This window comes from Syntrophomonas palmitatica JCM 14374 (assembly GCF_001311885.1).
Taxonomy (GTDB): domain Bacteria; phylum Bacillota; class Syntrophomonadia; order Syntrophomonadales; family Syntrophomonadaceae; genus Syntrophomonas_A; species Syntrophomonas_A palmitatica.
In genome coordinates, this window is record NZ_BBCE01000002.1 from 1 (window position 1) to 56,882 (window position 56,882).

At 43.8% G+C, this 56,882-nt stretch carries 64 protein-coding genes and 6 pseudogenes (1 of these 70 running past the window's edge); 59 read left to right on the plus strand and 11 right to left on the minus strand.

Going from position 1 to position 56,882, the window contains the following annotated elements:
- Positions 1 to 185: 185 nt before the first annotated feature.
- From JCM14374_RS01250 to JCM14374_RS01280, 8 genes are all read left to right on the plus strand, one after another.
- Complete coding sequence (locus JCM14374_RS01250; RefSeq protein ID WP_054692406.1) at positions 186 to 851, plus strand: CRISPR-associated endoribonuclease Cas6; 666 nt, start codon at positions 186 to 188, stop codon at positions 849 to 851.
- A complete protein-coding gene (locus JCM14374_RS01255) occupies positions 851 to 1,357 on the plus strand; it encodes a hypothetical protein (RefSeq protein ID WP_157048889.1) in 507 nt (168 codons plus the stop codon). The genes JCM14374_RS01250 and JCM14374_RS01255 overlap by 1 nt, the downstream gene beginning before the upstream one ends.
- A complete protein-coding gene (locus tag JCM14374_RS01260) occupies positions 1,357 to 1,572 on the plus strand; it encodes a hypothetical protein (protein ID WP_054692410.1) in 216 nt (71 codons plus the stop codon). The genes JCM14374_RS01255 and JCM14374_RS01260 overlap by 1 nt, the downstream gene beginning before the upstream one ends.
- On the plus strand, positions 1,565 to 2,725 hold the full coding sequence (locus JCM14374_RS01265; protein ID WP_054692413.1) for a hypothetical protein: 1,161 nt from the start codon (positions 1,565 to 1,567) through the stop codon (positions 2,723 to 2,725). Before JCM14374_RS01260 ends, JCM14374_RS01265 begins: the two co-directional genes overlap by 8 nt.
- A 166-nt stretch (positions 2,726 to 2,891) precedes the next feature.
- Positions 2,892 to 3,614 (plus strand): Csf3-related protein, encoded by a 723-nt coding sequence (locus JCM14374_RS01270; RefSeq protein WP_054692417.1) that lies wholly within the window; start codon positions 2,892 to 2,894, stop codon positions 3,612 to 3,614.
- A gap of 609 nt (positions 3,615 to 4,223) precedes the next feature.
- Entirely contained in the window at positions 4,224 to 6,593 is a 2,370-nt protein-coding gene (locus JCM14374_RS01275; RefSeq protein ID WP_054692420.1) for an ATP-dependent DNA helicase, read from the plus strand.
- A 16-nt stretch (positions 6,594 to 6,609) separates the two neighbouring features.
- Entirely contained in the window at positions 6,610 to 6,735 is a 126-nt protein-coding gene (locus JCM14374_RS15035; RefSeq protein ID WP_278279210.1) for a hypothetical protein, read from the plus strand.
- Positions 6,736 to 6,778: 43 nt separating this feature from the next.
- Positions 6,779 to 7,405 (plus strand): hypothetical protein, encoded by a 627-nt coding sequence (locus tag JCM14374_RS01280; protein WP_054692423.1) that lies wholly within the window; start codon positions 6,779 to 6,781, stop codon positions 7,403 to 7,405.
- A gap of 82 nt (positions 7,406 to 7,487) precedes the next feature.
- Here JCM14374_RS01280 and JCM14374_RS12945 read toward each other — a convergent pair whose 3' ends face one another.
- Entirely contained in the window at positions 7,488 to 7,706 is a 219-nt protein-coding gene (locus JCM14374_RS12945; RefSeq protein WP_083453798.1) for an ATP-binding protein, read from the minus strand.
- Between the two features lie 684 nt (positions 7,707 to 8,390).
- On the opposite strand from JCM14374_RS12945, the gene JCM14374_RS01285 reads away from it, so the two are divergent.
- Entirely contained in the window at positions 8,391 to 8,789 is a 399-nt protein-coding gene (locus JCM14374_RS01285; RefSeq protein WP_054692426.1) for a DUF3232 domain-containing protein, read from the plus strand.
- Here the strand turns inward: JCM14374_RS01285 and JCM14374_RS01290 are convergent.
- Complete coding sequence (locus JCM14374_RS01290) at positions 8,773 to 9,198, minus strand: hypothetical protein (protein WP_054692429.1); 426 nt, start codon at positions 9,196 to 9,198, stop codon at positions 8,773 to 8,775. The two genes, JCM14374_RS01285 and JCM14374_RS01290, sit on opposite strands and share 17 nt — an antisense overlap.
- A 156-nt stretch (positions 9,199 to 9,354) precedes the next feature.
- Between JCM14374_RS01290 and JCM14374_RS13265 the strand changes: the two genes are divergently transcribed.
- The 18 genes and pseudogenes from JCM14374_RS13265 (at position 9,355) to JCM14374_RS13280 (ending at position 19,712) form a co-directional block, all read left to right on the plus strand.
- A complete protein-coding gene (locus JCM14374_RS13265; protein WP_157048890.1) occupies positions 9,355 to 9,522 on the plus strand; it encodes a hypothetical protein in 168 nt (55 codons plus the stop codon).
- An 18-nt stretch (positions 9,523 to 9,540) separates the two neighbouring features.
- Positions 9,541 to 9,999, plus strand: coding sequence for a Ycf46 family AAA ATPase (locus JCM14374_RS01295; RefSeq protein ID WP_500797384.1), 459 nt, complete (start codon positions 9,541 to 9,543; stop codon positions 9,997 to 9,999).
- Positions 9,993 to 11,012: an AAA family ATPase gene (locus JCM14374_RS01300; RefSeq protein WP_054692435.1), complete on the plus strand. Its 1,020-nt coding sequence runs from the start codon at positions 9,993 to 9,995 to the stop codon at positions 11,010 to 11,012. Before JCM14374_RS01295 ends, JCM14374_RS01300 begins: the two co-directional genes overlap by 7 nt.
- A 246-nt stretch (positions 11,013 to 11,258) precedes the next feature.
- Positions 11,259 to 11,597, plus strand: coding sequence for a hypothetical protein (locus JCM14374_RS01305; RefSeq protein ID WP_054692438.1), 339 nt, complete (start codon positions 11,259 to 11,261; stop codon positions 11,595 to 11,597).
- Positions 11,598 to 11,726: 129 nt separating this feature from the next.
- Positions 11,727 to 12,365 carry a DUF1257 domain-containing protein gene (locus JCM14374_RS01310; RefSeq protein ID WP_172674120.1) on the plus strand — a complete coding sequence of 213 codons (639 nt, stop codon included), beginning with the start codon at positions 11,727 to 11,729 and terminating at the stop codon, positions 12,363 to 12,365.
- Complete coding sequence (locus JCM14374_RS01315) at positions 12,358 to 12,618, plus strand: hypothetical protein (RefSeq protein WP_054692445.1); 261 nt, start codon at positions 12,358 to 12,360, stop codon at positions 12,616 to 12,618. The genes JCM14374_RS01310 and JCM14374_RS01315 overlap by 8 nt, the downstream gene beginning before the upstream one ends.
- Complete coding sequence (locus JCM14374_RS13270; protein ID WP_157048892.1) at positions 12,615 to 12,761, plus strand: hypothetical protein; 147 nt, start codon at positions 12,615 to 12,617, stop codon at positions 12,759 to 12,761. Before JCM14374_RS01315 ends, JCM14374_RS13270 begins: the two co-directional genes overlap by 4 nt.
- 33 nt (positions 12,762 to 12,794) lie before the next feature.
- Positions 12,795 to 13,931 carry a DUF6744 family protein gene (locus JCM14374_RS01320; RefSeq protein WP_054692448.1) on the plus strand — a complete coding sequence of 379 codons (1,137 nt, stop codon included), beginning with the start codon at positions 12,795 to 12,797 and terminating at the stop codon, positions 13,929 to 13,931.
- Between the two features lies 1 nt (position 13,932).
- Positions 13,933 to 14,145, plus strand: a complete 213-nt coding sequence (locus tag JCM14374_RS01325) for a hypothetical protein (RefSeq protein WP_054692451.1) — start codon at positions 13,933 to 13,935, stop codon at positions 14,143 to 14,145.
- Positions 14,146 to 14,176: 31 nt separating this feature from the next.
- Positions 14,177 to 15,091 (plus strand): 3'-5' exoribonuclease YhaM family protein, encoded by a 915-nt coding sequence (locus tag JCM14374_RS01330; protein ID WP_054692454.1) that lies wholly within the window; start codon positions 14,177 to 14,179, stop codon positions 15,089 to 15,091.
- An 87-nt stretch (positions 15,092 to 15,178) separates the two neighbouring features.
- On the plus strand, positions 15,179 to 15,598 hold the full coding sequence (locus JCM14374_RS01335) for a hypothetical protein (RefSeq protein ID WP_157048893.1): 420 nt from the start codon (positions 15,179 to 15,181) through the stop codon (positions 15,596 to 15,598).
- Positions 15,599 to 16,273, plus strand: coding sequence for an ERF family protein (locus JCM14374_RS01340; RefSeq protein WP_054692461.1), 675 nt, complete (start codon positions 15,599 to 15,601; stop codon positions 16,271 to 16,273).
- Positions 16,274 to 16,284: 11 nt separating this feature from the next.
- Positions 16,285 to 16,764, plus strand: coding sequence for a hypothetical protein (locus tag JCM14374_RS01345; protein WP_054692462.1), 480 nt, complete (start codon positions 16,285 to 16,287; stop codon positions 16,762 to 16,764).
- Between the two features lie 10 nt (positions 16,765 to 16,774).
- Positions 16,775 to 16,921 (plus strand): PD-(D/E)XK nuclease family protein, encoded by a 147-nt coding sequence (locus JCM14374_RS13275; RefSeq protein ID WP_157048894.1) that lies wholly within the window; start codon positions 16,775 to 16,777, stop codon positions 16,919 to 16,921.
- Between the two features lie 262 nt (positions 16,922 to 17,183).
- Positions 17,184 to 17,957, plus strand: a pseudogene (locus JCM14374_RS01350) (PD-(D/E)XK nuclease family protein); the annotation flags it as partial.
- 77 nt (positions 17,958 to 18,034) lie between these two features.
- Positions 18,035 to 18,874 carry an antA/AntB antirepressor family protein gene (locus tag JCM14374_RS14240; RefSeq protein WP_054692468.1) on the plus strand — a complete coding sequence of 280 codons (840 nt, stop codon included), beginning with the start codon at positions 18,035 to 18,037 and terminating at the stop codon, positions 18,872 to 18,874.
- A 70-nt stretch (positions 18,875 to 18,944) separates the two neighbouring features.
- On the plus strand, positions 18,945 to 19,505 hold the full coding sequence (locus JCM14374_RS01360) for a hypothetical protein (RefSeq protein WP_054692471.1): 561 nt from the start codon (positions 18,945 to 18,947) through the stop codon (positions 19,503 to 19,505).
- A gap of 39 nt (positions 19,506 to 19,544) precedes the next feature.
- On the plus strand, positions 19,545 to 19,712 hold the full coding sequence (locus tag JCM14374_RS13280; protein WP_157048896.1) for a hypothetical protein: 168 nt from the start codon (positions 19,545 to 19,547) through the stop codon (positions 19,710 to 19,712).
- Positions 19,713 to 20,300: 588 nt separating this feature from the next.
- Here JCM14374_RS13280 and JCM14374_RS01365 read toward each other — a convergent pair.
- From JCM14374_RS01365 to JCM14374_RS01385, 5 genes are all read right to left on the minus strand, one after another.
- Positions 20,301 to 21,662 carry a coiled-coil domain-containing protein gene (locus tag JCM14374_RS01365; RefSeq protein WP_054692474.1) on the minus strand — a complete coding sequence of 454 codons (1,362 nt, stop codon included), beginning with the start codon at positions 21,660 to 21,662 and terminating at the stop codon, positions 20,301 to 20,303.
- A gap of 16 nt (positions 21,663 to 21,678) precedes the next feature.
- Positions 21,679 to 22,128, minus strand: a complete 450-nt coding sequence (locus JCM14374_RS01370; protein ID WP_054692477.1) for a hypothetical protein — start codon at positions 22,126 to 22,128, stop codon at positions 21,679 to 21,681.
- Between the two features lie 130 nt (positions 22,129 to 22,258).
- A complete protein-coding gene (locus tag JCM14374_RS01375; protein WP_054692480.1) occupies positions 22,259 to 22,813 on the minus strand; it encodes a hypothetical protein in 555 nt (184 codons plus the stop codon).
- 50 nt (positions 22,814 to 22,863) lie between these two features.
- On the minus strand, positions 22,864 to 23,355 hold the full coding sequence (locus tag JCM14374_RS01380) for a toxin-antitoxin system HicB family antitoxin (RefSeq protein ID WP_054692484.1): 492 nt from the start codon (positions 23,353 to 23,355) through the stop codon (positions 22,864 to 22,866).
- Positions 23,356 to 23,484: 129 nt separating this feature from the next.
- Entirely contained in the window at positions 23,485 to 24,063 is a 579-nt protein-coding gene (locus tag JCM14374_RS01385) for a hypothetical protein (RefSeq protein ID WP_054692487.1), read from the minus strand.
- A gap of 49 nt (positions 24,064 to 24,112) precedes the next feature.
- Between JCM14374_RS01385 and JCM14374_RS13285 the strand changes: the two genes are divergently transcribed.
- The 12 genes from JCM14374_RS13285 (at position 24,113) to JCM14374_RS01435 (ending at position 33,407) form a co-directional block, all read left to right on the plus strand.
- Positions 24,113 to 24,277, plus strand: a complete 165-nt coding sequence (locus JCM14374_RS13285; RefSeq protein WP_157048898.1) for a hypothetical protein — start codon at positions 24,113 to 24,115, stop codon at positions 24,275 to 24,277.
- Positions 24,278 to 24,456: 179 nt separating this feature from the next.
- Positions 24,457 to 26,385 carry an NAD-dependent DNA ligase LigA gene (gene ligA / locus JCM14374_RS01390; protein WP_054692490.1) on the plus strand — a complete coding sequence of 643 codons (1,929 nt, stop codon included), beginning with the start codon at positions 24,457 to 24,459 and terminating at the stop codon, positions 26,383 to 26,385.
- A gap of 35 nt (positions 26,386 to 26,420) precedes the next feature.
- The gene (locus JCM14374_RS01395) at positions 26,421 to 26,681 is read left to right on the plus strand and encodes a BRCT domain-containing protein (RefSeq protein ID WP_054692493.1); all 261 of its coding nucleotides are present in this window, start codon (positions 26,421 to 26,423) and stop codon (positions 26,679 to 26,681) included.
- Positions 26,682 to 26,782: 101 nt separating this feature from the next.
- Positions 26,783 to 27,667 carry a 5'-3' exonuclease gene (locus tag JCM14374_RS01400; protein WP_083453800.1) on the plus strand — a complete coding sequence of 295 codons (885 nt, stop codon included), beginning with the start codon at positions 26,783 to 26,785 and terminating at the stop codon, positions 27,665 to 27,667.
- A 114-nt stretch (positions 27,668 to 27,781) separates the two neighbouring features.
- The gene (locus JCM14374_RS01405) at positions 27,782 to 28,306 is read left to right on the plus strand and encodes a thymidine kinase (protein ID WP_054692496.1); all 525 of its coding nucleotides are present in this window, start codon (positions 27,782 to 27,784) and stop codon (positions 28,304 to 28,306) included.
- On the plus strand, positions 28,307 to 28,798 hold the full coding sequence (locus JCM14374_RS01410) for a hypothetical protein (RefSeq protein WP_054692497.1): 492 nt from the start codon (positions 28,307 to 28,309) through the stop codon (positions 28,796 to 28,798).
- A 114-nt stretch (positions 28,799 to 28,912) separates the two neighbouring features.
- The gene (locus JCM14374_RS13295; protein WP_157048900.1) at positions 28,913 to 29,089 is read left to right on the plus strand and encodes a hypothetical protein; all 177 of its coding nucleotides are present in this window, start codon (positions 28,913 to 28,915) and stop codon (positions 29,087 to 29,089) included.
- 33 nt (positions 29,090 to 29,122) lie between these two features.
- Positions 29,123 to 29,707: a hypothetical protein gene (locus JCM14374_RS01415; RefSeq protein WP_054692498.1), complete on the plus strand. Its 585-nt coding sequence runs from the start codon at positions 29,123 to 29,125 to the stop codon at positions 29,705 to 29,707.
- Between the two features lie 148 nt (positions 29,708 to 29,855).
- A complete protein-coding gene (locus JCM14374_RS01420; protein WP_054692499.1) occupies positions 29,856 to 31,112 on the plus strand; it encodes a WGR domain-containing protein in 1,257 nt (418 codons plus the stop codon).
- 83 nt (positions 31,113 to 31,195) lie between these two features.
- Positions 31,196 to 31,381 carry a hypothetical protein gene (locus JCM14374_RS01425; RefSeq protein ID WP_054692509.1) on the plus strand — a complete coding sequence of 62 codons (186 nt, stop codon included), beginning with the start codon at positions 31,196 to 31,198 and terminating at the stop codon, positions 31,379 to 31,381.
- Between the two features lie 111 nt (positions 31,382 to 31,492).
- Positions 31,493 to 33,010, plus strand: a complete 1,518-nt coding sequence (locus JCM14374_RS01430) for a recombinase family protein (protein ID WP_054692511.1) — start codon at positions 31,493 to 31,495, stop codon at positions 33,008 to 33,010.
- 31 nt (positions 33,011 to 33,041) lie between these two features.
- Entirely contained in the window at positions 33,042 to 33,407 is a 366-nt protein-coding gene (locus tag JCM14374_RS01435) for a sigma-70 family RNA polymerase sigma factor (RefSeq protein WP_278279214.1), read from the plus strand.
- Between the two features lie 50 nt (positions 33,408 to 33,457).
- On the opposite strand, the gene JCM14374_RS01440 is transcribed toward JCM14374_RS01435, so the two are convergent.
- The 3 genes and pseudogenes from JCM14374_RS01440 to JCM14374_RS01450 form a co-directional block, all read right to left on the minus strand.
- Complete coding sequence (locus JCM14374_RS01440; protein WP_054692514.1) at positions 33,458 to 35,191, minus strand: methyl-accepting chemotaxis protein; 1,734 nt, start codon at positions 35,189 to 35,191, stop codon at positions 33,458 to 33,460.
- A gap of 238 nt (positions 35,192 to 35,429) precedes the next feature.
- A pseudogene (locus JCM14374_RS01445) lies at positions 35,430 to 37,819 on the minus strand (sodium-translocating pyrophosphatase).
- Positions 37,820 to 38,453: 634 nt separating this feature from the next.
- A complete protein-coding gene (locus JCM14374_RS01450; RefSeq protein ID WP_054692518.1) occupies positions 38,454 to 39,074 on the minus strand; it encodes an NUDIX hydrolase in 621 nt (206 codons plus the stop codon).
- Positions 39,075 to 39,286: 212 nt separating this feature from the next.
- On the opposite strand from JCM14374_RS01450, the gene JCM14374_RS01455 reads away from it, so the two are divergent.
- The 10 genes and pseudogenes from JCM14374_RS01455 to JCM14374_RS01495 all read left to right on the plus strand — a co-directional run bounded on the left by JCM14374_RS01455 (position 39,287) and on the right by JCM14374_RS01495 (position 46,991).
- A complete protein-coding gene (locus JCM14374_RS01455) occupies positions 39,287 to 39,556 on the plus strand; it encodes a hypothetical protein (RefSeq protein ID WP_054692520.1) in 270 nt (89 codons plus the stop codon).
- A gap of 79 nt (positions 39,557 to 39,635) precedes the next feature.
- Positions 39,636 to 41,573 (plus strand): NAD(P)/FAD-dependent oxidoreductase, encoded by a 1,938-nt coding sequence (locus JCM14374_RS01460; RefSeq protein WP_054692522.1) that lies wholly within the window; start codon positions 39,636 to 39,638, stop codon positions 41,571 to 41,573.
- A gap of 193 nt (positions 41,574 to 41,766) precedes the next feature.
- Positions 41,767 to 42,132 (plus strand): YqeG family HAD IIIA-type phosphatase, encoded by a 366-nt coding sequence (locus JCM14374_RS14245; protein ID WP_242848765.1) that lies wholly within the window; start codon positions 41,767 to 41,769, stop codon positions 42,130 to 42,132.
- Positions 42,099 to 42,314 (plus strand): HAD hydrolase-like protein, encoded by a 216-nt coding sequence (locus tag JCM14374_RS14250; RefSeq protein ID WP_242848766.1) that lies wholly within the window; start codon positions 42,099 to 42,101, stop codon positions 42,312 to 42,314. The genes JCM14374_RS14245 and JCM14374_RS14250 overlap by 34 nt, the downstream gene beginning before the upstream one ends.
- Before the next feature lie 51 nt (positions 42,315 to 42,365).
- Positions 42,366 to 43,229 (plus strand): shikimate dehydrogenase, encoded by an 864-nt coding sequence (gene aroE / locus JCM14374_RS01470; protein ID WP_054692524.1) that lies wholly within the window; start codon positions 42,366 to 42,368, stop codon positions 43,227 to 43,229.
- 92 nt (positions 43,230 to 43,321) lie between these two features.
- Complete coding sequence (locus JCM14374_RS01475; protein ID WP_054692526.1) at positions 43,322 to 43,723, plus strand: pilus assembly FimT family protein; 402 nt, start codon at positions 43,322 to 43,324, stop codon at positions 43,721 to 43,723.
- Positions 43,724 to 43,803: 80 nt separating this feature from the next.
- A pseudogene (aroC, locus tag JCM14374_RS01480) lies at positions 43,804 to 44,996 on the plus strand (chorismate synthase).
- Positions 44,975 to 45,493 carry a shikimate kinase gene (locus tag JCM14374_RS01485; protein WP_054692530.1) on the plus strand — a complete coding sequence of 173 codons (519 nt, stop codon included), beginning with the start codon at positions 44,975 to 44,977 and terminating at the stop codon, positions 45,491 to 45,493. Before aroC ends, JCM14374_RS01485 begins: the two are co-directional and overlap by 22 nt.
- A 33-nt stretch (positions 45,494 to 45,526) precedes the next feature.
- Positions 45,527 to 46,636, plus strand: a complete 1,110-nt coding sequence (gene aroB / locus JCM14374_RS01490; protein WP_242848767.1) for a 3-dehydroquinate synthase — start codon at positions 45,527 to 45,529, stop codon at positions 46,634 to 46,636.
- A gap of 163 nt (positions 46,637 to 46,799) precedes the next feature.
- Entirely contained in the window at positions 46,800 to 46,991 is a 192-nt protein-coding gene (locus JCM14374_RS01495; RefSeq protein WP_054692549.1) for a ferritin family protein, read from the plus strand.
- A gap of 24 nt (positions 46,992 to 47,015) precedes the next feature.
- Here JCM14374_RS01495 and JCM14374_RS01500 read toward each other — a convergent pair whose 3' ends face one another.
- Complete coding sequence (locus JCM14374_RS01500) at positions 47,016 to 48,332, minus strand: hypothetical protein (protein ID WP_157048901.1); 1,317 nt, start codon at positions 48,330 to 48,332, stop codon at positions 47,016 to 47,018.
- A 279-nt stretch (positions 48,333 to 48,611) separates the two neighbouring features.
- Here JCM14374_RS01500 and JCM14374_RS01505 point away from each other — a divergent pair, with 279 nt between their 5' ends.
- The 10 genes and pseudogenes from JCM14374_RS01505 to rfbB all read left to right on the plus strand — a co-directional run.
- Positions 48,612 to 50,309, plus strand: coding sequence for a GspE/PulE family protein (locus JCM14374_RS01505; protein WP_207641560.1), 1,698 nt, complete (start codon positions 48,612 to 48,614; stop codon positions 50,307 to 50,309).
- Between the two features lie 3 nt (positions 50,310 to 50,312).
- Positions 50,313 to 51,356: a type IV pilus twitching motility protein PilT gene (locus tag JCM14374_RS01510; protein WP_054692552.1), complete on the plus strand. Its 1,044-nt coding sequence runs from the start codon at positions 50,313 to 50,315 to the stop codon at positions 51,354 to 51,356.
- Between the two features lie 209 nt (positions 51,357 to 51,565).
- Positions 51,566 to 51,676: pseudogene (locus JCM14374_RS16010) on the plus strand (hypothetical protein); the annotation flags it as partial.
- 18 nt (positions 51,677 to 51,694) lie between these two features.
- On the plus strand, positions 51,695 to 52,654 hold the full coding sequence (locus JCM14374_RS01515; protein WP_054692553.1) for a type II secretion system F family protein: 960 nt from the start codon (positions 51,695 to 51,697) through the stop codon (positions 52,652 to 52,654).
- Positions 52,642 to 52,773: a hypothetical protein gene (locus JCM14374_RS15040; RefSeq protein ID WP_278279211.1), complete on the plus strand. Its 132-nt coding sequence runs from the start codon at positions 52,642 to 52,644 to the stop codon at positions 52,771 to 52,773. Before JCM14374_RS01515 ends, JCM14374_RS15040 begins: the two co-directional genes overlap by 13 nt.
- Positions 52,774 to 52,868: 95 nt before the next feature.
- Complete coding sequence (locus JCM14374_RS01520) at positions 52,869 to 53,276, plus strand: competence type IV pilus major pilin ComGC (protein WP_054692555.1); 408 nt, start codon at positions 52,869 to 52,871, stop codon at positions 53,274 to 53,276.
- 89 nt (positions 53,277 to 53,365) lie between these two features.
- On the plus strand, positions 53,366 to 54,223 hold the full coding sequence (locus JCM14374_RS01525) for a hypothetical protein (RefSeq protein WP_054692560.1): 858 nt from the start codon (positions 53,366 to 53,368) through the stop codon (positions 54,221 to 54,223).
- On the plus strand, positions 54,208 to 55,224 hold the full coding sequence (locus JCM14374_RS01530) for a hypothetical protein (RefSeq protein ID WP_054692565.1): 1,017 nt from the start codon (positions 54,208 to 54,210) through the stop codon (positions 55,222 to 55,224). Before JCM14374_RS01525 ends, JCM14374_RS01530 begins: the two co-directional genes overlap by 16 nt.
- A gap of 145 nt (positions 55,225 to 55,369) precedes the next feature.
- A pseudogene (rfbA, locus tag JCM14374_RS01535) lies at positions 55,370 to 56,283 on the plus strand (glucose-1-phosphate thymidylyltransferase RfbA).
- A gap of 86 nt (positions 56,284 to 56,369) precedes the next feature.
- Positions 56,370 to 56,882: pseudogene (gene rfbB / locus JCM14374_RS01540) on the plus strand (dTDP-glucose 4,6-dehydratase); it runs 410 nt beyond the window's last position.

The window sequence follows — 56,882 nt, forward strand, 5'->3', positions numbered from 1 at the left end:
TAAAACCAAAAACCGGGTCTAACCACCTGGCTTTTTTAATTTATAGTAATTTATTGGCAAAACCAAAAAACTTATTTAAACAAAATGATTTTAAAAAAAATAAAAAAAATAAATCATAAAGTATAGACAAAAAATAAATTAACATATTATCATAATATTAGTTATTAATCAGGGAGGTGATGGTTTTGGAGTTACCAAACTACAGGTTACTTGGAATACTACGGTCAGAATCCATAACAATGCCCTGGCGGTACAGGGAGTTAGTGCAGGGTTGGATTTACGAACATCTGGGTGAACTCGGGAAGACAATACACGATGCGCCATTCAGCTTATTCACATATTCATTTTCAAGCCCAACTTATGCAATTACCGACCAGGGAATAAAAAGCGAACTCTGGTGTTTTAGAATTGCATCTGTTTACAAGGAAGTGTTAGAGAGACTCGAACAGGAATTAAATCAAGGAATCGAGTTAAATAATATTTATTTTACGCCTTTGTTAGTCTCGAAAGAACTGCTCGTAAACCAGGATCGTTTTGCAAGTGATCCAATTATAGTTTTCTCTCGGGACAAAGAAAAAAGATTTTTGAATCCTATTATTGACCAGGACTTTGGTAAAGCTGTAGCGGCAAGTCTTAAAAAGCGTTATGAATATTACACAGGCAAGCCGTCTCCCGAGGTATCCTTTAGATTTGTTACGCAGCCCATAGCGCGGAAACTGCAGTATCAAAACAGGCGCTTAATAGGGTTTCAAGGTGATATTGTACTTGAAACAACGCCAGAAATGCGTAAATTTGCTCAATGCATTGGTCTAGGAGTTAAGACATCATGCGGAATGGGGATGATAGCATAATGTTTACATCGTTTGCGCAATTAGCAGGAAACAAAGCGCTAAATATCCCCCTGGCACATAATAATGATTACTGGTGTCGCGAATGCGGAGGAGCCATAGATCAAGATAAAGCAATTAAAAAAGAATACAAAGAATCGTGGGTTGATGAAGGTTTAATTAATTACCACAACAGCGATGTAGTTTGTCCCGCTTGCTTGGAATTATCAAAGGGATCAACATCAAGGACAAATTTAGTCCCCCCTGCAGGAACAGTATCGATAGTAGCGCAGAATTACGTTCATCCAACTCCCGCAGGATGGCAGTTAGCCTTAACCGGCCCAAGAGAAACAAAGCGTCAGGAAATATTTACAACCTCAATTACGCTGATAGATTTCCTGGAAAATATCCTGCCCGAGATTGAGCACCATTTGGGGTTATTTACTCCCAGAGCAATGCTCAAAACAAAAAACATTTTTTGCGGTACGTGCCTGTTAATTACAATAAAAACGAAATCACATTTTATATAATGCCAGTTTTCAGATACGGCACGATCAGGCCAGAGCTGTTTTTACAAAGTTATTATGTTTCGCTGGATACAGTCGAAAAAAGCCCGGCGCAGATGCGTAAAGACCTAGCAGCAAAAGCCGAAGAATTCGGTTTGAGGCGCGCCGAAACCTATATATTGTATCGGCATCTGCTGACACTTAAAAAAGAATTTAAGGAGGATGATACGGATGAATAACGACCTGTATAGCTTAATTAATTGCGTAACACCAGTTTTTCATCAGGCTCCCGATGGCAACTCAGGCAACACAAACCATCAAAGAAAATTACCGGTACTGACCAAAGATGCAACTGGCAATTTTGTTGCTAACGACATACCTGGTATCAGCGGCAATGCCCGGCGCTGTGTAGCCCGCAGAGATTTTATACTGGCAACCCTGGAGGTTCTGGGGTTATATAAAAACTGGCAATTTACCAACGAAATCAGCGCAGACCTGTATATGACCTTATTAAATGGCGGCTCTCTGGGCGCAAAAACCTCTCTGCAGCCCAAGATTGATGCAATGATGGACATTTATAACACTCTTCCTTTCTTCGGCCTCGTAGGTGGTTGTTACAAGCAGGTATGGTTCGCAGGGCGACTATCTGTAGGTTTTGGTTATATGCTAACCTCACAGACATTAGAACTGGCGAAACTGATGCACTTCCCGTTCAAACTCAACAAGGATGACCTGCCAGAAACCGGCTATTTTTCGCACAACGAACACCAGTTTACCCGCCGCAAAATTCCCGGTCTGACTGCGGGAGATCGTCTAGATATATTACTTGCCAAATTACAAGAAGAATATCCCGAATTTGCGGTTAAGGTATCCGAATACGCCGAAGATGTCACAATGGAAGAAGAAATCCAGGCATTAATTAATAGCACTGTAGGTTTGGAGGATTTTTTAAAGGATTTCTTTAAAAACAACAAAAAAGACAAAAAAAATAAAGAAGACTCCAAAGACACAAAGAAATCCCTGGCCAAGCAGATTATTACCTTGACTGGAAACCAAATGTTATACGGTATCAAAAACCCAATCCCGGCAGGTTCCAAATTATATGCTTGCGATTATCTGCTGCCTGGTTATGGTGACGATGACCTGTATGAAGCCACATTCCACGCTTATATGGAAACCATGTTAAACCGCCCGTTTATTGGCGGATTGGCCGCTAAAGGTTTTGGCCGCGTTGAGATAGAAGTTCGCAATAAAGACGGAGAAAACTTTGAACAGTTCTCTCGGGCCGGAGAATATTGGCAGTGGCTTGAAGATAACAAAGAAACGGTACGCGAGTACCTTATAAACATTGACCAGAAAATCTTCCTAAAAAAATCCGTTAAATCAGCATAGTTTTCTCTCCTTATACACTCCTTTTTGCCCAGCCGGCCGGGTCTAACCACCTGGCTGGCTCCCTGGAAAGGGACTAGGGATTGTAAGTGATAATATGTTAATTTTACAACCTAAAAGGGTTTAATGCTTATTTAATGCACATAACACCTTGAAGGAGATGATATAAATGTTTGAATCATTAAAAATAACCTTTGATATGTTTACTCCGGTAGCTTTTCCCCTAAAAAAGCAAGCCTACCCTATACATCTTGATGCACTTATCATAAGCCTGATGACTTCATCTAAAAAACAATTTTACACACCAGAAAATGATTTTTACGCCCCTGGCAACAACAACGAAGTGCCATTAGCCGTTTACGGAGACAAAAGCCCGGTGTATTGTGCTTCGGTTGCTATGGCAGAAGAATTCAAAATTGGCACATACGGAATCACTAAGAAACCTCCTCGGGCAGAAGAAATGAAACTGTTTAAAAAGGGCAGCTCGTCTTTTAACCCAGAAGGAGATGGTGCGGGTATCCACCGAGCCTGGGCAGAAACCGTTCCCACAGTACACCCTACACAGATATGGTTTGAATGTCAGGGCATCAAAGAAGAATTATGGAAAATCCTCACCAAAGTAAGAAGGATTGGTGTTTTTCGCAGGGTAGGATTAGGTGAAGTGGCCAATATACACATTGAACCCTGTGAAAATACTATGGCAGGATTGATATATAACGATCAGCCAGCCAGGATGTTGCCAGTAGCAGATTGGCCGCAAGGCGAGCAAAAAAAATGGAACAAAGTTGTAGCAGCAACCAAAGCGCCTTATTGGTTTCCTGGCAACAAAGAATTATGCTGGGCACCACCAACAGAAACCACGATTCCTAACATATCTGTCGTCGATTATTAGTAGCGTAAAAAACCCAGGGGGCAGACGACAGCAAGAATACCTAAATAACCTAACATTATAAGAGCGGTATAGTTATAAAACAAAATCTATACAAATCATAAACCTGGTAATATAGGCTTTAAAATGGGTTTGTGGACTACCTATACGGGGTTAAAAGACGCGATTCGGACGTCGGCCCGCGGGCGACAACCAGTTTGTGTACTACCTATACGGGGTTAAAAGCAATATATATCCCTATATTTTATTTTATGGGTAGTTTTGTTTGTGGACTACCTATACGGGATTAAAACCTACCACCTGCGTCCGGGTGATAAAGTTTGTGTACTACCTATACGGGGTTAAAAGCGTGCATGAATCCGATGTTTGTTGCCCGCGGGCGAAAGAGTTTGTGTACTACCTATACGGGGTTAAAAGATTGGAACATGATAGAGAAAGAAAACATTACGTTTGCATTCTACCTATAAGGGGTTAAAAATAAGGGGTTAAAAAACGGGCCGCATATGCAAAATGGCCGGTAAATAGCCAGAACAATTTTAATCTGCCTATAAGGGATTATAAAGCCTAATTGAACAGCATAAATCATAAATTCCGCTGTAATCAGGAAAGGGAGTGATCACCATAGACACATTATACGGACAAATTATAGGACAAGAAGTTAAAAATCAAAAAACATTTTTTAAATTTAAAATTAACAAAGATAACGTAATCCTGCTTGAAGGGCTTGAACAGTGCAATATCGGGGACATAATAACCGTCACAGGCAAATATAACAAGGCAAAAACCAGATTTAAAGTACAAAACACCCCCAAAAACCTGGAAATAATTGATGATCTTGAAGCTATTGCCAAATTCACCGGAATAACTTTGACCAATGACGAATACCGGGCCTGTTTAAATGATTTGCATGCTGATTGTTTTTACACGGCTTCAGGGTCATTGGGGAATACGGAAACCAGAATAAAATTTTTAACTGAACATACTGGTGAAACGGGAGAAAAATTTGTCGCGTTAAGTAATTTTATCGCTAACGATGCAGATGTATACGGCCTTGTTTCATTATTTAAAGACGCAGGTGTTAATTTGGGATTATCTCATGCCTTACAAATAGCATATGGGTTTCGGAACCGCACTGGTTACACCAACAAAAGGCTCATAGAGCTTGTTGAAGAATGTCCTTGGATATTATCCCAAATACTTAATCCAGAAGAAGCCGAACCTGCTATAGAGAAACTTGAAAATTATTTTAATTACACTGGCCGCAAACTTGAAATATATCGTACTGCCCATACTATCATTAAAATACTAACTCACAGAATGCATGATGGTGATTGCTTTGTACCTAATACCGATTTATACGGTATGGTTATAAATAAAGGCCATTCAAAAACCTCATATGAAGACGCCTGGCATTTATTAACTAAAAACCAGGAATCAAAAAATAGGTTTGCTGGGATTATCCCAGAAAATGAATTTTTACATGAAGCCATTAAAGATGCTGGACGCAAACTCAATGAAAAAGCCAAGGCAGCAGTCTATCTGCCTGGAATCTTCGGAGCTGAAAAAAATGCCGCCATAAGATACCACATGATTAATAATTCCCCCGGCGCAGCGCTATCATCTGCAAATATGATAAAGCAGGCCAAGCAGACCGCAATGGCTCTCGGAAAACCGTTAAACAACTCTCAAAAAAAATTAATACAATCAGTGTGCCAGAACAAAATAACTTTGCTAACAGGCGAAGCAGGTACGGGAAAAACCCATGCGTTAAAGGTACTGGCACAATCTTATTATCATTTAACGGACAGAGTGCCGGTTGTGCTTGCCCCAACGGCATTAGCTGCCTATACAGCAGCCGAAAATACTATTGCAGAAAGCCTTGCAAAGACAATACATCGGTTTTCATTTTTATTTAGTGACAATTCGGATATTTATACAAGTCAGGGCAACAAGTCTAATACAAACCAAGAATCTCCCGGGCTTGTTATAGTTGATGAATGCTCAATGTTGGGGCCAGTATTGTTACGAAGATTATTGGAACATATAACTGCTGACACCAGATTAGTATTTGCCGGCGATCCTGCCCAGTTGCCGCCGATAGGAGCAGATGGGACATTTACATCGATGTTACGATTAGCGGATCAAGACGGTATAGGTTGTCATATACATCTGGAAGAAAATTATCGTAATGATGAAGGAGTAATTTCAGCTGCTAGAGCCATATTGAACAATCAGCCCATACCACAGGATATTAAAGGAGTTAATATACACATATGCCAGCAGGAAGGATTATACCACAAACTGGAGGAAATACTTGAAAGCACTGGGGGAATTAATCCTGACACAATGATATTAAGCCCTTATCGCAATAAAAAATATGGCATGAGCCTTGATTTTCTTAATCCTAATCTTGCTAAAAAATACGGCACTGGGAAACAAATACCAGGAACAAATTTTATGATTGGCGATCCTGTAATAGCAATAAGAAATGACTACCGTAACGGCAATCCATATTCGCCCAAAATAATCCGGTCATTACGGACAACACGTGATGATGTATATAATGGGATGAAGGGCTATATCAAAGAATACAACAGTAACACACACAAAGTCACAGTGAATTTTTATACCGGGTTAAAAGGCGATAAAAATTACTATGCTAAAGAATTGGCTTACTATCTGGAAAGATGCTATGCTTTATCGATACATAAAGCCCAGGGAGGTCAAGCCCAAAATATTGTTATATGTCTTGATAATACTACAGCCATAAAAAACGCACCATTGATTTATACAGCATTAACTCGTTGCGAAAAAGGTGGTCAAGTACACATCATTACCAAAAAGGATTTTTTGGATGCCCCTTATATTAAGCCGGTAGATCCTAATGACGATGTATACGGATATATTGGCAACCACTGCCTAACAAAATTCAGGCAGAGGGTATTAGCCTTAGAAAGAGAGACAAAATGCAGAGAATATTAAAAAAGGAGTTGATGTTTTGGGATTAAAAGCATTGTATTATAACAAAGACGGAGAAATAATAGAAACCTTAGATTTGCCTTTTCGGGGAGAAGTTGAGCAAAAAACCAATGAAAACGAAGATGAAGCGAAGAAGTCCGCTTAACCACAGATATTGGGATAACCCGAGTTAATTAGGAGGATATTATATGGACACAATAACAATAGTTCCAAGTACAGCCTGGGGCGATTTGCCAGAATGGGGCGAGCCAATATTACGAATATTAAATGAGCGTATATTTTTAACTACCAGTCAAATAACAAAATGCTTTCCAATTTACGGTCGTAATAATATGCGGCGAAAACTGAACAAACTAGCAGACATGAATTACTTGCGTCGTTACGAACTAACCAAGGAAAACAATATTATCACTGGTTATAGCATAGGAGAAGAAGGCTGCAGAGAAACTCGCAAAATCATTCCAGAAATAACATACGAAAAGGCGCTGGAATTTATAGCCGCTAATGAATTTTGTTTTGCCAACGGTATTGTAAAGCCCGTTTTTTGGGTATCAAAAGGCTTAACAGTTGGCGAAATAGTAATTAACGAGCAGAAATATGCTTTGTGGTGTCCTCGGAAAATGGATCCGCGCATAAACAGTTTAAAATCAGAAGTCAGTTTAAGTTGCAGAGGGATTATTATAGTAACTCCTACAGTTAAACTTATACACATAATAGCTCAAAACTTAGATACATTTATGCCAGTGATTTTTACAACAGATGTTTTATTAACTGAATTAATGGAATATAAAAACGGTTCAATTCAGCCAATATAATTGTCGTGTACTTAGCGTTAATAGGGTATTTGTGATCGGTCAAGTATTTTGGAGAAATTTTGGCCATTAATTTTCCATAGGACTACAGTCTTAGTATAGAGTCTCGATGTTTAAGGCGGTAACTGTCGCCGGTCAGATTAAATATCTCACTGTGATGAGCGATTCGGTCCAGAATTGCTGTGGTAATAACCGGGTCTCCCATTAATTCTGCCCAGTCTTCAAATCCCTTGTTTGAAGTTATTATGAGAGCTGTCTGTTCATATAGTGCCGATTTTAGCTGGTTTGGAACATTACGGTAAATATTCTCCGTTTTTAGTGGCCATTTTTTCTCCCTTTTATTTTACCGCTTACAGTATTTTTATAAAATACCTTTTTAATTTGCAAATATTAAACAAAAAGATTATAATTAAAACAACTAATAGACTAACCACACACGAGCGATCATTTCACATCTAAAAATCCCATAAAATGGGGAAATTCTCTTGAAAAACATTAAAATATCAGGGGTGGTTTACAAAAAATTAGACTTTTTTTGTGTTACTACCCCTATGCCCTTCGATAAGCGAAGGTTTTTTATTATATGGATTGTAAACAGGGAATGACCATCTGTTTTATAGTCCAGAGGTACGCGCGTACCTATTCACGCCTTATAGATAGTTTCCTGCCATTAACCCTATTTAAGCCAGTAAACTACCGTGTGTTTGCCCCCCTATCTTTACTCCGTTCAGGAAGGAACTTCCCACGCGGGTAAAATAAAAACATTCACAAGCGGCTTAATAGCCGCTTTTTTATTGCAAAAAATTATAAAAATCCCGCTATGGCGGGGAAGGGAGGAAAATTATGGACAGTATTATCAAGTATTTTGCCGACAACCTGATGTCAAAAAGGTGGTTGCAAAAACTATGTTCCCCAAAGTAGCGTAAGTCTGTTCGGCTAATGCCGGGAATAAACGCCCGGCACAGCCGGGCAGAAAGGAAGATATAAAATGCTTAAAAACACCATAATTCTATTGGTGCAAGAAATTGCAAACAGCAATACAGATAAGTCTAAAGCGGAGTTTAGAATTTTAGAAGAATTCGTAGACAACGCAATCCGCTATGTATCTGCTGTAACGAGGATGGAAAGTCAGGTGGAAATTTTAAGATTTCGCCTGGAACACTCTGACTATATGGCTGAAGTGCAACGGCTGGATCAATCCCGCCGAAGCATACATAATGCTTTTATATCCCGGCTAAAAGTGGTTAACCGGATATGTGAAAGCCACGGGTTTGCCCCATTGTACCAGGGTAGCGATAATCGCTACGACCAAGGGGATCTGGCTTTCCAGATCGTTAACGAATTTAGCGGGAATAGGCTTCGTGACGTTATTACTGACGAGTCGTAAAATAAGTCTTAACGATGGCGAAGCCGAGTTCGGTTAAATCCATTTCAGGAATTTCAGTAACTTCTCTGAGTATTGCTAAGGCGTTGCTCATTTGAGAAGTAGCCTGGTCCTGTTGGCTGACGAATTCCTTTTTGAATACTTCAGCAGCGCTGCGTTTGGTTTGGTCTTCGATTAGCGTAATGCTAGCCTCGATCAGCTGCTCCAAAGCATCAAAATATCTGTCGCGGCCCGGGAGTGTTCGGATGTGACTCGCTATTGCTGTGATTTTATTACGCAGGGCCTGTTCTTCCAGCCATTCCCGGGTAATTTGCGTGACCAGGTTGCGCTTGCTGGTACCATTTGAAACAGCCTGGATTTTAAGTTCACGATCTTCGGCATCGCTTAATGTAACGTTCGTTGTAATAGTCAAAACAATCAACTCCTTTTGTATATAATATATAATTTATATATATTATACAACTTATATAACATATACGCAATACATTTCAAAAAGCGACCTTTCGGGGTCGTTTTTTATTACAAAAAATTATAAAAATCCCGTTTAACGGGGAAAGGAGCGAAAGCTATGAGCAAAATTGAAAGACCGCTGAAATTAGTGGTCAACAACGGGCCAACCAAAAAAAAGAAAGAAAATCCCAAAAAGCAATTCTCTAAAGGGAATTGCAGGGATTTTCGCAGAGAATTCCGCAGTCCCAGAGGAAAGGAGGAATTTCTATATGATGATATCGTTTAGAGATTCCTTGACGCCTGCATCGCAGCAGGCGTTCCTGCGGTAGCGGTCACCACTCCCGAGTGGGAAAGAGTTACTGTAGAAGTTGCAGAGGTTGCCAATTCCCGGGAAATGTCGTTTCTGACCTGGGATCACATTAATGGGTTGCAGCAGAGAGAAGTTCAAATTGCGCCCCCGGCGCTGCCGGTAGCTGCGCTGCAATCAATTGAAGGGGATATTGCCGATGCCCTGATTGTTTTTAGAAATTTTAATCCTGCCCTAGCTAACCCCAGTGTTCAACAGGCAGTCCGCCTTACTCTTACTTATTGTAAGGCAAACGGGGTATGTTTAGTTTTTATTTCGACTTCAGGTAATATCCCTGCGGAGTTGGAAAAAGAAATACTAATTTTGGATTTCGATCTTCCTAATAAGGAGCAATCGAAGCCATTATTGATGACCTGGGTGAATATAAAAATGAGGTCCTCTACTCACAATTGGTAGAGGCCGCTATTGGTTTAACCCAGAACGAAGCAGAAAACATGATTGCTTTGTCTCTGGTGAAAAACCAGTTGCAGCTAACCCAAGAAGCCGTAGACGAAGTTAAGCGCCAGAAGGCGCAAATACTTAAAAAATCCGGGGTTTTGGAACTACATGAAGCTAAAGACCTCCCCAAAGTTGGGGGGTTAGACCAACTAAAATTGTGGCTTTGGGAACGTAGCAAAGCGTTTTCTGACGAAGCTAAAGAATTTGGACTACCGTTTCCAAAAGGCTGTCTGGTTTTCGGCATCCCTGGAACCGGGAAGTCTTTAATTGCTAAAACCATTGCCAAACAGTGGGGTTTCCCGCTTTTAGTAATGCAAAATGTACTCGACAAATATGTTGGAGAATCCGAAAAGCGCATGAAAGAAGCCTTAAAAATCGCAGAGCATATGGCTCCGTGCGTTTTAATGATTGATGAAATCGAAAAGTATTTTGCTGGTGTCGGTGGCAGCGGAGATTCGGGAGTTTCAACCCGAATATTCGGGCAGTTCCTGTCCTGGATGCAGGAAACCACTGCACCGGTTTTTGTAGCGGCTACCGCAAACAATATTGGTGGTATGCCGCCAGAGTTGCTCCGTAAAGGCAGATTCGATGAACTCTGGTTTGTCGATCTGCCGGGACAGTTAGAGAGGGAAGAAATCTTTAAGATTCATATTACCCGCAAGGGCCGCAATATTGAAGATTTTGACCTTAAAAAACTTGCCAAGGAAACCAGTGGCTATACCGGTTCTGAGATCGAACAGGTTGTTATAAGCGGCCTGTTCCGTGCTTTTAGTAAAAATCAGGACATAACCACTGAGATTTTGCTTGAAGCTGCCGAAGAAACTTCACCCCTTTCAGATACGATGAAAGAGGGCATAGAACGGATGCGAAATTGGGGTAAAGAACGGGCTAGATTGGCATCTACCCCAGAGCCAGTAGGCCCGGAAACCCAAATAAACGCGTTTACAAAACGTCGCGCTTTGCGCGTATAGTACGCGCGTACCACCTTCCCCTGTTGGGGGCTAAAATCAGCCCCTACGGGGGCAAGGAGGTTATAAAATGTTAAGAACCTTACTTTCGTCAAAGAGTAAAACTATTAAAAACGCATTCTATCCATATGCAGTAATTATAATTACTTTAATTGGAATTTGTTTAACAAATGCCTTAATAGAAGCGATATGCAATTAATAGCACTACATTTTGTTAAAGATGCGCAGTAACGAGGGGAAGATTGCCTTATGAAATATAACTGGACCGAAATGACTGAGGACCAGAAGATGGCAGCGGTCAAAGAAGAAATGAGCCTGGTAACTCACAACGGAACAACCAAAGAGGATTTTGTAGAGATCATGCGGTTCCTGTCGGGACAGGTGGCATTGAGAGATAAGGCTCTGAAATTGTCAGTAGAGCGGATGCATGAATTGATTGCAGACGATTGCGACGAAGTAGTCTGCCCCAATGTATATGGTGAATGTACTGCTGATTGTCCCAATTGCGGGGAATATAACTCCGATGATTACCAAACGGCCATAGGATGCTGGATAAATGTTTACCTGGACAAGGCGACAGGCGCTTAGTGCGCATTCCACGTATATAGTGGTGTAACACATAGAAAGCGATCTCTAAAAAGGTCGCTTTTTTTATTGCCAAAAATAAAAATCCCGTTAAGTCGGGGAAGGAGGTTTTTTATGTCACATTGGATCTCGTTGCAAAATACCAAAATTATAAGCAAAACAGCAGCAATCAAGGCGGCAACTAAATTAGGTTATCAGTGCCGCCACCGGGCAAAATGCAGGGGTTACAATGGCCAAACCCAACAATGTGATTTGGTTGTTGTATTACCAGGGGGGTACGATCTGGGGCTTAATAAACAACCAGATGGTTCCTATGGTTTAGTAGCAGATTTTTGGTCAGATTATATTTCCAAATATCTGGCCGACCCCGAAACCCTACAAAAAGCTTACGATATGTATTCTGAGTTATGTAAAACTCAAGGATACGAAGCAGCGGAAGCTATGCTTAACGCTGCTAAAATCAGCAAGTTTAAACAGGCTTGCAATCTATACGAAACCATGGAGCTTGCTCAACAACAAGGATATTATGTTGTGCAGCATGAGCTCCCAGATGGCTCAATTCGCCTTGAATTGCAGGATGGAAACGAGAACACCAAAAAAATTCTTGTAGATTTGCCATCCACAGGCGAAATGAAGGTAGAGGCAGAGGGATATAGCGGAAGTAGCTGTCAAGAAGCTACTAAATTTCTAGAATCCCTCGGAACCGTCCAATCTACCTTGAAGCCCGAATATTACGAACCCCAAAAGGAAGGGGTGCGTAACAGTGTCTAAATCAATATTTTTGCGCCCTGACGGAACTATTGAGGGGTTATATACCGATGCGATCCCTCTGCAAAAACTCGGGAAATTAACAGTTACAAGGGCAACTACTGTTGAGTTTGATGATGCTCGGCAAGAATGGTTAGTTGCTCTGCCCGATGGACAAGAAATCTATTCTAACGCTTCCCGAGAAGTGGCGTTAGAGTGGGAAAAAACCTACTGTGAAGCCCAGCTAATAGCCGGGTTTCGCCCGGGGGCATCATGAAGTGCCCCAAATGCGGGCAAGACCTGCATATAAGAATTCTGGATAACCGGGATGCCGATATGCTGGCAGTCCAGATAATCTGCCCCAAACATGGGGAATTATTTTTAGCCACATCAATTAATGGCGTGGTATCAATTTTATAAAAATCCCATTAAATTGGGGAAGGAGGTAATTTTATGGATTTATTTCGTACTGAAGATATAATCGGAGCAGTTGGCAGTCATGAATACATTGGGGTTCGGTTAGCTTACCAGTTTGTGAATTTAGAAAACGCTAAATTCCGTTATGATTGGACAGTCAATTTGCTGGATAGCTTGGATATGGCGAGTTTCCACCCGCACCGTCCGAGTCCACCGGATGTGTTCCGTAGACTTACTTCAAAGTTAGCGGGGTACTACTCGGAAGATGGATTGCGTCAGAAAGTGGATGTTATCCGCGTCAACGATGATAAAGAGTCCATTGAACGAGTGGTTATGCTTATCGAAGTTGATGAAGAAAACCGGGAGGTATCCGATGGTCGCAAGGTTGCACGTCTAACCTTCGAAAAAGAGTATAACCTCTTTGATGTAGGCATTGGACCATTCGGTTCTTTTGATTACTGCCCCTCGTGGCTAAGAGAAAAAATTTACGAAGTTAAAGATCTATACGAATGCTCTGTAAATTATCTCTCTCCGCAGCAAATGAGGGATATTGTATTAAAAGTCCTTTATGCTGCAGGCAACCCGGTAAACAAGATCAATTCTCTTTGGAACATTCCAGCCAGCCGCGAATTCCTGGCTGAGAAACTGGAAGGGTTTTCAAGAGAAATTAATGAGTACGCATGTACTCAAAATAACGACATTGCTAAAAATGGAGGAGTTCTATTTGTGGATACTATTCCTATAGTGAACACAAAAGAACAGAAGAAAAAAATCAGCGCCGATGCCATAGCGTTTGCCTTAGACAAACTCAACAAGGTCCTGCGAGAACAACAGGATAATATTGTGTTTGCCAACGACCCTGATAAAGCCAGAGTTAAAGCGCAGGCTCGGTTTCAAGCCGAAGCCGATTCTATGATGGAACTGATCGAAGAATACGAACTTCTGCTAGGTGAAGTCATGGATGAAGTGCGGCAGGCACGAGAAATTACTCAAAACAAACTTCGCGAATTTTGCGCAAGCCCTGCAAAGCAAGCTGAACACCGGGAAACGGTAAAAAGTAGCAAGGGCGGCAAGAGAAAGCTTCAAAAAATTGAAGAAGTTAAGGCTGTTCTATCTGCAACGCAAACCATACCGGCACGAAGATTTAATCTTCAACCTGCCGCAGGTATATAAAATGGCAGTAGTTTCACCTTCGCAAAATCTAGCCCTTGCAATCCAAGGTCTAGAATTAATTGAACAACTGCTCCAGGGGGTAGTTGATAAAATGGGTCGTATGGATGAAGAAACCAAAAAAAGATTTTTAAAAAACTACCCGTTTTTATATCATCCACAACAGGCCAAAGAACCACTATCCGTTTGGATAGATGACGTTAAGGCTCTCCTTTAATAGAGAGCCTTAATTTTTAAGGAGGTTAAAAATGTTTGATAATCTTCAAAACAATCAACCAATATCAGGTTTTGCCCTGGCTTTGGAATCCAATATTGCAAGTTCAAAGTCGGGAAAACCTTTTATGAATCTGCGGTTATCAGATGGCCAAAACACTGTAGCCGCTAAAATGTGGGATTATGAAGGAGAAACCCCTCCCCAAAATACAGTTTTAAAAATAAAAGGCAAGGTTAATTTCTATCAAGATAAACCCCAGATTATTCTGGATAAGTGGCGTTTAGCAGAACCCACCGAATATAACCCTGCTGATTATCTGCCTGCCTATGAAGGGGAATTAGAACCCTTTTGGCAGAACATTATAGGTAATGTTGACCAGATAGGGAACGATGAATTAAAAGTTGCCATAGGTTCAATCTTAAATGAGTTGAAACAGAACATGATGGCTGCGCCAGCCGCAAAAAGTAATCACCATGCTTATTTGGGCGGCTTATTGGAACATACCAGTAATGTTTTAGATACTGCCATAAGCATTGCCAATCGGTACCCGGAACATATAGACCTTGATTTAGTAATTTCCGGGGCAATTCTACATGATATAGGGAAAATACAAACCTATACATGGGACACTCCCCAAATAGGATGGACTAATCAAGGGCATTTATTAAATCATATTGTACTGGGTATAACAATGCTTGAAAAGAACTCTATTTTTGCAACTCTGCCCGAGGACACGAAGTTAAAATTATTTCACATAGTCTCATCGCACCATGGAAAATTAGAGTGGGCTTCCCCCGTAGAACCATACACCAAAGAAGCTATTATCATTCATTATGCTGATTTATTAGATAGCACTTTCAATCATGTTGATGCTGCCATAAAAGAGGGTATAAAAAAAGGTGAAACTATGATATACCCCAAAGTGTTTTTCAAAAAAATAATAATTTAGCATCTCCTTTCTCCCCAGCGGCCTTTGGCCGCTTTTTTATTGGGTAAAACCCAAAAAATCCCGTTAAGTCGGGGAAGGAGTGTTGATATGAATAAAAAACAAAGAGTAGGAAGGTGCTTGTTGTTAAAACCCGCAATAAAGCGGGCATACCGTGAGTATAGGGAGGCTCAGTTTTATGCTGAGTCATACCCCAAAAATGCCCTGTCGCAAATGCAGTTAGAAGCTGTAACGGCTAAATTGGATGCCGTTATCGGGGAAGTGTTCAAATTGGATATTACCCCGGCGAAACGAAACCGGGCAATTGCGGCCATCGAAGCCTACCTGCCCTTGCAGAAGAAGGGCAGGAAGATTGTCAACGACCGGATATTGTTCGAACTACTCGAAAGAATGGAATCTGAAAAAGATTTCCAGGAATTTGAGAAAATCGACGCCCGGTTACAACGGTATGGCTTTAATAGCCATAACCAGTTGTATAAATTTCTTAATGATGTGGGAGTGGCATTCTAAATGTCACTCGCCGCAAAATTAGTTAAGATCATGGCTAGCTGTGCTTATATACAAAAAGATTCGGTTAACGAATATCATAAGTACAGCTATGCCTCAGCCGCAGCGGTACTTGAAAAAGTTAACGCTGCCTGTGTAGCTAACGGCATAGCAACATTAACCCATTCCAAGATACTTAATTCGTGGGAACGGGTTAATGGCCGCGGCAACGCAGAGTATTACAAAGAAGTCGAGGTTGAAATCACCTTGATTGATTGTGATACTGGCGAAGAAAAGGTCATATCCGGTATTGGATGTGGCATGGACACAGGCGATAAGGCGGTCATGAAAGCCCAAACCGCCGCCATCAAATACGCCTGGTTAATGGCCTTACAAATCAGCACTGGGGACGACCCAGAAGCTGATGCCAATACCGACAAATTAACCCAAGAACCCGGTTGTTGTCCAGTCTACCAGGTGGAAAAACTCATTGTCCCACCCAGCAGGGACAGGGCAAAGGTAATTCTCCTGGTTCCGAACACTGGGGAACAGATTGAAGCAATAGCCCAAAAATCTTTGGATATGCTTCTTGCTCAAAAAATTGGCAAAGGTAATAAGATTACCTGTACTTTTGGCGAATATACTTCGCCACAGGGCAAGACATATCCAGAGATATTAACGCCCAGGAAAATAGCATAGGAGGTAATCAGATGGATTTAGAGAAACTGTCTGGATACCCCAGTGCTATAGCTGGGTTAGAAAAAAATGGGCTGGCCTTAAAAAATAAGGCCCAGTCCATTAAAACCCGTTTGGAGAATATTAAGGCCCAGTTCCAGGCTGATATTGCTTTGGCTAAAACCGAAGATGGCAAAAAAGCATTTTCTAATGCTGAAGCCAGAGATATAGAGCTATCCAAACGGCTGAGTGGATCTGAAGAATTCCAAAACCTCTCAGGTCAACTCGATGCCGTGGAAAAGGAACGGGCCGAAAACGAAATTAATATTGAGCAGTTGAAAGGGGAGTTTAGCGTTGAACGCTATAAACTGCGCCTACAGACTGCCGACAAGATGGAGCAGGCTTCACTTCACTTCACCGAAGGTCTGCAAATTCTGTCGGGATTAGGAAACTTATTTAAGTTACTAACCCAAAATCCTCCGCAAACAACTTCTGAAGACGAATACGATTTTTAGGAGGGATGAAATGAAGTTAAAAGAAAAGGGGCCGGTTTCCGTGAGTCGGCTCCAGAAATTCGAGAGATGTCCCTGGTCGTATTACCTTCAATATGACCTGGGCAAACCGGAACCTCTGGGGAATTTGCCGAATTCGGCAAGCTGGTACATACAATAATATCCGAAGCAATTTATCGGAATTGTGCCGGCAGCACCAATGAAGCATTTGACGTTCTGGCTATTGATATAGCCGCAGGAGAACTTGAATTTATCCCAGAAGGCAAAGATAAAAACCCGGGCAAAGAAACCGCCGAACTCTGGCAGAAGTTTTCTGACCGGTATGACGAAATCAAAGGGATGACCTTAAAGGCTCTAAATTTATGGAGAAGCCTGCCCCCTAAGAAAGCGGTTTTAGAAAAACATTTTCAAAAACCGCTGCCTGCGGGGTGGAACTCCAGGGCTACATCGACCTCATGTGCGGGGTCAATATGTGGGATTGGAAAGCAGGGCATAATATTAAGTCCTATATGCAATCTCCGCAGTTAGCTCTATACACATGGGGCGTAGCCAAACAAGACCCGGATAAAGCCCAAAGAGCCTATGTCTTTTTGGCATTGGATGATCCGATCTTTGTAGATCGTTATCCTATTGCTAAGGCAGTTGAATGGGCAAATGATCTTTGTTTACAAATTGAATTTGCTTATGAAATTGCAGAGGATGAAGGCCCAGAAGCAGCTTTTCCGAAGAATCCAGGCGCGGCTTGTCGGTTGTGTGGTTTCAAAGACATTTGTTCTGAAGAAACCAAAGCCGAAAATGGTATTGTTATTCCTGAGTCGGTAGTTACCCAGGAAGAAGCCGCTAAGCTGGCTGAAACCATTCTCAATTTAGAAAATATACTCAAACAGGCACAGGAAAAACTTACAGATTACTGCAAAACTAACGGCGCCTTTGAGTTGAACGGGGAATGGTTTGGGATTTATCCCGGGTCAGTTCGTAAAGAATGGGATACCCAGAAACTTTACGAACTGGTTGCTCAATTCCCTCTTGAGGATATTATTCCGATATTATCTATTAACTCAAGGGGAATTGATAAATTTCTAAAAAAATATCCGGCACTTAAAGGCGATGTAGAAAAACTGGTGACCGAAAAACCGGGAAATCCGAGTTTTAAGCACCAGAAGACACCGCCCAAAGAACCGGGCAAAGTAGCTTGATTCCTTCACCCGCAGTTGGGTGGCCACAAAAACAAACCGTGGCCACCCGGCCACGGATATTAAAGGAGGAATCATTAATGGATAATAAAAAAATAACCAGACTGCAAGATGCTCATTGGTACAAAACTTTTAAGTTAGCTGACACCTGTTTTGATATGCATAAAAACGGCATGGCGTTTGAGGATGTTGCCCTGGTTATAAACAAAACGGCTGTCCGTGTAGAGCAATTATGCCGGATGGCAGAGTATTTCCCGGTAGAGATACGAATTCAAAACATCCCTATTGGGATTTACGAAGAAGCTGCATTATTCCCTGACCCGTTGGCTACGGTTCAGCGAGCCTGGGTCAATAAACTCACCCCCCAAGATCTTGCCAAGGAAATTGCACACTGGGCAAGAAGATTTGATGCGCTCGGTTACGGGGAACCCCCATGTTTGGTCCCCGCTAACATAGAGCGTAAACCGAAAAAAACCCCCATCGAAGAAGCCCTGGGGGTAGATGACGAAGGTATGACTACAGCCAGGAAGCTGTATGCGTTCCTTGATCTAAACCCAACTCATTATTCCAGATGGGCAAAAGAAAATATCACAGATAATGTTTTTGCAGAAGAAAATGAGGACTATTGGGTTTTAGCCATGAATGGCGAAAAACCTAAAATTGGGCGTCCGTCAACAGATTACAAGCTCACCGCCCGCTTTGCAAAGAAGTTAGCAATGACTTCCCAATCTGAGAAAGGTGAAATGGCCCGCAACTATTTTGTAACAGTTGAAGAAAGGGCCAAGGCCATAGCCAATGGTCAAAAACCAACCGGCAGAATCCCTTCCGAGGAATTATTAAATATTGTTGACAAGTTTGGAGACAGACTTGATCAACATCAAGTCAACCGTATTATTCGGTTGGCGCTGCCTAAAGCTTAATTTAAAAAAGGCTCGGTTTATAACCGGGCCTTAATTCTTAAAATCTTCGCATTGCGAAGGAGGTGAATTTATGACAAATGAAAAAACAGTAAAGCCCAAAATAGAAGTTTTTCGTCTGGAAGACTTATATTTGGAACCACAAAAACCCAAAATACAAATCTTCTGTTCAGAAGATTTGTCAACGGAAAAAACAGTAAAACCCAAAGTGGAAATCTTTCGGCTGGACGATTTGACAACAGAGGAAAAAGCAAAACCCAAAGTGGAAATCTTCCGCTTGGAAGAATATTCAAAAACCTCATATTGGGATAAATTTAAAAATATCCTCCTGGATACAGGAGGATATATAAAAGGAACCTGGGCTGCACCTTTTTTAGCCTTGTTGATTTATGCAGGATTATTCCTGTTGGGGCTTGTAGCCGCTCTCTACATCCTTGTATATTTATTCGAGGCTGTGGGAGTGATTATAGGCGGACTATTAAATCTTGCTTATAATCATCCACTGGCAGCGTTGCTGTTAGTGGGACTAATTGGCGGGGCATATATATATTTTGCAGGAGCACAACCTACTCCACAACCTCAAACAAAATCTCGGGTTAATATTCTCGAAGACAAAACCGGCCTGTTTGATTAGATTAACAGGCTTTATATTAAAATAAAGGAGGATGATACTATGAAACAATCCAAATATTATGAAAATATAGGAGATGCCCTAAAGGGCGATGATGCTGTACGAGCATACCGTGCAGCGCAAAACCATCTTGAAATAAAATCACCTACATTTTTATCTGATTTTAAGCGCATACAAACAAAACTGATAAATGCGCTTGAGTTAGAATAATCATCTAACTCTCCTATATGACAGAGAAGGAGGGAATATAAGTTAAACCCGCATAAGCGGTAGGTTTTCGCTCCCGTTTCCCTGCCTGGCTGTTAAGCCAAGGTTCTGACTCCTTGATTTCAAGGAGAGGGGGTGGGATTGGTGTTGAACCTAATCTTTGCGCTAGTTTCTATCTTATTCTGTTTAATTCTTTTAATATTGGTCATTCGGGACAAATCCTCATACATAGAGGCAGTTTTGATCCATCTATTAAAAGTTTTCAGAATAGAGATAGTGTTGGCAGAAAAGAGAAGACCTCCGGGACAGAGCCGGAGGCACCAACACTAAGTTCCTACTCAATAAACGGAGGGTCATGGTCAGGTAGCATCTGACCATGACCTTAATTTGATTATAATCACCTGTTAAGAAATGTCAACCTTTACACGGCGTATGCCAGGAAAATATAATACCTCTCCTAGGGGAAGGGACAAAAAAGCCGGGGCTGTTATTCCCCGGCTTTTTTAATGCCTTTTTGTATATCCTCCAGACAGTCAGTATCATTCTGTCTGCGAAGGTAGCCGACGGATATATTTTTGCGCCTGGCCTCCGCTATGATCGGATAATATGTAGCGTGGTTGAGATAGCCGGTATAAAAAAGACTATGTCAGCAGCTGATACAATTCCTAAATCATAGCCTTTGTCCGGGTGGATAAATCGCCAGGTATCGGGCAGTATTTCCCGCATTTTTGTTTGCCAGCGTTCGTGGCCGCCGACAATAACGCCTTTGTACTGAGATAAGTCAACCGGCTCTAACACTGGTTCCGGTTCGGCCTGCTCAAAGCATAGCCGCCGCAGTTCGTTGACTTCGGCCTGCACTTTTGCCAGTTGCCGTTTTAGTTCTTCGTTTTCTGTTACTACCGCCTTTATTTGTGCTTGATATTCACTTGCCGCCCGGCCATATTCGGCCTTAACCTGCTTTTGCAAGGATTCAATCTCTTTATTTTTTTGAGTAATTACCCACTCCTGCCGCTTTACTTCTAGCCTGGCATCTTTGGTCTCCTGCTGAACGGTATCAAGGTCAAGGTACATAGTCTCTTTATTGTTGGCAAAATACTGCTCTTTAAGCCGCTTGTAGGCTCTGAGCAGGGATTTGATTATATGCCCGGCAGCAAGAAACTTTACGGATTCGGATTTACTGAGATTGCCGCTTGTCACGTGATAGGCGGCTAAAATCTCCTCAATGTCACGTTCCGACAGGGTTTCATCCTCAATAATGCTGGCTGATAATTTCTCAGTGTCAAGCAAAAAACTAAGCCCCTCGGTGTATTGGCTTATATCCTGAGATACTGCCGGATCAGTATATGATATCCAGTAGCGGTTGATACCGTACTCGGTATATATGCGTTCTTTGAGCGCACGGATTTTGACTTTGGTGTCCGCGGGCAGGGTAGAATAGGTAAATCGGTATGTGCCTTGCGTCCACTGTAACTGCATATGATAATTATTTATTACGATATCATGGGCAGGATCAGTGGTATCAATGTCCTTGCCTAACAAGCGGGCCAGCAGTAAGGATATAGTCGCATAGGCATTAACCTGGTCGTTGGTGTATTTATTCAGGCTTGTATCGTTAACTGGCAATACCTTGCATAATACACTCGACAGATTAACAATATCGCCCTGGGCTTTAATCGTGTTATAAAGCGTTTTCCAGCCTTTGCGGACAATTTGCAATAGCTTATCAGGGTCGCCCTCCATGATAAGCGGCAGGGCGCGCTTCATAATGATCTCCTTTTCAATACTCTGAGAAGTTAAAATCTCATGGTTATACCAGGGGCTTGTTTTGGCGGCCTGGTAGTATTCGAGTTTGTCCCGCTCATACAGTTTGTTTACCAAAGGGTAAACCCCTTTGTTGGAGGCAAATGCCTCGCAAACAAAGGGGATAAGGTCGATTTGTACGGTGTCGGTCATATTGTTGTCCTCCAGATTAGGTGTATAAGTGCAGGGCGCTTTGGCCTAGTGCCTTTGATATTATTGCTAGGGCTTCTTCGGGAGTGGCATCAGCCGTTGCCCACCACCCATAAGGACGGCCAATCCAGCCTTCCATTGCTGCGCGATATGAGATTGCGCAGTTGTCGGATATATAGAGACTTGCAGCCGGTATCTCATACCCGTGCGGACCACTATATCTGGTAGTCTGCTTCACTATTTGACGCAGATCTTCCAAAGTATTCACACGCTGGTTTTTGTAAAACCCGTAATTCCAAAAGGTACGAATCAAAGGGTTTGCGGGAGCGATCATAACGGTAGCTTCGGGAGCTCCGCCCCAACAATGTATTCTAATTTTATCCCCCGCTTGTGCCGGGAAACGTGAAACACAATTCCCTTTCCAAAATATACATACCTCTCCGTCTTGGTATGTGTATTTTGTGCTCATGCTGTTACCTACGTTCGGGTTCGGGAACAGTGTCTTTTAATGAAATAACATGAATAGCCATTTCTCATACCTCCTTATAATTCTAATCTTTGTTATTGCGGGTTTCGGTGCAATCTCCTAATATAAATTTTTAGTTCTCCCTCTTTTTTATAAACTTTTTCGCTTCTTTAGCAGGAATTACCCATTCCTGCTGACTATTACGTTTTTGGTTTGCACTGCCTGCCTTGATTTCACCGGTTTGGCAAAGCTGTCTGATTCGCTGCGAGGTCATGCCAGCCAGCATCGCCAGTTGTTCCGCATTGAGATTCTCCCCGGCTTCCAGGGCCTGCCGCGCCCATGCCAGGCGGCACATAAAGCCCAAGGGTTCCTTCCACCAGGAGTTAGGCACCTGGTAGGAGTGCGCTCCTATTGGGCACCACAAAAGCTCACACAGGGCTTGTATAGTGTCCTGCAAGTGGCAGGGTGCGGGATAATCGCCCTTGGCATAGTCCCATACTTCTTTCAGGTCTGCGGCCAGCGGAAACGGCTGCTGGTTACTGCCGTCCAGGTTGCTGGTGCGAGCCAGCTCGATTCGACTGTCTGGCCCAAAGGCATTTTGTAGTCTAATCGCCCAAAATTGGGCATCACCTGCGAGACGTTCTATTTCGCGGGCGAAAAGAGTATCGGTTAAGTCGGTGATTTTCATTGCGTGCCTCCTTGTTGTAAGCATCCATGATTTTATCTATTGTATAGGTTTTAACTATCTTTGTTTTTTTGCTGATACTTACGTCTTTTAGACTCCAATCTGCACTCATCAGAGCAATGCTTTTGCCGGATGCGCGGATTTGATATTGTTAAGCCGCAAATTTCGCAATTTACAGGAGGGTTGTTTCTTTTTTGCATTACGTGTGATGTAACCGCAACTGGCCAATGTACTGCTGTGCTTAATATATGCTCGATAAGTTGGTTGAGCGTAATCCCTTCATTTTCTGCAATTACTGTAAGTTTGTTGATGAGAGACTCGGGTAATCGCAATCGCATAACTTCACGTTTGCAAATTGGGCACCATCCACCATTTTTGATAGTGAGTGGGGTTGCATCCCACTCATGCCCCCTCGCACATACCCATTTTAGTGGAGTGCGAATATTTATAAAGGTATCGGAGAGGCATCTACCTCCTTTTTTTTCCGCTAATAATTCAAGAGCGGATAAATATTCGTCTCGTTTTTCTTTGGAAAATTTAGGCATCCATAACATCCCTCCCATGTTTATATTTGTTGCACTTGTGCCTGGTCCTGAGACAGTCAGGAGCAGGTGGCGTGCTGGAGGCAGTACCCTCCATGCTGCCCGCTGCTGAGAGTGGGCAGGTGCAGGGCACTAGGCAATTAAAGCAAACCCTACATAGGCAGTTGTTGCAGCATCACCTATATTTAGATAACGCCCTGCCCATTCCTTGGCGGTTACTGGTTCCAGATTTGCATCAACCTCGGTATCTTTGGCGGCTAAAATGCAGGTATATTCGTTGCTAAACCCGCGCTCAGGGTTAATATACAGATCATAACCGGATTCACTGAGCCATTTAACCAGGGCTTTATATTGCCTCTCGCGGTGTTCTTCGTTTATGGCCTCGTTGGATAATCTGAGCTCATCCAATATTTCAGGGTTTAAATCCTGCAAAATATCGAACAAGTCCCAATCATCAGGGTAAACAGTATCATCATAGTCACATAGCTCGATTAATTGTTCTTGCGCTTCGCCCTGGATTTCCTGGGCTACCGCTTCATCATTGATATAAAGCACGTTACCAATCCAGCACTCATCAGACTGAGTAGTTTCGATTAGTCGGCTGTCTTCAATTCGCCAATCGAATTGACAGTAACATTCGCTCTCTAAGTTAATTTCCCATTTCCCGGCCCGGATAAAGTCAATCAGATCATTGATGCTCATTTTAATCATTTTATATCCTCCCTTCCGCCCCTGATACGTCCAGGTTGGCGGTTGATTTTTGTCTTCGCCCCGCCCCCTGTTGTTCGCCGGTGTCTGTCGCGGAGCCGACCCGTCCGGCCTGCGAGTACATCGTAGCACGGATTTGCGCGAGTGTCAAGCAAAAGTAAAAAACCTTGAAACCCACACCAGTCCGGCGTTTGGGGTAGTTTTTGCGGCTGATTAACCAAAGGGCAGTAATAAAATATTACAAAGAAAAAGGGATTGACCCATCTGAAATAACAGACAAAGAACTTATAAGATTTGAAATCTAATTAAAGCCTATCTTATAGCCCTCTCGTTGAGAGGGCTTTTTTATTGCAAAAAATTATAAAAATCCCGCATAGCCGGGGAAGGAGGACTGAAATGGAAAACATTAAGGAATTGCAAAAGCAACTCACCCTTTTCGATGAAGCATATGAAAAGGGCAATCCTCTAATTTCAGATACAGAATACGAAAAAAGATATTCTGAATTACAGGAATTAGAACAAAAGACCGGAACAGTAGACCCGAATTCACCTACACAGACTATCGCATATACCAAAGTGGATGGGTTGGAAACAGTGAAGCATACTATTCCGATGTTGTCATTGGATAAAGCCAATGATTATCACAATCTTAAAAAGTGGTTTTCACAAGTCAGGGACAATGTATTAGTTCAGCCTAAACTTGATGGTTTAACTATTGTCCTCCATTATCAAGATGGCAAGTTGGTAGATGCCGTTACAAGAGGTAACGGAATAGAGGGAGAACGGGTATTACATACCGTTAATACTGTAGTAAATCTACCCAAAGAAGTCCTTTTTGCCGGGAATCTCGAAATTAGGGGTGAAGTATATATACCATTTGATGAATTCAATAAAATCAATACAAATGGAGAATACACTAATCCCAGAGCAATGGCAGCAGGCATGATTCGAAGGCACGATGCGTCTTCGGCGAAAGGATTGAGGATACAAATCTTTGACCTAGTAAATGCTGAAGACCAAGTGTTTGTCACAGACAGGGAACAATTGGAGTTTTTAGCCAACCAAGGCTTGCCAGTAGTACAGACAACCATGTTTGCTGATTTTGATAAAATCACAACATACTGTACGCAATGGCAGGAAAAACTCCGACAGGAAGTGCCATATCCCATAGATGGCATGGTGTTAAAATTTGATCGTCTAGAAATCAGAGAAAGGTTGGGTTTTACAGCCAAATTCCCCCGTTGGGGAATGGCTTTTAAATTCCCTTCCCAGGAAGAATTCACTTATCTGCGAGAAGTGACTTGGCAAGTAGGTAAAAGCGGTCAAATAACCCCGGTGGCAGTATTTGACCCTATTGAAATTGACGGGGTAACTATTAACCGCGCCACTCTGCATAACAAACAGTTTATTCTGGATCAGGATATACGTATTGGCGATAGGATAGTAGTCGCCAGAGCCAATGACGTAATCCCTAAAGTAATTCGTGCCGTGGTGGAGGCCCGTGCAGAGGAATTAACCTTGCCCGAAATTCCAACACAGTGTCCCTCATGTGGACAGGACGTATGGGTAGAGGGCAGCAACCCGCATATTCAATGCTTAAATCCATTCTGTAAAGCCCAAATAATCGAAAAGATTATTCATTATTGTTCAAGGGATGCAATGGATATTGAAGGCATGGGGGAGGTTAATGTCCGTTTACTTTTTGAATTAGGTTTTATTCGTGATCCTGCTGACCTGTACGAACTTCATACCAAAGCAGAAGCACTGCAGGATCTTGAGGGATTCGGAAAGACCAAAGTTAAAAAGATAATTGAGGGTATAGAAAAGACTAAAGATATTCCATTTTCTCGGCTATTGTTTGCCTTGGCGATCCCCGGTGTAGGAAGAACCACCGCGCAGGCAATAGTTAAAAAATTCCCCACCTTAGAAAGCCTTAAAAATGCATCTAAAGAGGAATTAGCTATTGTTGATGGCGTAGGTTCAGTTACAGCCCAAAGTATTTGGTTTTATTTCCAAGGCCCACAGACGAAAACTATGTTAAACCGTTTAGTGAATGCCGGGATAAACACCGAAGAACTGGTAGCCGAAACCAAAGATACTCTTACCGGAAAAACTTTTGTACTTACTGGCACTATGTCTTTGCCCCGGGCTGAAATCGAAGCCATTATAAAGCAATCTGGTGGTAAGGTTTCGGGAAGCGTTAGTTCCAAAACAAGTTTTCTGGTTGCAGCCCCTGGCGAAACAGGAACTACAAAGTATCAGAAGGCTGTTGATTTAGGCGTTTCAATAATCAGCGAATCTCAATTAATGGAGATGCTGCTTTGAGCAACTTGCAACCTGCGAAATGGGGGGTATAGCTGATGTCGTTAGATGGGCAGGTAATAGTAATAAGCGGGACGCTTCTTAAAAAGCGTTCCGTTGTTGTTGCCACTATCCATAATAATGGCGGTTTAGTGTCCAATAGCATCAACAAAAAAACCGCTTACTTGCTCTTAGGCCCGGATAAGCGGAACGGGGGCAAACACCGTAAAGCCATAAAATACGGCATACCCGTTATTTCAGAAAATGATTTTGAAAAAATCTTAAAGGGGAGGGTTGCTAATGAGCCTGGTATTAATTGATGGTTCAAGTATATTAACCTCTTGTTTCTTTGGAACTGTACCAAGAGAATACTACATGGCCAAAAGTCCCGAAGAAAAAAAGGTTTATACTGCCACGGATTATGCAAACCAGTTATGGAGTATTCACAAATGGCGTTTTTGCTATGTGTAAAACCCTTATGAGACTGGTGGAAACCTGTAAACCCGACTATATGGCAGTAGCCTGGGATATATCCCGTGAAACATTCCGCAGGAAAATGTATCCTGACTATAAAGCCAACCGGGTAGAAACCGCGCCAGAATTAAAATCGCAATATATTCTGATGCAGGAGATATTAAAAACAGCAGGAATCGCTCAGTTCATGGATGATAACCTGGAAGCAGATGATTTTCTGGGTTGTTTATCCACACAATTTGAATCAAGAGAACCGGTTTTTATTCTCACTAAAGACCAGGATGTCCTACAATTAATATCTGACCGTACAAGAGTATGGCTGATAACCAACCGTGCCGATGAATTAAAGAAAACCTACCAGTGGCCTGACCATCCTATCCCGTCTGGAGCATTTGAATTTACTCCATTAATTATAAAAGAGGTTTATGGGGTATATCCAGACCAGATCATTGATAAGAAAGCCTTGGAAGGCGATTCTTCAGATAATATTCCCGGGGTTAAAGGGATAGGAGAAAAAGTTGCTATCCCATTAATTCAGGAATTCGGCTCGGTAGAAGAAATCTATAAGGCTTTAGAGGATGAAGAACAGTTTAAACAGACTTGTAAAGACCTGGGTGTACGTTCCCCAATTAAAGCCTTAAAAGAAGGCAAGGAAATGGCTTTCTTATCTAAAACTTTAGCGACCATTAAAACAGATTCCCTACCTGTGCAGTTGACGGATCTAAAACTAAACATTAATTGGGATGCTTTGAATTTAAAATTTGAAGAATTAGAGTTCCGTAGCTTAGTAACCGGTTCTGTACCAAAGCAAACACAGGCAAGTTTGTTTTAAGGATCAGAAATGCCCTGTAAGGCGTTTTATAAGAGGGGGATAGTAAACCCTACCTACTCCTCTTTTTAACCGCCTTAAAACGCAAATAAATTCCTTCGGGGAAGGAGACATATTATGTCTGGAAAAATTGAAGTGATAACCGGGCCAATGTTCTGCGGCAAAACCACTGAATTACTTCGGCGGTTGGAACGCTATATTTTGGCAGGAAAAACCTACGCTTTTTATAAGCCCAATATAGATACCCGCGATCAAGAAACCTGTATAAAAACAACCAGAGGAACGGTAAAAATATTGCCAAAGGCAATACCACATCCAGATTATTCCTCTCCAGATGAAGATGTGATTATAATTGATGAAGCCCAATTCTTTGATGATTTTACTGGATTCTGCCAGCGCCAAAGAGATAAAGGTAAGATTCTCTTAATTGGCGGGTTGGATATGGATTACCAGCGTAAACCCTTTGGTTGTGTGGGGCAGCTCATGGCTATTGCAGATAGTGTTACTAAATTAACTGCTGTTTGTAATTGTGGCAAGGATGCCATATATACCAAAAAGATTGCAGGTGGTCCTAATCAAATAGAAATTGGAGATAAGGATAAATATATTCCTTGTTGTGCTAATTGTTATGGGGGTGTTTAATTGGATAACGCCACTACGCAAATAACGGTAAAGCTGCTTAACAACCTTTTCCCTCAAGAAACCTTGCAGGCAACCTTGGGAGTGGTGCAAGAAAACATATCCAAGGGTAGATATGCACCGTTACTGCCAGAATTATCAGAAATGGTACGCGCGTACTATAGAGAGCAGCTTACCCTGCCAGAATCAGGTGGAGATATAAATATTTATACCCCTGACGGTATGTTATTAGCCACTGGATACCAAAGAATTGTTGTTGGTGATTATGGGGCTTATATAGAAATTTCCCGTCAACAAATCGTCAAAAGCAATCTTAGAGTTAAGCCAGGGCAGGAATTTAGGCTTAATCCAGACATAGCAAATGTAAAATATGAATGGTATGAGCCTGTAGATGGTTCCAATGTAAAAATCTATTTCCAAATTGGAACCGTAAAATATGCAGACTATCAGCGTGGTATGTATTACATATCCCCGCAGGAAGTAGTTTGCAAATGACTGAAGAAGAATAATTTATTATCCTAGTGTAACCAAGCGGCCTTCGGGTCGCTTTTTTATTGCCAAAAACAAAATTAAAATCCCGCTTAGTACGGGGAGAAAGGAGTGAATTTTATGAGCAATCGCAAAAAATTCAAGCTGATTAATGTCTGGTATCCCCAAGACCTCACTTTAACCGAAGCCAGGGAATACATAACCCAAAAGGATCTTAGCAGCTTAGAGGTAGGTAATACCATCGAATACCGGGGAATAGGCCACCCGGTCAGATTCACCATCGTAAGAATCAAATAAAATCCTCTGTTAAAGAGGGAAGGGGGTTCCAATTTGGAAACCATTGCGGCACTGTGTCACTACTTGACTATGAAAACAGACCTGATAATCAGTTTTCTTCAAACCGTCAATATCATTGATCTGGCTATAATCTTTATACTTAATGCTTTTTCAACAGCTACAAGCACCCTAAAGACTATTTTTATTTTGAAGAAACTGAACCAGCAGGTATATGTAGTTACTTTTTTGGATGCTATGATATTTGCCTATTCATTTAAACTTGTGGCAAACACAAGTGGCATAGCTTGCATAATCGTTTTTGCAGCCGGCAGATTATTTGGGATTTGTTTAAGCAATTACATTGATGCAAAGCTGGCCTATGGTGATATTGAGGTAGAGATCTACAAACACCCGCAAAATGGGATAGCTTTGGCTGATTATCTCCGCGAAATTGGTTATTCTGTCACAACTTATATAGGGTATGGAATCGGGGGTAAAGAACGAATGGTAATCAGTATCATTACCCCGAGAAAGCAATTTCCAGCGTTAAAAAAGATACTCGCTGCCGATGGCAAAATCAATATGTCTATTAAGGATATCGGAAAGACCTACGGCAAAGTAGGGCAAATCCAAGTTTAAAGTCCTATTTAAAGGAAGGCTGAAAATGAAATATTATTTAATCCTGGGTTAAAACTCAACAGCAATTAATATTAGCCATGTAACTTTTGTTCGGCTAGTGCCGGGAAATTAAACGCCCCCGCGCAGCCTGGGCAGAAGGAGGAATGAAATGGCGAAAGCTATTAAACTAAACGATCCCAATTCTCCTGCTTTTACGGTAGTACGGGTTTTGCGGAAAGTGATGCTGAGCTTCGCCTCAATAGGCAACAACAGTAATAAATATTATCAATTAGAGCTGCAAGAAGGTTTTAACAATACTTACCGTGTTTACACCGAATACGGCAGGGTAGGCAAAACTAAGGTTCAGGAAGGGCGGTACTTTACAAGTCGATGGGAAGCTGATAGATGTTGGGAAGATCTGTTCGACCAAAAAACCCAAAAAGGTTATAGAGAAATTGAGTTAGTTGAAAATTCTGCACCAACAACATCCAAACCCAAAGTTGTAAATCTTAATCAGATTGATGATAAGGTATTACGGCTAATAGCTAAGTTCTACCAAGAAGCTATCGGCTTTGTAACGGCTTCGGTTGAAACCCCGTTGGGCAAAATATCTGAACGCCAGGTGCTTGAAGGTAAACGGATACTTGGCAATATAGAACGATATTTAAACGAAGGGAAAAGCCGACATTATGAGGAATTATCCAATGAATTTTATCGGACAATCCCGGTAGTTTTTTCTTCGGATCGCAGGGAAATGATCATTAATACTTTTAGTAAACTCCAAAAATACAAAGAAATGATTGATGTTATGCAATCTGTAGCCGTTGCCCAGGAAACCCTTACAGCTACAGCCGAAGAAAAATATAAATCTCTGGGGGCAACCATTAAAGTAGCTTCCGCTGCTGAAGTTAAACGAATTAAGCAGTTCATAAACTGCACCCGCAGCCAATATCACCACTTCAAAATAAATGTTCTGGATGTGTTTACGGTTGAGCAAATGTACGGGTGGGATAAATTCAATCCTTATAAGGTTGACACAATGGAACTGTTCCACGGTTCGCGTAACTGCAATCTCTTAGGGATTATGCAGCACGGGCTGAAAATAAAGCCAAGTACCGCTGTTCATACAGGCTCAATGTTTGGCGCAGGTATTTATTTCGCTGACCAATCCAGTAAATCAGCTAATTACTGCTGGGGATTCGGTTCGGCAGGGCAAACATTATCGTCTAATTACCTGTTGATTTGCGATGTAGCAATAGGAAAGGTAAAAGAATATACTGATGCCCAAACTCATTTAACCTCTGCACCACGGGGCTATAATTCGGTCATGGGCAAAAAGGGATCTGGTTTATTGCATAACGAATACATTGTCTATCGCGAGAACCAGGCCCGGATAAAATACATTATTGAGTTTGAAAGGGCATAATTTATACTTCAAAAGCAATCATCTTAACCGGGATTAATCCCGGTTTTTTTGTTTATTAAGGAAAAATTTAAAGGGGTGTTATTATGTCCAGTATTCATATGATTAATAAACAAAATCATAAGGAGACAACTATGCCCAATGATATTAAAATAAAATGTATTGGCGGCAACGCACAGAAGGAAGTTAATGCTATTCTGGCGAAAATAGTTTTAAGCAAATTGGCGGAAAAGGAAGGCAAGAACGAGAGCAGCCATATATATAAGGCATAATACCAATAAGGAAGCTGGAACTCAATTAGTTTTTTAACCAGTTCCGTAACTGATATAAATACTGTGATAACAGAGAAAAGAACAATAAACTGAAGAATTGGGTGGAAGATAGTGAGAATTGCTACATATAGGAGGGTTAGCTCCGAAGAACAAGCCCTTCATGGTTTTAGTCTGGAAGCACAAAAAGAAGCTTGTATAAACAAGGCCAAGGAAATGGGAGCCACCAGCATATTAGAGTTTGCTGACGAAGGTGAAACAGGCAAAACATTAGATAGGCCAGGCTTAGAAGCACTAAGACAAGCAATTGCTGATGGGCTAATAGATTGCGTAGTAATTCTTGATCCAGACCGTTTTAGCAGAAAACTTAGCCACCAACTACTTTTAACCGAAGAATTTGAAAAAGCCGGCGTAGAATTAGTCTTTATTAATTTTGAATGGGTAGATTCACCTGAAGGCAGATTGTTTTATTCGATTAGAGGCGCAATATCGGAATATGAAAGAGAAAAAATAACAGAAAGGATGAAACGCGGCCAGGTACAAAAAGCCAAACAAGGCAGGCCGCCGATAGGAGTTTATCATTATGGTTATGACTATGATCCCACTACTGAAACTATAAGTATTAATGAACGAGAAGCTAAAATTGTAAAATATATTTACAATTCTTTAATACAAGGCATAACTCCTGCAGCAATAGCGATTAATCTTACAAATGATTCAAATGTTCCAACTAAAAAGGGCAAAAGCTTCTGGCATAGACAGGTAGTTAGGCAAATCCTGATGAATCCCTCATATAAAGGCGAATGGCATTATAAAGATTATATTATTCCTGTGCCAATAATTATTGAACCGGAATTATGGGAGAAAGCCCAAAAAATATTGCAAGAATCCCTACGAACCTGGAATCATAAAACAAAGAGGCAATATCTTCTAAGTGGTTTACTTGTTTGTAGCGATTGCGGACAAACTATGGGCGGTATTTATGCAAAACACTGGGGCAGATATTATCGAGGTTATACCTGTAGAAAATCACCGTCAACAAGCCGTTTTACAGGCTGTTATCCGCAAAAGATAATAAACGCGGAAAGCCTGGAGAAAAATGTTTGGGAAAAATTTAAAAACCTTTTTATGAATCCTGATACGCTATTAGAAGAAGTAAGAAAAAATTTACCAAAACAGAATGAATTAGAGGATGAACTTGCCAGCATAAAACAACAACTCAACGACACCGAAAAAGGCAGGGAATCCCTAATCGAAGCTATGTCATTAGGAATATTGGAACTAGACGATAAAACTAAGAAAAAACTGCTTGATATAAAAAACCGCAAAGAAAAGTTAATTCAAAAACAAAAGAATCTGCAGAACAGTTTATTAGCCTTTCGGCATTCCGCGCAAAATTATACAGAATTATATAAAACTATAGCAGCAGTAATTGATGACATAGATAACTTAGACTTTGAGGATAAGCGAAGTCTTATACGAAGTGCCATATCTCAAATAGAAATTAAAGGCAGAGTTAATTCTGGCAATACAATACCAGGTGATTTGCCAGGAGTAAATATATTAATGAGCATCAGAGTTGACGATGTATTGGGTTTTGCGAGCAACACAAGCGAAATACAAAAACCATAGAATTTAACATTATCTTCCGCCTGAAGCTGTAATTGAAACTGAAGTTCTGATGTATTTAAGAAACACCCGTAAATTAAAACAAGAAGTATCTATCTATGAACCGATTGGCTATGACAAAGAAGGCAACGAAATCTCCCTTCTGGATGTGCTGACATGTGATAATGAAATAGTTGATATGGTAGAGATGAAACTGCAGGAAGAAAAGGTCAGGGATAAGATTGGGGTACTTACTCGACGTGAGCGCCAGGTTATCGAAATGCGCTACGGCCTGTTTAATGGCCTCAAAGAAACGCAACGGGAAATTGCCCGTAAATTAGGCATTTCCCGTTCATATGTATCCCGGATTGAAAAACGCGCCTTAAAAAAACTTATCCGGGAAATAAGCCTGGAAATTTAACAGAGAAGTGTTGAGGTGACCGTTCCCTCAAAACACTTAATAGAACGTTATTACAGCTTAAATTGTTCCAACAATGCCTGCAGGTTCTCAGCGCTGCGCTCCATCTTATGAGAAACCTCGGCGATTTCCATGGCGGACATAGCGGCCTGTTCGCTGCCCTGGGCAATTTCCTGCGAACTGGCAGTTGACTCGTTAATAGTGGATGCAGTTGATGCCAAAGCCCGATTTACTTCATCCATAGCGGCTGTAATCTGCATAGTATTCTGGCGAACCCGTTCCGAGAGCTGTACTATTATATCGCTGTCATCCCGGTACTGCTGACCTATTTTTGCCATGTAATCATAATCGGGGAGAATACGGTCATTGATATATTGAAGAAGCGATTTGGTATTCGCTACCAGGTTGTTAAAAGATTCATTTACCTGGCCGGTTAGTAACTGTATATCGCCAACGGTAGCGGCCGAATCTTCGGCCAGTTTTCTTACCTCTTCAGCCACCACGGCAAAACCTCGGCCCTGTTCTCCGGCGCGGGCTGCTTCAATGGCCGCATTCAAAGCCAGTAAATTGGTTTGGCCGGCAATGCCGGCTATCTTTTCGGCCAGGCCGGAAATTTCTTCTACAACCTGGGCGCGTTCAATGGCTTCCTCCACGCGGGTATGCATATCAGAGTATAGTTGGAGGGCATATTTTGAGGCTTTGGCAGCACCGGTCTGTACCTGCAGAGCTCGCTGGTCGATTTCAGATGCTTTGGCTCGATCCTTTTCAGCCTCGCTGTTGACCAGATTAAGAGTTGCTCCGATTTCCTGACCGGAAGCGGTAACTTCCTGTGTGGCGGCTGAAATTTCCTGCATTCCTGCCGCAATTTCCTGGGTGGAAGCAGAAACCTCTTCCATAGCGGAGGCTATATTAGCAGCTGACTCTGAAAGCTGCCTGCTGAAGGCGGTTACCTCTTTGGATGTAGCCGTAATATTGGCCATAGCAAGCCTGAGACGATTGGATATTTCTTGAAAAGCATTGGCTAAAGCCCCCATTTCATCAGTGCGTTCAATAAATGAAGCTTCTACATTCTGTGAAAAATCGCCGCCGGAGATTATAGAGGCGTGATTAACCACAAAAGTAATAGCTTGATGGAGGTTGCGGCCGGTATAAATGCCCGCAGCTGCTGCAATGATAAAAGCAGATATAATAATTAACAGCATATTGCGGTTAGCCATATCGAAATCATGCTGTCCGGACTGTCTCTTATCAGCCGCCTGCTGCCGGTTATATTCAGCCAATTTCTGCATGGCTTGTTCTGCTGCCAGTCTACTATTGACTAAATCCTGCTCAGCAAAAGGTTGGTTAATATTACCTTTTTGCGAACTGCCTACAAATATTTTGAATTTATCTACATTGGAATGATAGGCTGAGATAGTTTTTAACGTATTACTGTATAGTTCGGCATCCTGGGGTGTTAAAAGGCTGGGGTCGTTACCGTAATCTTTCAGCACCTGGTCAATTTTGGCGAAGTTCTTGTCTATATCTTCAAACGCGGTTTTGATTTCTTGCGGTGAAGGACGGGCTATAATCTGCCACAAATCGCCGCGTATGGCTTCCAAACAGCGGCTGGCATTGCCAAGGTCTTCAATAGGCAAAAGGTTATTGTCATATATGTAATCCAGATTTTCAACAATCTGGCTCATATAATATCGGCCTACCAGGCCGACCATTACGATCAGCATTGACATGAGAGCAAAAATCAACAGGAGTTTGTTCATAATTTTCATGTTTGTAAACCAGCGCATTTTAAACCCCCCATTTTTTGTATAAGGATAGAATAAAGACTTGGTTAAGATACTCTGAAAAAGCGACTTGATTGGCGAATTTTATAAGCCAGAATAACGGTCATGTGAAATGTATATTCGTACAAAGTATACACATATATTAGCAATATATTCTATGCGAGACAAGCTGAATATATTTGATAATAAAAAAAGCGGTTATGTCCCTGGCGGGACCATAACCGCTTTTTGGTTTAACTGGTTAGATTCTCATGCCATAGAAGGAACGCCATACAAAGAACAAGGCTATTACCAGGAAGACTCCGCCCACCACCGGGGCAATCTCTCTAAACGATGCGGATATGGCGATTTCCATGGCCAGCAGACCAAACAGGGTGGTAAATTTGATAATTGGATTCAAAGCCACCGAAGAGGTGTCTTTAAAAGGATCGCCAACAGTATCGCCCACTACGGTTGCGTCATGTAATGCCGTACCTTTTTCCTGGAGATCCACTTCTACTACCTTTTTGCCATTATCCCAGCAGCCGCCTGCATTGGCCATAAAGACCGCCTGGAAAAGACCGAATACCGCAATAGAGATCAGGTAAGACACGAACAAGGCTACTGAATCATTCGCAGCTTTAGGGGCGGACAGGCAGGCAAAAGCCAGCGCAAATGAGAATATGGCGATAAAGATGTTGAACATACCTGCCTGGGCATACTGGGTGCAGATCTTTACAACCTCTTTGGATTTTTCCGTAGCCGCTTTCTGGCTGGCGTTTTCATCCAGGTTGATATTGCGTTTGATATATTCTACGGCCCGGTATGCGCCTGTAGTAACTGCCTGGGTGGAAGCGCCTGTAAACCAGTACACTACAGCGCCTCCGCACAGGAAACCCAGAATAGTATACGGATTCAAGAGGGTAAGAATAGATTCAGGTTTAACTCCCAACACACTCTGGATAACCAGAATCAGCGAGAAGATCATGGTAGTGGCGCCTACAACCGCAGTTCCAATTAAAACCGGCTTGGCAGTGGCTTTAAAGGTATTGCCCGCGCCATCATTAGCTTCAAGGTAATGTTTGGCTCTATCAAAATCAGGTTTGAACCCGAAATCCTTTTGAATCTGTTTTTCGATGCCGGGAATGGTCTCGATCAAGGAGAGTTCATAAATGGATTGCGCATTATCAGTGACCGGGCCATAGCTGTCAACCGCTATAGTAACCGGTCCCATGCCCAGCATACCAAAGGCTACCAGACCAAACGCAAATATGGAATGATAGGTCATGATATCAGCCAAACCGAAGCCGCTGGCGTAATAGGCTATAAACATCAGGGCCAGAAAGACCATGCCGATCCAAAAACCGCTGAAGTTACCGGCTACCAGACCGGATAGTATATTCAGCGAAGGACCGCCTTCACGGGAAGCCTTTACTACCTCGGCGACATGTTTTGACTTGGGGCTGGTAAATATCTTGGTAAATTCCGGAATTAAAGCCGCGCCCAGAGTACCGCAGCTAATTATGGTAGCCAGTACAAACCAGAGGTTTTGAAGTTGGCTGGCGGCATTAGATCCAGGTCCCAGCATATAGTAGCTGACGGCATAAGTAACGGCGATGGAAAGCAATGAGGTTATCCATACCAGGCTGGTTAAAGGCTGCTCGAAATCGAAATCTACTTTGTTGGCATATTTCGCCTGACTGAAGGCACGGTTTACATAAAACGCGCCCACGGAGGTAATAACCATTAACACACGCATTACAAAGATCCAGGTTAAGAGTGTGGTCTGAAGCGCCGGGCTACTGCCAAAACGATAAAAGTGATTAAGGCAACGCCCGTAACACCATAGGTTTCAAATCCGTCTGCGGTAGGTCCAACACTGTCACCGGCGTTGTCTCCGGTACAGTCGGCTATAACTCCGGGATTACGAGGATCGTCTTCTTTAATTCCGAAGACAATTTTCATTAAATCGGAGCCTATATCAGCAATCTTGGTGAAGATTCCTCCGGCGATACGCAGCGCACTGGCGCCCAGGGATTCACCTACGGCAAAACCAATGAAGCTTGCTCCTGCCAGTTCGCGGGGAACAAAGAGCAGAATGATGAGCATCATAATCAGTTCAACACACACCAAAAGCACGCCAATGCTCATGCCCGCATCCAAAGCGATGTTAAGAACCTTGAGCGGCTTGCTTTCCAGTCCCGCAAAAGCGGTGCGGCTGTTGGCCAGGGTGTTCATGCGAATGCCATACCAGGCAACGGTGTATGAACCTAATATACCTATTACCGTCCAGCCAAGTATCAGCAGAACACCGCTGAGCGAGGTGTCTTGCAGGAATCCGAAGTAGAAGGCGATACAAGCGCCGATAAAGGCAAATAGTATAAGCAGGAATTTTCCTTGCTGAATCAAGTATGTTTTACAGGTTTCATAAATAGTATTGGCCACATCCAGCATTGATTGATGAGCGCCAAGTTTTTTAACCTTGGTGAATTGGTAGAAACCGAATAACATACCCAGAACACAAACCACAATTCCGCCATATAAAAGGCTGTTCTGTTCAGGGCTCAGGGTAGGAATCTTAAGGTTGGCCTCACTGGCCACGGCCATGGCAGGTGAAAACAGCAGGATTGCCAGGGTGATAAGGCTGCTCATTATGGCTTGTGCTGTTTTCTTCATTACTGCGACCTCCATTTAATCAATCACTTCCTTATATTTTTACTGGAGACAAAAAAGCTTTGTCCGATGCCTTTTATCGCTTATTGCTGAGATGTCCTGACAGTCCATCCTCGGGGGCGGGATAAAAGCTTGAAATCGACTTTTATCCTCTCCCTGTGGATGGGCGTCTTGCCAGGAGCTATCAAGCGTATTATGGCAAAAGAAACACAAAATACTAAGTGTTCATGCTTGGTATTTTACGCTTTTTTTCCGTATTCATGCAAACCCCCTTTGGCACAAAAATGATCAGACCCTGCAAATTACCTTTTGGCAGAACCTGATAGATAGACTTTGTATTCTTGAGTTGCCCCTGCGCATTGTATTATCAATATAGGCAACCATAAGAAAAGTTATAAAAATATATTATTATGATAACGGAGTAATTGAAAAATACCAAACAGGGTTGAAAAATGCACTATTTTTATGAAATATGGTTCCTATCACTGCTGCCGGTTTGGCAATGAATCATTTCGGTTATTATTCAAACAGGGCTTGACTTGCCAGCCTGCTTGTGTAAAGCTAAACTTGCAGTAAATTTGAATAATATTTTGAGGATCCCGAGCGGGGTCCTCTATTTATTTTTGATCATACCGATAAAATGATGCAGTATCCGGGCAGTCAGCCCCCAAATGACCTCACCGTCCCATTCGTAAAAATACTGGGGGAGCAAGCCCTGACGGAAGGGATATTTTTCCCCGTTGGGAATTAGATGCAAAGGGAAATCCTCGGGGAATTCAACTTTTATTAGTAGATTTTGCTCCAGAGGTTCATGATCGAGAAAAAACTGCAGAGGAACTGACAGGATTTTTTCCACCTCATCCGCATTGGGCTTGATTGCGGCCGGGTTTTTTATAAAGGCCAAAAACGGCATAATGAGAACATTGAAAGGGCTGACCATAATATCCAGATCGGCAATTACCTCTAAATCACCGGGCTGCAAATCCAGTTCTTCACAACATTCTCTTACAGCCGTGTTTCTTCCCAGGCGATCACTCGGTTCACTTCTTCCGCCAGGAAAACAGATTTCGCCAGGTTGATGTACATTTTGCGAACGCTTCTCGAACAGAATATTTATACCTGACTCGGTATGAATCAAAGGTAATATTACCGCAGTTTTAAAATGCCTGTCATGATCCAGGATTTTTGCTTTGCGGCCTTGCAAAGCCCGAACTTTTTCCTCCAATATATCCATTTCATCACTCCGCTTTTTTTTAGATTACCAATAATATATATGAAAAATCGGGTTTGTACAAATATTCTACTCCAAATGATAAATATACCAAAATGATAAAGTTGGAATCTGCCAGCGCTTTAGGAGGATTTTGGATATAACTAACGAATATAACGGTTTAAATAGGATAAACTGACGTAGAACCCTAATCCATAAAAAGGAGGTCAGACGTGATGGATGTAATGGTTATTCTACTCGGTCACAGGATGGAAAGCGCGCTAAAGGTTCAAAGCATTCTTACTGCTAACAGCAATATTATTAAGACCCGCCTGGGAATCAACCGGGAGCTGAGCAGAGACGATAACGCATCGGGTTTTATTTTTCTTGAACTTTGCGGCTCTGAAGAACAGCTTAAGTCAATGTGTGATGCCTTAAACCAACTGGAAGATGTTAAAGCCGAATGCATCAAGATGGAACTGCCTGGTTGTAAGTGTGAGGCATAGATATTTGGATGAATTGGTTCTGGAAGCTCTGCCGGGTTAATTGCCCGGCCTTTCTGTTAATACATTTGGGGGGAGAGCAATGAACAGTCTGAATCACTTACTGGAGCCTATTGTGATAAGATCCATGCACCTTTCAAACCGGGTGGTCATGCCGCCAATGGGCACCGGCCTTGCCAATTTGGACGGCACGGTCAGCGAAGCGAACCTGGCCTATTTGGACCGGAGAGCCAAAGGGCAGGCCGGGCTTATCATATCGGAAATCACCTCGGTTCATCCTAATGGCCTGGCGGCTCCGGGGACATTATGCGTACACGATGATAGCTTTATCCCGGGCCTTACCAGGATGGCCAAACTGGTTCACAAACACGGCTGTAAAATTGCCATGCAGCTTCATCATGCCGGCAGGGAAAGCTATTACCAGCTAGCAAAGGGCACAGCCTGTGGCCCTTCCCCCGTTGCCAGTGTTATATATGGAATTAAGCCTGCGGAAATGACCCGGGAAGATATTGCCGAAGTTATTAAAGCCTTTGGTCAGGCCGCTTTGCGGGCCAGACAGGCCCAATTTGACGCGGTGGAACTGCATGCGGCCCACGGCTACCTGCTGATGCAGTTTTTATCCCAGCATTCCAATAAGCGTCAGGATGAATATGGCGGTGATATCGTAAACAGGGCTCGTTTTGTAATAGACTGCCTGCGGGAGGTGCGCAGTCAGGTAGGGGATGATTTCCCTGTATCATTGCGTATTTCTGCGGAGGAAATGATAAAAGACGGGTATACCATAGAGGATATGAAAAGGATCGTGCCTGGTTTTATTGATGCCGGGGCTGATATAATACATGCTTCCTTCGGCACCCACGGCACCCCCGGGGGAATAACCTCCGCGCCTGCAGAATATAAATCCGGATTCAAAATAGAACTGGCGCGCCAGATTAAAGAAATGGTTAATGTGCCCGTTATAGGTGTAGGCCGCTATACAGACCCCTTTGAGGCTGATGAAGCCATAGCCAGGGGTGATGCTGACCTTATTGCCTTTGGACGCCAGCACCTGGCCGATCCGGATTTTCTAATTAATGCCATGCAGGGCCGCCCTGAAGACACTTTCACATGCCTGGCCTGTAACCAGGGATGTATAGAACGGCTTCTGTTTGAAGGCAAAAGTGTTCGATGCGCCATTAACCCGGAAACTGGACAGGAACTCAGGTATCCGCAGGCACAAGCCCAGAAAAAACGCAATCTGTGGGTAATAGGAGCTGGACCAGCTGGTTTGACGGCTGCCTCGGAGGCTGCCAGGTTAGGACATAAAGTTACCCTCTTTGAGAAAGACCAGCGGGTCGGAGGGCAGGTTTTGCTGGCGGCCCGGCCTCCCTACAAGTCAGCTTACGCAGCCTGGATTGATCAATTAAAACGCCGGGTTGAGAAACATGGAGCCCGTATTTTAACAGGCGTTGCAGTAAATAGGGATTCTTTTCGCAATGAGAAACCTGAATATGTAATTTTGGCCAGCGGAGGATTTAACACCATTCCGGATATTAAAGGCGCTGATCTGCCGGGGGTTTGCGAAGCCTGGAGCCTGCTGCGCGGTGATAAGCCTGTGAAAAAATGTATCATTGTCATCGGCGGCGGTTTGGTGGGTATGGAGACAGCCGATTATCTATACGCCCAGGGGGCGGATGAGGTGGTAGTGCTGGAAGGCGAATCTCGTTCTCCGGTTTCGACATTAACATCACATGGATATATGCTGCACCGCCGTTTGCGGCAGGCTGGATTAAAATTAATATTGGGCGCTAAGGTAAAGGAGATTCGAGAAGATGGTGTACTGGCAGTGATTAATGGAGAAGAACAGATCGTTAATGGTGAGCAGATTGTGCTGGCTCTGGGAACCAGCCCTAATAATGAATTAAGGGAGGTACTGGAGCAGGAGGGCATACCATACCGAATGGTTGGCGATGCGAATAAGACTGGCCGGATTATCGAAGCTGTGGAGAGCGGGGCTCAGGCCGCCTGGGAGCTTGATTAAATGCTTAATTACTGATAATTAATTCGGAGTGTTTTTGCAACATACCATAAATATTAAGAGGATACTACAGGCAGATTATAGAAAGCATATAATCTGCATGGTTTTGCAACCAGACAGTTTGCGATTTATTTTAAGAAACAACTGCCTGGATAAGCAAAGTAAATAAATAATTGAATTAGACCGGGAGGGTCAATTGAAAAAAAGATTAAAAAGAACCATAAACAAGCTGTACCCCAAAATTTATGTGAATTCTGTTCTGGACATACCGCTTAATAAGCTTAAAGCAGCAGGTATTAAGGCTTTAATATTTGACCTTGATAACACTATTACCGAATGGAACAGTAACGAAATAAGAAGCGATATCAATGATTGGTTTCTTTTAGTCAAAAGCTTGGGATTTAATGCTTGTCTTTTATCGAATAACCATGAGCACAGGGTTTTACAGGTGGCTGAGAGCTGGGTATACCGTATGTCTACCGGGCGCAGAAACCACGCCGCGGCGGGTACTTCCGGGCTATGGCTGTTATGCAGGCTGAGGCTTCAACTACTGCGGTTATAGGTGATCAAATATTTACCGATGTTTTAGGCGGCAACCGGGCTGGTCTTTATACTATTCTGGTAACACCTCTTGCTAGGCGGGAATTTATGGGAACCAAAATATCGCGCTCCATGGAGTTTTTTGTCCTGCGCCGCCTTAAAAAGACGAAATTAACTACAGATGAAAACAGATTTGAACGTTAATGAATACAGATTTTTTCGGTATGAAGTTAATTTTAAAACTTGGGAGATGTTATGAATATTAATACTGAAACCAGGGTGCTGGGCCTGCTGGGTAATCCCGTGGAGCACAGCCTGTCGCCATTTCTCCACAACCAGGTCTTCGCTTTACTGGGATTAAATTGTGTCTACCTGCCGTTTAAGGTGGAGACGGGAAAGCTGGAAGATGCAGTCAGGGGAATCCGCGGCTTAAATTTGGCCGGGGTCAATGTAACTATACCATATAAAGAAGCGGTCATTCCCTATCTGGATGAACTATCCCCTGAAGCATCCGCTTGCGGGGCTGTTAATGTTATAAAAAACTCCGCGGGCGGATTAACCGGTTACAATACTGACGGGATTGGCTTTTTGGGGGCTCTGCGTCAGGAAAATATCACTGAACATAAGCGTGTACTTTTTATCGGCGCTGGGGGAGCGGCACGGTCACTGGCAGCGACACTGGCAAACAGCGGGGCGTCACATTTATATTTTTTAGACCCCGATCAAAGACGAGCTGCGGAAGCAGCTGAATGGCTTAAAAAGCAGTACGTTTGCGAAACCGTAACAGATTTAATGAACGAGGAAAATTTTCGTGCTATGGCTGTTAATGCCGATCTTTTAATAAACTGTTCTCCGGTAGGCATGTATCCGGCTGTTGATGAATCGCCTGTAGTCAGCCTGGATTCTGTTCCGGACACAGCGGTTCTTTGCGACATCATTTATAATCCGCTCCGCACCAAACTTCTGCAAATGGGACAAGAGAGGGGACTCAAATGCATTACCGGACTTTCAATGTTTGCTCATCAAGCTGCCTTAACCTTGAAAATACTGCTGGACGCAGACCCTCCTCTTGAGTACATGCAATCTGAGCTTGTCAAGCGTTTGGAACTTGAAAGCTGAAGAAGCTGTGTTAAAATAGCCTGTATAAAACATGCTGCACCTCATGTCATATCCCAACCCTGCAGATAAAAGTCGGGAAAGAGGGAGAAAATGTGACCAGACGAGGATTTACCCTGGTAGAACTTGTAGTGGTCATGAGCCTGGCAGCTCTGGTGTTTCTCATGGCTGCTCCCGGAGCTGCCCGGGTTTTAGAAAGGGTTAAACTGGAATCGGACGCCCGGCAGATGGCCTGGGTGATAAGACAGGCGCGTCAGGATGCGATACTTAAAAATCAGAACCAGTTTATTTTCTTTTACCCTGAATACGATTACTATCGACGAGCCAATGGCAAAACCTATTACTTAAGCAAAGGAATTGAGTTCGAAGGCGGTACTAAATTCAGCACCCCCAGAACCTGCTCGTTTAATGGAGCCGGAATCCCTGGCAGTTCCGGCACGGCTATTCTTAGCAACCGTTACGGAGACTGCGTTATGTTATTGTTAGTTCAGTTATAGGGCGGATCCGGATTTCAAAGCTGCCGCCTAAAACCTGGACGGATTCTTAATTGAGTTTTATCAGATTAGGAGGATGAAGGATGCTCCGATTTAATACTGCGGGCGAGTCGCATGGCAAAGGCCTCATTGGAGTTGTTGAAGGGCTTCCGTCGGGTGTGCCTGTAAGTGAAGATTATATCAACCAGCAGCTGGCCCGACGCCAGATGGGCTACGGGCGCGGGGGGCGCATGCAGATAGAAACCGATACGGTTGAAATTATATCCGGGGTGCGTAATGGTCAGACCCTGGGGACCCCGATAAGCTTCCTGATTCGCAACCAGGATTATGACAACTGGCAGGAAATAATGGCCAGTGGGCAATGTCCCCGCATACAAGATCGTACCGTATACCGGCCTCGTCCCGGCCATGCGGATCTGGCCGGAGCCATGAAATATGATCATAAGGATATGCGCAATATTCTGGAAAGAGCCAGTGCCCGCGAAACCGCAGCCGGGTAGCTGCTGCTGCCTTCTTCCGGCAGTTTTTGCATGTCTTTGATATATATTTCTACAGCCAGGTAGTTTCAATAGCTGACATCCGGGCTGAGATTGGTGGTATCAACGTTAATAACTGGCAGGAGTATTATGAGCGGCTTGAAGCTTCTCCAGTGCGTTGTATTGATCCCCAGGCTGAAAAAGAGATGATAAAACGTATTGATAGCGCTCGCAGTGAAGGTGAATCTCTGGGGGGGAGTTTTGAACTGGGGGCCTTGGGAGTTTTGCCAGGGTTAGGGAGCCATACCTGTTGGGAAACCAGGCTGGATGCCGCTATTGCTTCGGCTTTAATGAGCATTCCCGCCATTAAAGCGGTAGAAATAGGTGAAGGCATAACTGGTTCATGCAAACCTGGCTCCCAGGTCCATGATGAGATCCTTTTTGATGAGCAGAGGGGCATCTGCCGGGAGAGCAATAACGCGGGAGGCATAGAAGGCGGCATCAGCAACGGCGAAACCATCTGGGCCAGAGCATATATGAAGCCGATCCCAACTTTATATAAACCTTTGCGCAGCGTAAATACTATAGAATGGCGAGTGGAAAAGGCGGTTGTAGAACGTTCCGATGTCTGCGTAGTACCCGCAGCGGCAGTGGTGGGTGAAGCCATGCTGTCTTTTGTTATCGCCCGGGCTTTTCTGGATAAATTCGGCGGTGACAGCATATCAGAGGTAGGAGATGCCGTTGAGCGCTACTGCGAATATTTGAGAAAGGTGTGGAAATGGGAAAAAATATCGTTCTAATAGGATTTATGGGCACGGGGAAAAGTTCTGTAGGCTGGAGGCTGGCCCAAAAACTGAAAATGAATTTCCTGGATATGGACCGTGAGATCGAGAGGATTACCGGTATGCCTGTAAATGAACTTTTCCGTCGTTACGGGGAAACCCGTTTTCGTTCTGAAGAAAAACTTCTGGCGAACAAACTGGCACAGAGGAATGACCTGGTTATAGCTACCGGCGGCGGGGTGGTTTTACAAACAGACAATATGGATGCTCTTAGAAATAACGGTATAATTGTGGGCCTTGAGGCTTCGCCGCAGGAAATACTGGACCGGGTGCAGCGAAAAAAGGGCAGCCGGCCGCTGATAAAAAAAGATGTGACCCTGGAAGATATTAAGGAATTCCTGGATGCACGTAAGGAATTTTACGACTGTGCTGATTTCAAGGTTTATACCGGAAAAAAGGAAATTGAAACAGTTGTGGATGAAATAATTGAATTGCTCAAAGACCGCCTGGACTAACGATTATATTACGATAAGCCTGTTCCCAATATTATGGAGAGGATAGCAATAATGCGCCAGCTTAGAGTCGAACTGGGTCAACGCAGTTACAATATTCACATACAGGCCGGGATTCTAAATGAGGTCGGCCTGATGAGCCGTGACTTTACCTCGGTATGTAAAGTAATGCTGGTCAGCAATCCCACTGTTTATAACCTGTATGGCCAACAGACTATGGAAGCCTTGCATACGGCGGGTTTTGAACCGGTACTGGCTTTGATGCCGGACGGGGAGGAGTATAAGAACCTGGATGAAGCCGCCCGCGTTTTGGATACAGCTGTAGAATCCCACCTGGAGCGCAGCAGTCTGATATTTGCCCTGGGTGGCGGAGTAGTTGGCGATTTGGCTGGTTTTGCCGCGGCTATTTTTCAGAGAGGCATAGACTTTGTTCAGATTCCCACTACACTGCTGGCGCAGGTGGACAGCAGTGTCGGCGGCAAGGTGGCGGTAAATCATGCTTTAGGCAAAAACTTGCTGGGTGCTTTCCATCAGCCCCGGGCAGTTTTTATTGATCCACAGAGCCTGAACACCCTGGAGGAACGAGATTTTAAGAGCGGCCTGGGAGAAGCGGTGAAATACGGAATCGTATATGATGCTGATTTCTTCGCTTTTCTGGAGGAAAATGCTGCGAAGATAATAAAGAAAGAAGAAGAATGTATAGAAGAACTGATTTACCACTCCTGCCGCATAAAAAGTCTTATTGTGGCTGCAGATGAGAAAGAAAACGGACTGCGCATGATACTGAATTTAGGGCATACCTTTGGTCATGCTGTCGAAACCCTGGGGGGTTATGGGTTTTATCGTCACGGGGAAGCTGTAGTGATGGGAACTATGGCTGCATCATATTTGGCACTGGAAATGGGGCTTTTAACGGAAGCCGAACTGCATAGAATAACTGCTCTTTATCATGCTTTAGGGCTAAAAACCGTTTTTCCTTCTCTGCCGAGTGCTGAGGTTTACCAGGCCATGTTGGGCGATAAGAAGGTAAAAGCGGAAAAAATAAGACTGGTATTACCGCGCGGAATCGGCAGTTTTTATATTGCTGATGATGTCAACAAAGAACAGGTTATTCGGGCCATACAAACCGCGCAAACATTAAAATAGCCACAGATTATTACAGATTTTAAACTGCAGAGTAAGACAAAATTATTATAATTAGATTTGGCGCATCTATAGATACTTGAAACTCTTTTCATAAGTGGTTTTGACCTGCGGCCGTGGTGGGTTATTGAGGACCACAATATTACAGAACGGGAGGGCTAAAGAGGTGAATTTAATCGAAGCTTTGCAAACAGCGCTCAAGGATGAAGCGGAAGCCGTGGCAAACTACCGGCAAATGGCCAGTCAGGCCGACGACCCCGAAACCAGGGTGATGCACGAACAGATTGCCCGGGAAGAAGAAAGCCATTATAAAAGGTTGAGTGAGAGATTAAAGGCCATTAAATTATTTAGCGACTAAATGCATATCGCTTCATTATTTGCATTAATGAGCGGACGCATGGCTTCCTTTGATCCAGGAGGCCGCAATGATCAGAGCCATAAGACCGGCCAGGGCAATTCCCGCTGTTACTAGTTTAGCCAGTACATGTCTTTCCCCATGAAGGTACTCGGCCAGCAGGTGGGTAAGATATACAATGTTGCCGGATAGAATCATAACTACAATAAACTGAATGGAACTGGGGATAGCTACAAAGGCGGCATGTGCCAGGTGAGACCACAAGGTGTGACTATAATAAGCCAGCACGATAAATTCGATCAATCCGGCCGCATATTGGAAAACCAAACTTTGCTTCTGCATTTCAGTGTTCACTTCTAACAGGCCTTTAATTTGTTCCTGAGTTTCCATATTGGTGCGGCTATTCATTATATCTATTTTGCTTCGCACCACTTCAATAGCTGCCTGATGGTTTTCCCTGGCTATATTTAAACCTGCCAAGGTATTCTGCAGTTCTTCCAGGCGCTGACGGTAAACATCCGTAAATTTGTCCCTAATAACCTCATGGTTTTCCATATCAGGATCTGCATAAAGCTGGTGACAAAAGCGCGCAATCAGATTTTGCATGCGTTCGATACCATCCATTATCAGCCCGCTATCACCGACTATTTTTCCGTAGGCAATAGATAGATTTTGAATTTCATGTTCCAGTTCATTGGTAACAAAGGAGGTATTAGTTGTTACCAATTTGGAATGAAGGATTAGGGATAATTGACGTTCCAATTCTGATTTTTCTTGAGTAATAGCCAGGTTCCTGTCCCGCAGCAGCGAATCGAGAAAGTGCATTTGCACTAATAACGACTGCAGCAAGGGCAAACGCCTGGTAACAAACGTTAATCCCTTGTTATCCTCTGGTTCCAGGGTATACAGGTAATGGGTCTGACCATGCTGCCAGGCGGTTAGACGAGTCAAGGTTTGATCAGCGATATTGATTTTGAATGTATCCTGGCAGTTTAATAAAGCGCAGGCTTTTTCATAAACCCCTTTCCAGTCACAGGTCAGAGCGATAAGTACAGTAGTGCGGGCCATTATTTTTTCGTCATCAAGACCGGCCTGGTTTTCAAAGGCATTGAGTCTTGTTAAGCTGTCTGCCCAAAAGGTTTCTTCGGGCAAACTCTTTACAACCAGTATTTTCATTCTGCCGCTGTCGAGAAAAAAATAGCCGGTTGTATCGGCGGCATTATCATGAGACGCGCTTGATTCCAGGTTAAAAACCAGGTTATCGTCCAAAACCTTTGTATACTGGTTAATAATGTCCTTTTGATCAGCCAGGAAGTAATAATATCTAAAAACGCAACTTATCATCTTAATATTATTCCCCCAAAGATTATTATAGAGATTATAACAGAAAAAATAGGATATTGATTCAATAATTAACGGGCGACCGTATTTTGGATAGTATTTAAGACCTAATTTGATAACAAAAACCAACAAATAATAATACTTGCCAAAAAAAGAAATGGTTGTAGGTATATAGGACCAATAGTATAATATTAATACATACCTGAGGTTCATTTTCCAAAAAATTATGCATATATTTACATTGAGTATATATGCAGGATTTCTTCCAGGGGAGATACTTGTATGGCCATGGATCATAAGATGCTCGGGGAGATTTTAACCGATCTGGGAGTCATAAATCAGGAACAATTGGCCGCCGCTCTCGATGAACAAAACCAAACCAATGAAAAACTGGGTCAGGTTTTGGTGCGGCGCGGCATATTAACTGAACAACAGCTTTTAGAGACCCTGGAATTTGTGCTGGGCATACCCCAGGTTCAGATAAGCAAAATTACAATTGACCCTGAAGCTGTAAAATTAGTACCGCCCCAAATAATTAGAACCTATAAAGTTCTTCCGGTATCCCGCCATAGAAACAGCCTTACCCTGGTCATGGCCGATCCCTTCAACCAGCAGGCCATAGATGATGTACGCATGGCCAGCGGTCTCGATGTTATACCGGTAATAACCAGTGAAAGGGACCTGGAAATAGCTATTCGGCAATATTTGGCCTTCCGCATGGACCCGGGCATGGAACGCATCTTAAAGGACCTGAACCAGGAAAGCCGCAACATGCAAGCGGCTCGCCGGGATTTGCAGGTAGTTAAGGTCGAAGATGACGCTCCTATAATACGCATGGTAAATTCTATTCTCATTCAGGCTGTACAAGGAAGAGCCAGCGATATTCATGTCGAGCCCCAGGAGGAAGAAACCAGGATTCGTTTCCGTATAGACGGGGAATTGTATGAAGTACTGACTTTACCGCAAACTTCAATGGTTGCCGTAGTTTCGCGTCTTAAAATCCAATCCGGCATGGATATAGCGGAAAAACGCGTTCCTCAAGATGGACGTTTCCGAATGATTATAGAAAACCGTGAAATAGATTTTCGCGTATCCTCACTGCCCACCAACCACGGTGAAAAGATTGTGCTGCGCATATTAGACCGGGGAACATCACTGGCCCGGGTAGACCAGCTTGGCCTTTCCCCCGCTAATATGGAAAAACTGATGGCCCTAGCTCACCGACCCCATGGAATGGTAGTTGTGACCGGTCCCACCGGATCAGGCAAAACTACTACCCTTTACGCGGTATTAAATGAAATTAATTCTATAGATAAAAACGTTATAACCCTGGAGGATCCCATCGAGTATTCCCTGCCTGGTATAAACCAGGTGCAGACCAATCCCAAGGCCGGATTAACATTTGCCAGCGGACTACGTTCCATATTACGCCAGGATCCGGATATTATAATGGTCGGCGAGGTAAGAGATGAAGAAACCGCACGCCTGGCGGTGCAGGCCGCCCTTACCGGACACCTGGTTTTATCCACCCTGCACACTAACAGTGCCGCTGGTACCGTAGCCAGGCTCAGTGATATAGGCATCGAGAACTTCTTGTTAGCTTCATCACTTTCCGGAGTAGTATCACAGCGATTAGTCAGAAAACTATGTACCAACTGCCGCCAGGTTTATCGCCTGGACGAAGAGACGGCTGTGAGAATTGGAATTCCCGAGCAGAGCGGTCAGGAATTCTTCAGGCACAGCGGCTGTAATATCTGCAGGCAGCTGGGTTATCAGGGGCGCATGGCCCTGCACGAGATTATCGTGGTGGGACCGGAATTACGCCTGCTGATCAATAGGGGCGAATTGTCGGAAACCATTATTGAACAGACAGCCATTGCAGAAGGAATGGTTACGATAAGAGATGATGGCATTGAAAAGGCTAAAAAGGGATTGACCTCACTTGAAGAAGTAATGAAAGTTGTACTGCTGGGAGGCTAAAACATGGGAGTTATTACTGCGGCCGAGATAGTAAAAAAGGGAGTTGAACTGGGAGCGTCAGACATACACCTCACGGTTTTTCGTCCGCCTCTTTATCGTGTAAACGGTAAAATTGTTCCATCAGATGAAGAACTGCTTACGGCTGAAGATACGCAGAGGCTCTGCGAGGAAATAATTCCCAACGAGAAAGCCCGCCAGCAGTTGGAAGAAACCGGACAGGCCGATTTTTCCAATTCATTTCCCGGAGTAGGCCGGTTTCGCGTTAATATTTTTATTCAACGCGGTTCATGGGCGGCAGCTTTACGTCTTATTCCCGTAAATGTGCCCGAACTGGATAAACTGAACCTGCCGCCGGTTGTTTCTGAACTGGCCATGAAGGAATCGGGTTTAATCCTGGTAACCGGGGTTACCGGCAGCGGCAAATCTACGACCCTGGCCGCCATGATCAATCTGTTAAATCACACACGCAACGCCAACATCCTTACCCTGGAAGACCCAATAGAATACCTGCATCGTCATGGCACCTGCATGATAAACCAGAGGGAAATAGGAACTGATACCGAATCCTTCGCGTTAGCTCTGAGGGCTGCTTTGCGCCAGGACCCTGATGTTATACTCCTGGGGGAAATGCGTGACCTGGAAACCATATCAACCGCCCTTACTGCTGCGGAAACCGGGCATCTGGTTCTGGCTACATTACATTCAGGAAGTGCGGCTCAGACCGTGGAACGCGTGGTTGATGTATTTCCGCCTCACCAGCAGTCCCAGGTGCGCATTCAGTTAGCCAATTGTCTGCAGGGCATTATCAGCCAGCAGCTGGTGCCCAAGGCCGATGGTTCAGGCCGCGTGGTGGCAGCCGAAGTGTTGATTGTTACCCCGGCTCTGCGCAACCTCATTAGGGAAAATAAAATTCATCAAATATATTCGGCTATTCAAACCGGCAGTTCGGTGGGAATGGTCACCATGGAAAAAACCCTGAAGAGCCTGTACCAAAGAGGAATCATATCACTGGAAGAAGCCACCAAACGAGCCCATGTGGAATCGTAAAACAGCGATATGTCTAGTAATAAAATTGCCAGAGATTAAAACGAATTGTAGTATTTGTTGTATTTAATCCCTCATATGTGATTTTTAAGTATGATTTTGTCCTGCGGCCATGTTTGGTTGCACAGATTATCGGTGTTTTTAGCTGTGGGGTAAGACAAGATCAAAAAAGGCAAACCGATTAATTTATAATTGCGGTGGGGGTGAGTTAGCTGGAATTCGCTTATACGGTCAGAGACCGGCAGGGCAAAATCGTCAAAGGACGACTGGAAGCTGAAGATAAAGGCACGTTAATCGCGAGCCTTATAAACCAACAGTTTTATATCCTGTCTCTGGATAAGGTGGAGGAATCCAGTCCCAGGCTGGGAAACATAGGATTTAAAAAAGTCCAGGTACGCGACCTGGTGATAATGATACGCCAGTTATCTACTATGATCAGTGCGGGTCTGCCGATATTGCGTGCCTTTACTATTTTGAGCGAACAGGCGGCTAACCGGCGTTTGAAAAATGCCCTGGAACAAATCAGAGGTGATATAGAAGAAGGCCGGGCCCTCTGGCAGGCAGTCAACAAACATCCCGATGTTTTTTCGCCCATTTTCGTAAATATGATAAGGGCCGGCGAGTTAGGCGGGGTTATGGAACCGGTTTTGGAACGTTTGGGCGAACACCTGGAAAGGGAGCATGAAATAACCTCCAAGGTAAAGACTGCCTCCGTTTATCCCAGCATTATTCTCACCCTGGCCATAGTTATGGTTATAGGGATAATTACCTTTGTTATGCCTACCTTTGTTGATATGTTTCAGAGCAGCGGGGCCGAACTTCCCGGGCCAACTAAAGCGCTATTGGCCATGAGTGATTTCCTGCGTCAAGACTGGCACTATCTTTTAGTGGGGATAGCAGTATTTGTTTATATGGTAAGGCGTATTGGAAAAACCACCGGCGGCCGTTATTTCTACGATAATCTTAAGCTGCGCCTGCCGGTGGTTGGAAAAACCCTGTCCCGCATTGGAGTAGCCCGGTTTGCGCGTACCATGGGTACCCTGGTCAGGTCTGGCATTCCGGTTTTGCAAGCCCTGGAGATAGTGGAACAGGTGGTTGGCAATGCAGTAATCGCCAGGGCTATCCGTGAAGCCCGGGAAAGCATAAGCGAAGGCGAACCCATCAGTGTTCCCCTGCAGGCCACCGGCATATTTGAACCTATGGTTATTCAGATGATTGCGGTGGGTGAGGAAACCGGGGCGCTGGATGAGATGCTGGCGCGCATGCTGATTATTTCGACCGTGAGATTATGTACATGGTAGACTCCTTAATGGCTGTTATCGAACCGCTTCTTATCCTATTTGTGGCCCTGATTATAGGGGGCATAGTTGTGGCGACCCTCTTGCCGATATTTTCTCTATCCAGCACTGTAGGTGCATAAAATGAAGGCAAAAGCTCCTGTTTTTTGAAAGGGGTGATAGACCTAATAATTTGTTTAAATATAAACAGAGAATATTTAATGGGGGGAGAGATTTTATGTTGATGAAACTGCGTAATATGATTAAGGGAAATGAAGGACAAAAGGGATTTACCCTGATTGAACTCATAGTGGTAATGGCTATCCTGGCACTCCTTGCTGCCCTGGCTGTGCCGAAGGTAGGAACGGTTTTAAACGAGTCCAAGGCCAAGGCCCACAACAACAACCTGGACCTTATAGCCCACGCGGCGGAACTGTACTATGACCAGAAAGGCACGTTGCCTACAGATATGAGTACACTTGTAAACAACCATTACCTCAAGACTATTCCGGGTGTTCCTAACCAGGACATAGGAAGTGGTTATTCTCTTGGTACAGTTTCAAACGGGATCGTATTGTCTCCAGGATCTTGTAATTATAATGGCACGTCATTTACTAGCAGTGCTTCAACCACGTATACATTTTAGACCGGACAACCCTGAAAGAGCCCTGGGATAATGTGGCCTGCCCTGCCCGGGACTCCTGGTGGCTTTGGATCTAAGAGAAGGGGGCTGGCATGAAAGGTTGCAGGATTAAAAAAGGCGGCGTTTTTCTCCTGATGCTGGCGGTCCTGGTCATCTCGCGTTCCCTGTTCCTGGACAGCGACATACCCCTGCCGGCGGTGACCGAATACTGCGCCATCGATGAGATGTATTACAACCACGCGGCCTTCAACCTTTACCATTACGGTGAGTACGCGCACCGGGTAGTCCCCTATGTAAATGATGTTGGTGTCAACAACAACATACTGGAGAACCTGCTGACATTTTTTACACTGGCTACCTGGGGCAACACCTATTACGGCCTGCGGATGGCCTCAGTAGCGGCTTCGGCGCTAATATTCGCTATGTTGTGGTACGTCCTGGCCGGGGGGCGGAAAAAACGGGAAACCATGCCCAGCCAGCCGGAGCATGGGGAGACAGTTGGAGGCGATGCTGCGCTGGCCGCGGCGGCAGGGGAGGAACCCGGAACGGCTAGTCGTTGCCCCAGGAGCCGTTTGCCTTTATCTCTCTGGATGTTGATGCTAATAGGCTATTTGCTGGTAGACTTTCCTTTTTTGGTGGCGGGGAGGGTTGCTGAACCTACTATTTTCCGCATTCTGGCGCTGGCGGTGTTGCTTTGCTTGCTGGCCGCCGCGGAGCGGCGCGGAAGACTGGGTTCTCCCTGCACATCTTTTTTTCTGGGGTTATTGTCCCTGGGATGCGTACTTTTTGTCTACCTGTATAACGCCTTTGTATTTGCGGCTGCAGCCGCAAGCGTTGTGGCCTGGCACTGGCGCAAGGGCGGACGGGTGGTATTGAGGCACCTGGCTTTTTTGCCGCCGGAGCCGGCCTGGCCCTTTTTGGCTATGCGGCTTTCGTGTCTCTGGTTTTAGGCGGCGGGGCGGAGATCATAAATGGTCTCGCGCCGTATTCTTACCGGCTGATTGGGCGGAATACGGGTCACCTCGCGCTGCTAAAACACTTTTTCATGAACTTTCTGGCCGTGTTTTCCACCAACATTTTTCGCTTGAACATCGCGCTTTTATTTATATTTCTGGTCTCATTGCCGGTGCTTGTTAAGCGGGCGTTCAGGGAAAAGGAGCCTTTGGTCGTTTTGTTGTGTAACCTCCTGCTATTTCTGGTGTTGCAGTGTGTGGTCATCAACGATTTCAATTTCCGCAAACTCCTTATTATTGAACCGTTGCTCATAATACAGCTGTTCTACGTTTTTTCGTATATTCCCGCTTTCCGGCGGACCCTGGCCTTAAATCCCAGGGGGGGTAAGCTGTACAGGGCTTACTGGCTGGTAATCGGGTGTTTTTTTGTTTTTTTTATGCATCTTGGTTCTATAAAACCAGTCCAGCTTAATACTGACATAATCATCAATGCGCAGGCGGTGTTGCCGGCAGTCTTCAACCGCATTAACCTGGCGGTATTTGTGGTGGTTTTTTTAACCGTGACCCTGTATTTCTGGGGTAAGAGAAAAATGAAGGAAGCCTGGTTGGCAATTGCTTTTATATTGATCCTGGTTCCCAGCCTTTATCTTGATGCCTGTTATGTATATACAAACCAAACCTATAATTTCCGTGATACCATGGTGGAACTTAAGGATAAGGTGGACGGGAAGGTTGTGGCCGGGGGAGTTGCCTACGGTTTTCGCCTCTACAATGACATGATGCCGGTGTTGGATTTTTACCGTTTTGCGGAAAGCAAGCGCCAGGACGCGGTGGGGGATTATATTAAAATATTGAAGCGGCTCTTTGCTGAAGGCAGAGCCGAATATAGCCTGCAGTTTCCCATGAAAACCAAAGAAGAAGAAGAAAAATACGCGGCCCAAAGGGGCATGAAGGTTGAAAAACGATATAAGATGGTAACCCTGTACCGGCACTTGTAAAGGGATTAAAGCCCTGCACGAACCGGTGGTCCAGGTTGTTTCCATCATTTAAAAACCGATCAAACCGGGGTGGTGTGCCATAACATAAATCCGGTTTAATTAACCGTAATACGTGCAATTTTTAAAGTTGACCGGGGAGGTTAGGATGAAAGGCATAATCATGGCAGGCGGCAGCGGTACTCGCCTGTATCCCCTGACCCGCTGCGTTTCCAAACAGATGCTGCCTATATATGACAAGCCGATGGTTTATTATCCCCTGTCGGTGCTGATGCTGGCAGGCATAAGGGAGATCCTGGTTATTTCCACCCTGATGATACGCCGCAGTTCCGGCGGCTGCTTGGGGACGGGAGTGATTGGGGCCTGGAACTTACATACGCGGTGCAGCCTTCCCCTGATGGCCTGGCCCAGGCTTTCATAATAGGAGAGCGTTTTATTGGCAGCGATCAGGTAGCGATGATTCTGGGTGACAACATATTCTATGGACAGGCCTTTACTCCGATGTTAAGACAGGCCGCTGACAGGAAACAGGGGGCAACGGTATTTGCCTACCGGGTTAAAGACCCCCGCCAGTTTGGGGTAATAGAATTTGATGAAGGAGGCGGGGCCGTTTCGCTGGAAGAAAAACCGGCCCGGCCAAAATCGGACTATGCGGTTACCGGCCTGTATTTCTATGATAATGAGGTCGTAAACATTGCCAGGGAAATCAAACCTTCCTGGCGGGGGGAATTGGAAATAACCGATATCAACCGGGCATACCTTGAAAGAAACCTGCTTCAGGTTGAGGTATTGGGGCGAGGTTTTGCCTGGCTGGACACCGGGACTTTTGACGCGCTGATCCAGGCTTCGCAGTTCATCGAGACCATTCAGAACCGCCAGGGTTTCAAAATAGCCTGCCCCGAGGAAATTGCGTTCTATATGGGCTATATCAGCCGGAACGGACTCCTTAAACTGGGCGAGAAAATGCAGAACAACGAATACGGTAAGTACCTGCTGGAAATAGCCCACAGCCGGAACCGGCCGTTTTGGGGCGGAAAAACGCAGGAAGGCAGGGCGCAATAATGAAGAATATGCCAGAGGAAAAGGGACCATATATCCTGGTCACCGGCGGGGCCGGTTTTATCGGTTCCAATTTTATCCCCTATTTCATGTCAACACATCCGGACTATCGAATTATTAACCTTGATATACTAGGCTATGCCGCTAATACTGATAATTTGAAGGAACTGGCGGGCAACCCGCGTTACCAGCTGGTAAAAGGCGATGTTTGCAGCGGGAACTGTTAATACGGTTGTTTGCGCAATACGATATACAGGGTGTAATACATTTTGCCGCGGAAACCCATGTGGACAATTCTATTAACGGACCGGGCAAATTTATAAAAACCAATGTGGAAGGCACCTATGCCGTGCTGGAGGCGGCACGATGGTACTGGATGGCAAGCCCGGGAAAATACAGGCCGGGTTATGAAAAATGCCGGTTGCACCATATTTCAACCGATGAAGTATACGGCAGCCTGGGGCCGGTCGGGCATTTTACCGAGGAGAGCCTGTGCAGGCCGAGCAGCCCCTACAGCGCCAGCAAGACCGCGGCTGATATGGTGGTTATGAGCTATTTCCGTACCTACGGCATGAACGTTGTAATCACCCGCTGCTCCAACA

What these genes read in the sequence shown, in the direction of transcription:
- JCM14374_RS01260 (WP_054692410.1), top strand. Translation starts at nt 1,357, where the DNA reads ATGCCAGTTTTCAGATACGGCACGATCAGGCCAGAGCTGTTTTTACAA.
- JCM14374_RS01520 (WP_054692555.1), top strand. Translation starts at nt 52,869, where the DNA reads ATGTTGATGAAACTGCGTAATATGATTAAGGGAAATGAAGGACAAAAG.
- JCM14374_RS01360 (WP_054692471.1), top strand. Translation starts at nt 18,945, where the DNA reads ATGACAAATGAAAAAACAGTAAAGCCCAAAATAGAAGTTTTTCGTCTG.
- JCM14374_RS01455 (WP_054692520.1), top strand. Translation starts at nt 39,287, where the DNA reads ATGGATGTAATGGTTATTCTACTCGGTCACAGGATGGAAAGCGCGCTA.
- JCM14374_RS01370 (WP_054692477.1), bottom strand. Translation starts at nt 22,128, where the DNA reads ATGAGCACAAAATACACATACCAAGACGGAGAGGTATGTATATTTTGG.
- JCM14374_RS01335 (WP_157048893.1), top strand. Translation starts at nt 15,179, where the DNA reads ATGAATAAAAAACAAAGAGTAGGAAGGTGCTTGTTGTTAAAACCCGCA.
- JCM14374_RS13265 (WP_157048890.1), top strand. Translation starts at nt 9,355, where the DNA reads ATGAGCAAAATTGAAAGACCGCTGAAATTAGTGGTCAACAACGGGCCA.
- JCM14374_RS13280 (WP_157048896.1), top strand. Translation starts at nt 19,545, where the DNA reads ATGAAACAATCCAAATATTATGAAAATATAGGAGATGCCCTAAAGGGC.
- JCM14374_RS01380 (WP_054692484.1), bottom strand. Translation starts at nt 23,355, where the DNA reads ATGCCTAAATTTTCCAAAGAAAAACGAGACGAATATTTATCCGCTCTT.
- JCM14374_RS01395 (WP_054692493.1), top strand. Translation starts at nt 26,421, where the DNA reads ATGTCGTTAGATGGGCAGGTAATAGTAATAAGCGGGACGCTTCTTAAA.
- JCM14374_RS01270 (WP_054692417.1), top strand. Translation starts at nt 2,892, where the DNA reads ATGTTTGAATCATTAAAAATAACCTTTGATATGTTTACTCCGGTAGCT.
- JCM14374_RS01325 (WP_054692451.1), top strand. Translation starts at nt 13,933, where the DNA reads ATGGCAGTAGTTTCACCTTCGCAAAATCTAGCCCTTGCAATCCAAGGT.
- JCM14374_RS01340 (WP_054692461.1), top strand. Translation starts at nt 15,599, where the DNA reads ATGTCACTCGCCGCAAAATTAGTTAAGATCATGGCTAGCTGTGCTTAT.
- ligA (WP_054692490.1), top strand. Translation starts at nt 24,457, where the DNA reads ATGGAAAACATTAAGGAATTGCAAAAGCAACTCACCCTTTTCGATGAA.
- JCM14374_RS01385 (WP_054692487.1), bottom strand. Translation starts at nt 24,063, where the DNA reads ATGATTAAAATGAGCATCAATGATCTGATTGACTTTATCCGGGCCGGG.
- JCM14374_RS01485 (WP_054692530.1), top strand. Translation starts at nt 44,975, where the DNA reads ATGGGAAAAAATATCGTTCTAATAGGATTTATGGGCACGGGGAAAAGT.
- JCM14374_RS01365 (WP_054692474.1), bottom strand. Translation starts at nt 21,662, where the DNA reads ATGACCGACACCGTACAAATCGACCTTATCCCCTTTGTTTGCGAGGCA.
- JCM14374_RS01330 (WP_054692454.1), top strand. Translation starts at nt 14,177, where the DNA reads ATGTTTGATAATCTTCAAAACAATCAACCAATATCAGGTTTTGCCCTG.
- JCM14374_RS01525 (WP_054692560.1), top strand. Translation starts at nt 53,366, where the DNA reads ATGAAAGGTTGCAGGATTAAAAAAGGCGGCGTTTTTCTCCTGATGCTG.
- JCM14374_RS01305 (WP_054692438.1), top strand. Translation starts at nt 11,259, where the DNA reads ATGAAATATAACTGGACCGAAATGACTGAGGACCAGAAGATGGCAGCG.
- JCM14374_RS01450 (WP_054692518.1), bottom strand. Translation starts at nt 39,074, where the DNA reads ATGGATATATTGGAGGAAAAAGTTCGGGCTTTGCAAGGCCGCAAAGCA.
- JCM14374_RS01500 (WP_157048901.1), bottom strand. Translation starts at nt 48,332, where the DNA reads ATGATAAGTTGCGTTTTTAGATATTATTACTTCCTGGCTGATCAAAAG.
- JCM14374_RS01285 (WP_054692426.1), top strand. Translation starts at nt 8,391, where the DNA reads ATGCTTAAAAACACCATAATTCTATTGGTGCAAGAAATTGCAAACAGC.
- JCM14374_RS01460 (WP_054692522.1), top strand. Translation starts at nt 39,636, where the DNA reads ATGAACAGTCTGAATCACTTACTGGAGCCTATTGTGATAAGATCCATG.
- JCM14374_RS01265 (WP_054692413.1), top strand. Translation starts at nt 1,565, where the DNA reads ATGAATAACGACCTGTATAGCTTAATTAATTGCGTAACACCAGTTTTT.
- JCM14374_RS01255 (WP_157048889.1), top strand. Translation starts at nt 851, where the DNA reads ATGTTTACATCGTTTGCGCAATTAGCAGGAAACAAAGCGCTAAATATC.
- JCM14374_RS13270 (WP_157048892.1), top strand. Translation starts at nt 12,615, where the DNA reads ATGAAGTGCCCCAAATGCGGGCAAGACCTGCATATAAGAATTCTGGAT.
- JCM14374_RS01425 (WP_054692509.1), top strand. Translation starts at nt 31,196, where the DNA reads ATGTCCAGTATTCATATGATTAATAAACAAAATCATAAGGAGACAACT.
- JCM14374_RS01440 (WP_054692514.1), bottom strand. Translation starts at nt 35,191, where the DNA reads ATGCGCTGGTTTACAAACATGAAAATTATGAACAAACTCCTGTTGATT.
- JCM14374_RS01405 (WP_054692496.1), top strand. Translation starts at nt 27,782, where the DNA reads ATGTCTGGAAAAATTGAAGTGATAACCGGGCCAATGTTCTGCGGCAAA.
- aroB (WP_242848767.1), top strand. Translation starts at nt 45,527, where the DNA reads ATGGAGAGGATAGCAATAATGCGCCAGCTTAGAGTCGAACTGGGTCAA.
- aroE (WP_054692524.1), top strand. Translation starts at nt 42,366, where the DNA reads ATGAATATTAATACTGAAACCAGGGTGCTGGGCCTGCTGGGTAATCCC.
- JCM14374_RS14240 (WP_054692468.1), top strand. Translation starts at nt 18,035, where the DNA reads ATGGATAATAAAAAAATAACCAGACTGCAAGATGCTCATTGGTACAAA.
- JCM14374_RS01505 (WP_207641560.1), top strand. Translation starts at nt 48,612, where the DNA reads ATGGCCATGGATCATAAGATGCTCGGGGAGATTTTAACCGATCTGGGA.
- JCM14374_RS01400 (WP_083453800.1), top strand. Translation starts at nt 26,783, where the DNA reads ATGCAAACCAGTTATGGAGTATTCACAAATGGCGTTTTTGCTATGTGT.
- JCM14374_RS01375 (WP_054692480.1), bottom strand. Translation starts at nt 22,813, where the DNA reads ATGAAAATCACCGACTTAACCGATACTCTTTTCGCCCGCGAAATAGAA.
- JCM14374_RS01280 (WP_054692423.1), top strand. Translation starts at nt 6,779, where the DNA reads ATGGACACAATAACAATAGTTCCAAGTACAGCCTGGGGCGATTTGCCA.
- JCM14374_RS01320 (WP_054692448.1), top strand. Translation starts at nt 12,795, where the DNA reads ATGGATTTATTTCGTACTGAAGATATAATCGGAGCAGTTGGCAGTCAT.
- JCM14374_RS01345 (WP_054692462.1), top strand. Translation starts at nt 16,285, where the DNA reads ATGGATTTAGAGAAACTGTCTGGATACCCCAGTGCTATAGCTGGGTTA.
- JCM14374_RS01420 (WP_054692499.1), top strand. Translation starts at nt 29,856, where the DNA reads ATGGCGAAAGCTATTAAACTAAACGATCCCAATTCTCCTGCTTTTACG.
- JCM14374_RS01510 (WP_054692552.1), top strand. Translation starts at nt 50,313, where the DNA reads ATGGGAGTTATTACTGCGGCCGAGATAGTAAAAAAGGGAGTTGAACTG.
- JCM14374_RS14250 (WP_242848766.1), top strand. Translation starts at nt 42,099, where the DNA reads ATGCAGGCTGAGGCTTCAACTACTGCGGTTATAGGTGATCAAATATTT.
- JCM14374_RS15040 (WP_278279211.1), top strand. Translation starts at nt 52,642, where the DNA reads ATGTACATGGTAGACTCCTTAATGGCTGTTATCGAACCGCTTCTTATC.
- JCM14374_RS13295 (WP_157048900.1), top strand. Translation starts at nt 28,913, where the DNA reads ATGAGCAATCGCAAAAAATTCAAGCTGATTAATGTCTGGTATCCCCAA.
- JCM14374_RS13275 (WP_157048894.1), top strand. Translation starts at nt 16,775, where the DNA reads ATGAAGTTAAAAGAAAAGGGGCCGGTTTCCGTGAGTCGGCTCCAGAAA.